The organism is Streptomyces sp. NPDC007929 (assembly GCF_042959065.1).
GTDB lineage: Bacteria > Actinomycetota > Actinomycetes > Streptomycetales > Streptomycetaceae > Streptomyces.
Window position 1 is genome coordinate 10,988 of record NZ_JBIBKD010000013.1, and the last position, 57,224, is coordinate 68,211.

47 protein-coding genes and 2 pseudogenes are annotated in these 57,224 nt (G+C 72.2%); 25 read left to right on the forward strand and 24 right to left on the reverse strand.

Going from position 1 to position 57,224, the window contains the following annotated elements:
* Positions 1–230: 230 nt before the first annotated feature.
* Together ACFZDE_RS33825 and ACFZDE_RS33830 are read right to left on the reverse strand one after the other, a co-directional pair.
* Positions 231–473 (reverse strand): annotated as a pseudogene (locus tag ACFZDE_RS33825) (hypothetical protein); the annotation flags it as partial.
* Positions 474–1,015: 542 nt separating this feature from the next.
* Positions 1,016–1,360, reverse strand: coding sequence for a DUF805 domain-containing protein (locus ACFZDE_RS33830; RefSeq protein WP_391005067.1), 345 nt, complete (start codon positions 1,358–1,360; stop codon positions 1,016–1,018).
* A 457-nt stretch (positions 1,361–1,817) separates the two neighbouring features.
* Here ACFZDE_RS33830 and ACFZDE_RS33835 point away from each other — a divergent pair, with 457 nt between their 5' ends.
* Both ACFZDE_RS33835 and ACFZDE_RS33840 read left to right on the forward strand, forming a co-directional pair.
* A complete protein-coding gene (locus ACFZDE_RS33835; RefSeq protein WP_391206680.1) occupies positions 1,818–2,795 on the forward strand; it encodes an STM4015 family protein in 978 nt (325 codons plus the stop codon).
* A gap of 159 nt (positions 2,796–2,954) precedes the next feature.
* Positions 2,955–3,386 carry an ATP-binding protein gene (locus ACFZDE_RS33840; RefSeq protein ID WP_391206683.1) on the forward strand — a complete coding sequence of 144 codons (432 nt, stop codon included), beginning with the start codon at positions 2,955–2,957 and terminating at the stop codon, positions 3,384–3,386.
* 187 nt (positions 3,387–3,573) lie between these two features.
* Here ACFZDE_RS33840 and ACFZDE_RS33845 read toward each other — a convergent pair whose 3' ends face one another.
* The gene (locus ACFZDE_RS33845; RefSeq protein WP_391206686.1) at positions 3,574–4,536 is read right to left on the reverse strand and encodes an MHYT domain-containing protein; all 963 of its coding nucleotides are present in this window, start codon (positions 4,534–4,536) and stop codon (positions 3,574–3,576) included.
* 562 nt (positions 4,537–5,098) lie between these two features.
* Here ACFZDE_RS33845 and ACFZDE_RS33850 point away from each other — a divergent pair.
* The 6 genes from ACFZDE_RS33850 to ACFZDE_RS33875 all read left to right on the forward strand — a co-directional run bounded on the left by ACFZDE_RS33850 (position 5,099) and on the right by ACFZDE_RS33875 (position 13,540).
* Positions 5,099–6,016, forward strand: coding sequence for an ABC transporter permease subunit (locus ACFZDE_RS33850; protein ID WP_391206689.1), 918 nt, complete (start codon positions 5,099–5,101; stop codon positions 6,014–6,016).
* On the forward strand, positions 6,016–6,963 hold the full coding sequence (locus ACFZDE_RS33855) for an ABC transporter permease subunit (protein ID WP_391206692.1): 948 nt from the start codon (positions 6,016–6,018) through the stop codon (positions 6,961–6,963). Before ACFZDE_RS33850 ends, ACFZDE_RS33855 begins: the two co-directional genes overlap by 1 nt.
* A 59-nt stretch (positions 6,964–7,022) precedes the next feature.
* The gene (locus tag ACFZDE_RS33860; RefSeq protein ID WP_391005079.1) at positions 7,023–8,366 is read left to right on the forward strand and encodes an extracellular solute-binding protein; all 1,344 of its coding nucleotides are present in this window, start codon (positions 7,023–7,025) and stop codon (positions 8,364–8,366) included.
* Between the two features lie 79 nt (positions 8,367–8,445).
* Positions 8,446–9,402, forward strand: coding sequence for an SIS domain-containing protein (locus ACFZDE_RS33865; RefSeq protein ID WP_391206695.1), 957 nt, complete (start codon positions 8,446–8,448; stop codon positions 9,400–9,402).
* 45 nt (positions 9,403–9,447) lie between these two features.
* Positions 9,448–11,196 carry a beta-galactosidase gene (locus tag ACFZDE_RS33870; RefSeq protein WP_391206698.1) on the forward strand — a complete coding sequence of 583 codons (1,749 nt, stop codon included), beginning with the start codon at positions 9,448–9,450 and terminating at the stop codon, positions 11,194–11,196.
* Positions 11,197–11,287: 91 nt separating this feature from the next.
* A complete protein-coding gene (locus tag ACFZDE_RS33875; RefSeq protein ID WP_391206703.1) occupies positions 11,288–13,540 on the forward strand; it encodes an FAD-dependent oxidoreductase in 2,253 nt (750 codons plus the stop codon).
* 10 nt (positions 13,541–13,550) lie between these two features.
* On the opposite strand, the gene ACFZDE_RS33880 is transcribed toward ACFZDE_RS33875, so the two are convergent.
* From ACFZDE_RS33880 to ACFZDE_RS33890, 3 genes are read right to left on the reverse strand one after another with little or no spacing between them, the layout of a single operon-like run.
* Complete coding sequence (locus ACFZDE_RS33880; protein WP_391206708.1) at positions 13,551–14,498, reverse strand: SUMF1/EgtB/PvdO family nonheme iron enzyme; 948 nt, start codon at positions 14,496–14,498, stop codon at positions 13,551–13,553.
* A gap of 12 nt (positions 14,499–14,510) precedes the next feature.
* Complete coding sequence (locus tag ACFZDE_RS33885) at positions 14,511–16,016, reverse strand: glycoside hydrolase (RefSeq protein ID WP_391206712.1); 1,506 nt, start codon at positions 16,014–16,016, stop codon at positions 14,511–14,513.
* 50 nt (positions 16,017–16,066) lie between these two features.
* On the reverse strand, positions 16,067–17,566 hold the full coding sequence (locus ACFZDE_RS33890; protein ID WP_391206715.1) for a family 43 glycosylhydrolase: 1,500 nt from the start codon (positions 17,564–17,566) through the stop codon (positions 16,067–16,069).
* 495 nt (positions 17,567–18,061) lie between these two features.
* Between ACFZDE_RS33890 and ACFZDE_RS33895 the strand changes: the two genes are divergently transcribed.
* Positions 18,062–18,379: a hypothetical protein gene (locus ACFZDE_RS33895; RefSeq protein ID WP_391206718.1), complete on the forward strand. Its 318-nt coding sequence runs from the start codon at positions 18,062–18,064 to the stop codon at positions 18,377–18,379.
* Between the two features lie 51 nt (positions 18,380–18,430).
* Here ACFZDE_RS33895 and ACFZDE_RS33900 read toward each other — a convergent pair whose 3' ends face one another.
* Complete coding sequence (locus tag ACFZDE_RS33900; protein WP_391206721.1) at positions 18,431–19,096, reverse strand: hypothetical protein; 666 nt, start codon at positions 19,094–19,096, stop codon at positions 18,431–18,433.
* Between the two features lie 192 nt (positions 19,097–19,288).
* Here ACFZDE_RS33900 and ACFZDE_RS33905 point away from each other — a divergent pair, with 192 nt between their 5' ends.
* Positions 19,289–19,948: a hypothetical protein gene (locus ACFZDE_RS33905; protein WP_391206724.1), complete on the forward strand. Its 660-nt coding sequence runs from the start codon at positions 19,289–19,291 to the stop codon at positions 19,946–19,948.
* A 46-nt stretch (positions 19,949–19,994) separates the two neighbouring features.
* Here the strand turns inward: ACFZDE_RS33905 and ACFZDE_RS33910 are convergent, their stop codons facing one another.
* Both ACFZDE_RS33910 and ACFZDE_RS33915 read right to left on the reverse strand, forming a co-directional pair.
* On the reverse strand, positions 19,995–21,083 hold the full coding sequence (locus ACFZDE_RS33910) for a DUF6745 domain-containing protein (RefSeq protein ID WP_391206727.1): 1,089 nt from the start codon (positions 21,081–21,083) through the stop codon (positions 19,995–19,997).
* Between the two features lie 110 nt (positions 21,084–21,193).
* A complete protein-coding gene (locus ACFZDE_RS33915) occupies positions 21,194–21,523 on the reverse strand; it encodes a hypothetical protein (protein WP_391206730.1) in 330 nt (109 codons plus the stop codon).
* 174 nt (positions 21,524–21,697) lie between these two features.
* Between ACFZDE_RS33915 and ACFZDE_RS33920 the strand changes: the two genes are divergently transcribed.
* The 5 genes from ACFZDE_RS33920 (at position 21,698) to ACFZDE_RS33940 (ending at position 26,973) form a co-directional block, all read left to right on the forward strand.
* Positions 21,698–22,657, forward strand: coding sequence for an STM4015 family protein (locus ACFZDE_RS33920; RefSeq protein ID WP_391206733.1), 960 nt, complete (start codon positions 21,698–21,700; stop codon positions 22,655–22,657).
* Positions 22,654–23,823: an STM4014 family protein gene (locus tag ACFZDE_RS33925; protein WP_391005107.1), complete on the forward strand. Its 1,170-nt coding sequence runs from the start codon at positions 22,654–22,656 to the stop codon at positions 23,821–23,823. The genes ACFZDE_RS33920 and ACFZDE_RS33925 overlap by 4 nt, the downstream gene beginning before the upstream one ends.
* A 68-nt stretch (positions 23,824–23,891) precedes the next feature.
* Positions 23,892–24,716: an STM4013/SEN3800 family hydrolase gene (locus ACFZDE_RS33930; RefSeq protein WP_391207026.1), complete on the forward strand. Its 825-nt coding sequence runs from the start codon at positions 23,892–23,894 to the stop codon at positions 24,714–24,716.
* A complete protein-coding gene (locus tag ACFZDE_RS33935) occupies positions 24,713–26,074 on the forward strand; it encodes an STM4012 family radical SAM protein (RefSeq protein ID WP_391206736.1) in 1,362 nt (453 codons plus the stop codon). Before ACFZDE_RS33930 ends, ACFZDE_RS33935 begins: the two co-directional genes overlap by 4 nt.
* A gap of 11 nt (positions 26,075–26,085) precedes the next feature.
* Positions 26,086–26,973 (forward strand): STM4011 family radical SAM protein, encoded by an 888-nt coding sequence (locus ACFZDE_RS33940; protein ID WP_391207029.1) that lies wholly within the window; start codon positions 26,086–26,088, stop codon positions 26,971–26,973.
* Here ACFZDE_RS33940 and ACFZDE_RS33945 read toward each other — a convergent pair.
* The 5 genes from ACFZDE_RS33945 to ACFZDE_RS33965 form a co-directional block, all read right to left on the reverse strand.
* Entirely contained in the window at positions 26,943–28,622 is a 1,680-nt protein-coding gene (locus ACFZDE_RS33945; protein WP_391206738.1) for an ABC transporter substrate-binding protein, read from the reverse strand. The genes ACFZDE_RS33940 and ACFZDE_RS33945 overlap by 31 nt on opposite strands.
* Before the next feature lie 414 nt (positions 28,623–29,036).
* A complete protein-coding gene (gene tpg / locus ACFZDE_RS33950; protein WP_391206741.1) occupies positions 29,037–29,594 on the reverse strand; it encodes a telomere-protecting terminal protein Tpg in 558 nt (185 codons plus the stop codon).
* A gap of 4 nt (positions 29,595–29,598) precedes the next feature.
* Positions 29,599–31,890, reverse strand: coding sequence for a telomere-associated protein Tap (gene tap / locus ACFZDE_RS33955; protein ID WP_391206744.1), 2,292 nt, complete (start codon positions 31,888–31,890; stop codon positions 29,599–29,601).
* A gap of 89 nt (positions 31,891–31,979) precedes the next feature.
* Positions 31,980–32,351 (reverse strand): fic family toxin-antitoxin system, toxin component, encoded by a 372-nt coding sequence (locus ACFZDE_RS33960; RefSeq protein WP_391005117.1) that lies wholly within the window; start codon positions 32,349–32,351, stop codon positions 31,980–31,982.
* On the reverse strand, positions 32,348–32,605 hold the full coding sequence (locus tag ACFZDE_RS33965) for a hypothetical protein (RefSeq protein ID WP_391206747.1): 258 nt from the start codon (positions 32,603–32,605) through the stop codon (positions 32,348–32,350). Before ACFZDE_RS33965 ends, ACFZDE_RS33960 begins: the two co-directional genes overlap by 4 nt.
* Before the next feature lie 211 nt (positions 32,606–32,816).
* Between ACFZDE_RS33965 and ACFZDE_RS33970 the strand changes: the two genes are divergently transcribed.
* Positions 32,817–33,743, forward strand: a complete 927-nt coding sequence (locus ACFZDE_RS33970; RefSeq protein ID WP_391005121.1) for a LysR family transcriptional regulator — start codon at positions 32,817–32,819, stop codon at positions 33,741–33,743.
* A gap of 47 nt (positions 33,744–33,790) precedes the next feature.
* Here ACFZDE_RS33970 and ACFZDE_RS33975 read toward each other — a convergent pair whose 3' ends face one another.
* The 4 genes and pseudogenes from ACFZDE_RS33975 to ACFZDE_RS33990 all read right to left on the reverse strand — a co-directional run.
* Positions 33,791–34,429: a hypothetical protein gene (locus tag ACFZDE_RS33975; RefSeq protein ID WP_391206750.1), complete on the reverse strand. Its 639-nt coding sequence runs from the start codon at positions 34,427–34,429 to the stop codon at positions 33,791–33,793.
* Positions 34,430–34,461: 32 nt separating this feature from the next.
* The gene (locus ACFZDE_RS33980; RefSeq protein ID WP_391206753.1) at positions 34,462–35,073 is read right to left on the reverse strand and encodes a hypothetical protein; all 612 of its coding nucleotides are present in this window, start codon (positions 35,071–35,073) and stop codon (positions 34,462–34,464) included.
* Positions 35,074–35,078: 5 nt separating this feature from the next.
* Positions 35,079–35,615, reverse strand: a complete 537-nt coding sequence (locus ACFZDE_RS33985; RefSeq protein ID WP_391206756.1) for a hypothetical protein — start codon at positions 35,613–35,615, stop codon at positions 35,079–35,081.
* Positions 35,616–35,820: 205 nt separating this feature from the next.
* Positions 35,821–36,481, reverse strand: a pseudogene (locus tag ACFZDE_RS33990) (SWIM zinc finger family protein); the annotation flags it as partial.
* On the opposite strand from ACFZDE_RS33990, the gene ACFZDE_RS33995 reads away from it, so the two are divergent.
* Positions 36,466–36,870 carry a hypothetical protein gene (locus ACFZDE_RS33995; protein ID WP_391206759.1) on the forward strand — a complete coding sequence of 135 codons (405 nt, stop codon included), beginning with the start codon at positions 36,466–36,468 and terminating at the stop codon, positions 36,868–36,870. The pseudogene ACFZDE_RS33990 and the gene ACFZDE_RS33995 overlap by 16 nt on opposite strands.
* Here ACFZDE_RS33995 and ACFZDE_RS34000 read toward each other — a convergent pair.
* Together ACFZDE_RS34000 and ACFZDE_RS34005 are read right to left on the reverse strand one after the other, a co-directional pair.
* Positions 36,867–38,363, reverse strand: a complete 1,497-nt coding sequence (locus ACFZDE_RS34000; protein WP_391206762.1) for a glycoside hydrolase — start codon at positions 38,361–38,363, stop codon at positions 36,867–36,869. The genes ACFZDE_RS33995 and ACFZDE_RS34000 overlap by 4 nt on opposite strands.
* A gap of 448 nt (positions 38,364–38,811) precedes the next feature.
* The gene (locus ACFZDE_RS34005; RefSeq protein ID WP_391005133.1) at positions 38,812–38,967 is read right to left on the reverse strand and encodes a hypothetical protein; all 156 of its coding nucleotides are present in this window, start codon (positions 38,965–38,967) and stop codon (positions 38,812–38,814) included.
* 434 nt (positions 38,968–39,401) lie between these two features.
* Between ACFZDE_RS34005 and ACFZDE_RS34010 the strand changes: the two genes are divergently transcribed.
* The 8 genes from ACFZDE_RS34010 (at position 39,402) to ACFZDE_RS34045 (ending at position 47,097) form a co-directional block, all read left to right on the forward strand.
* Complete coding sequence (locus tag ACFZDE_RS34010) at positions 39,402–41,855, forward strand: nitrate- and nitrite sensing domain-containing protein (protein WP_391206765.1); 2,454 nt, start codon at positions 39,402–39,404, stop codon at positions 41,853–41,855.
* A gap of 45 nt (positions 41,856–41,900) precedes the next feature.
* Entirely contained in the window at positions 41,901–42,317 is a 417-nt protein-coding gene (locus ACFZDE_RS34015; protein WP_391206769.1) for a roadblock/LC7 domain-containing protein, read from the forward strand.
* Between the two features lies 1 nt (position 42,318).
* A complete protein-coding gene (locus tag ACFZDE_RS34020) occupies positions 42,319–42,678 on the forward strand; it encodes a DUF742 domain-containing protein (RefSeq protein ID WP_391005139.1) in 360 nt (119 codons plus the stop codon).
* Positions 42,665–43,318 (forward strand): ATP/GTP-binding protein, encoded by a 654-nt coding sequence (locus ACFZDE_RS34025; protein ID WP_391206772.1) that lies wholly within the window; start codon positions 42,665–42,667, stop codon positions 43,316–43,318. The genes ACFZDE_RS34020 and ACFZDE_RS34025 overlap by 14 nt, the downstream gene beginning before the upstream one ends.
* Positions 43,319–43,785: 467 nt before the next feature.
* The gene (locus ACFZDE_RS34030; protein ID WP_391005143.1) at positions 43,786–44,424 is read left to right on the forward strand and encodes an HAD family acid phosphatase; all 639 of its coding nucleotides are present in this window, start codon (positions 43,786–43,788) and stop codon (positions 44,422–44,424) included.
* A 23-nt stretch (positions 44,425–44,447) separates the two neighbouring features.
* Complete coding sequence (locus ACFZDE_RS34035) at positions 44,448–44,597, forward strand: hypothetical protein (RefSeq protein WP_391206775.1); 150 nt, start codon at positions 44,448–44,450, stop codon at positions 44,595–44,597.
* 225 nt (positions 44,598–44,822) lie between these two features.
* Positions 44,823–45,998, forward strand: a complete 1,176-nt coding sequence (locus tag ACFZDE_RS34040; RefSeq protein WP_391207032.1) for an alpha-lytic protease prodomain-containing protein — start codon at positions 44,823–44,825, stop codon at positions 45,996–45,998.
* A gap of 127 nt (positions 45,999–46,125) precedes the next feature.
* A complete protein-coding gene (locus ACFZDE_RS34045; RefSeq protein ID WP_391206778.1) occupies positions 46,126–47,097 on the forward strand; it encodes an XRE family transcriptional regulator in 972 nt (323 codons plus the stop codon).
* A gap of 157 nt (positions 47,098–47,254) precedes the next feature.
* Here ACFZDE_RS34045 and ACFZDE_RS34050 read toward each other — a convergent pair whose 3' ends face one another.
* The 4 genes from ACFZDE_RS34050 to ACFZDE_RS34065 form a co-directional block, all read right to left on the reverse strand.
* Positions 47,255–47,629, reverse strand: coding sequence for a hypothetical protein (locus ACFZDE_RS34050; RefSeq protein WP_391206781.1), 375 nt, complete (start codon positions 47,627–47,629; stop codon positions 47,255–47,257).
* 172 nt (positions 47,630–47,801) lie between these two features.
* The gene (locus tag ACFZDE_RS34055; protein ID WP_391206784.1) at positions 47,802–51,281 is read right to left on the reverse strand and encodes a DUF4132 domain-containing protein; all 3,480 of its coding nucleotides are present in this window, start codon (positions 51,279–51,281) and stop codon (positions 47,802–47,804) included.
* Positions 51,282–51,515: 234 nt separating this feature from the next.
* On the reverse strand, positions 51,516–54,071 hold the full coding sequence (locus tag ACFZDE_RS34060; protein WP_391206787.1) for a discoidin domain-containing protein: 2,556 nt from the start codon (positions 54,069–54,071) through the stop codon (positions 51,516–51,518).
* 313 nt (positions 54,072–54,384) lie between these two features.
* Positions 54,385–57,126: an AAA family ATPase gene (locus tag ACFZDE_RS34065; RefSeq protein ID WP_391206790.1), complete on the reverse strand. Its 2,742-nt coding sequence runs from the start codon at positions 57,124–57,126 to the stop codon at positions 54,385–54,387.
* Positions 57,127–57,224 lie beyond the last annotated feature (98 nt).

The following is a 57,224-nucleotide window of genomic DNA, read 5'->3' on the forward strand; positions in this document are numbered from 1 at the left end:
AGCAGCGCGCAGCTCCCCGACGGGCCCGCAACACGCACCGTCGCCGACCGGCCGTTGTCCAGGTTCGTCACCTTCAACCGCGTCCCCACCGGGAAACGGTCACTCGTCGCCGCGGGCGCACCCGCGGGGTCGTTGGAGAACGTCACCGTCGAACCCGCGCACACCTGCTCGCCGGACGGCGCCACCGTCGCGGGAGCACCAGCCCCGGTGCCGGCACCGCCCTGCCCACCACCGACGCGTTCGATCCGCGCCTTGCGGATCAGGTTCTTGCCCGGCTCACGGACCTGCTCGAAAGCCGACTCGTTCAGCAGCGCGCAGCTCCCCGACGGGCCCGCAACACGCACCGTCGCCGACCGGCCGTTGTCCAGGTTCGTCACCTTCAACCGCGTCCCCACCGGGAAGCGGTCACTGGTCGCCGCGGGCGCACCCGCGGGGTCGTTGGAGAACGTCACCGTCGAACCCGCGCACACCTGGCTCGTCGATGTGGTCGTCGCTCTGGTCGTCTTGTTCGTCGTCTTGTTCGTCGCCTGGCTCGTGCCCACTGTCACGGCCACCGCGCCGGCGGCGAGGCAGGCTGCCCCCGCCGTGAGAATCAGCTTGTGATGGCGGGTCATTCGTCGTCTACGAGACATGCCGTACTGCTCCCTGTGACTCGGCCGCTCCCCGTTTCGGTCGGGGTTACGCGGTGGGTGACATGACCGTTCATCACTTGGTCCGGCCGCGTCCGGTCCCCCCAGGGCACGCGCGGTGCGCCCGGCGGCGGTGGTGCGCGGCCCTGCGCCCACGGCACAGCGGCTCTACGACGCCGGGTTTCTGCTCCTCTCCTTCCCACGGAAGAGCAGGTCAGCGGCGTAGAGCCCCGAGGGTGCCGAGCCCGGCTGCGGGTCGGCCGCCCGTCGCACGGACTCGGCATCGGCGGGGCCCGGCCTCCTCGACGGCGTCATCCGACGGGCGGTGGATCGCTTACCGCCGGTGAGCAGTGCCGGTGTCGCGGTGGGGCAGAAGCGGTACGTCGCTACGCGCCCTTGGGGTCGGGGCCGTACTGGTTGCCACCGGACGTTCCCTCGATGACGTCGAAGACGAACAGCACTATGCCGGCGAGCGGGACGAAGCCGATGAGCAGCCACCAGCCCGTGCGGTCGGTGTCGTGCAGGCGCCGGACCGAGACGGCCAGGGTCGGGACGAAGGAGAAGAGGGCGTAGACGATGGTCAGCCACAGTCCCCAGCCGAGGACGGCGTCGAGGATGCCCGCCACCAGGACGGCCAGGGAGTGGAACAGGGCGAACATCCAGAATTCCTTGCGCCGGGCGCGGCCGGAGAATGTGGCGTACTTCTTGAGGGCGGCGAGATACCAGTTCATGAGTTCTCCACGAAGGGAATGCGGACTGGGGGAAAGAGAAACCCCCGAGCAAATCGATCGGCCGCACGCTAACACTGGGCACTGACATCCCGGTTGTTCATCGCCTGCCGCCGAGTGGCTCGCCGCGCGATATCGGGCGATTCATCTCGGCGGGGCGGAGAAATGAGAACCGGGAATCGTATAGCGCGCGAGGGCGGGGAGCACGTGTGGGCGGGTCAATTGCGCGGCGGAGGTGAACATTTCTGATCCGGCGATACGGCGTGACTCCGGAATCAGCCGAGGCGACTCCGCTCGCCGGGCCTGCCACTCTCGGGCCGCCTCGACGATCCTCAGGGCGCAGGGGGTTGGACACCATGGGCCGGCATCGCCGTCGCACGGACCCGCCGGGGCTCGTTGTCAGTGGGGCTTGCTAGAACGGACGGGCCATGTCCTCCCCCGACCTCTCGGAGCCGCGCGTATGTACTACACCGAACGCCACCCCCATTGGGGCGGGCTTCCCACCTACGAATTCCCTTTGCTGGAAGAGGAGTTGCCGGCCTCCTTGCCCGCGGCGGACGCCGTCGCGTGGCGGATTTCCACCGAGGGTTACTTCGACGTCGAGATGGGGGAATGGGCGCGTTCCTTCGCCCGGTTCGCGCAGGCCGTCGACCTGTCCCGGGTCCGTGCCCTCCTGGTCGGCATCTGGCCGGAGGCCTGCGTCATAGAGACGGACGGGCCCAACACGGAGGCCATGGACGCCCTGGTCGCAGCGGCCGGCCGTCTGCCGGCTCTGCGCTCCCTGTTCGTGGGCGACATGAACAGGGAGGACTGCGAGATCTCCTGGATCAGCCACGGCGACGTCACAGGGCTGCTGACCGCGTTCCCGCAGCTGGAGGAGTTCGGTGTGCGCGGCGCGCAGACCCTGACCTTCCCTCCCGTGTCGCACGCGGCGCTGCGCCGTCTGGTGATCCAGACCGGTGGACTGCCCGGCGAGGTCGTGCGCGGAGTGGCGGCGAGCGACTTCCCCGCCCTGGAGGAGCTGGACGTATGGCTCGGCAGTGCGGAGTACGGGGCCGACGCGACGGTGTCCGACCTGGAGCCGGTCCTGACCGGCGCACGCCTGCCCGCGCTGCGACGGCTGGCACTGCGCAACAGCGAGATCCAGGACGAGATCGCCGCCGCCCTCGCGAGTGCTCCGGTGGTGTCCAGACTGACCGGACTCGCCCTGTCCATGGGCACGTTGAGCGACGCGGGCGCGCTGGCGCTGCTGGCGGGCCAGCCGCTGACCCACCTGTCCGAGCTGGACCTGCACCACCACTATCTGAGTGAGCCGGTGGCCGAGCGGGTCCGGCAGGAGCTGACGTCCCACGGCGTCCGGGTCGACCTGAGCGCGAGTGCCGCGGACCGGTCCGAGGACGAGGACGAGGAATATCGCTACGTAGCGGTGGCGGAATGACGTCCTTGGCCGACGGGGCCGCCCCGTTTCCTGCATCGGGGCAGGTCAGGCATGGTGTGCCCACCTTGAGGGAGATGCCCTAGGGGTGTTCTTCATGCCTTCTGCCAGGCTGATGGTGAGAAGCAGGGAAATGGATGTATAGAGAGTTCGGAGACGTTCATGTCTGTCTCGCTCGGTACGCCACGACCCGTCGGCGCACGCATCGTGAACCTGTCCAACAGCGGGCAAGCGGTGCGCTGCGCGCGGCGTGCCGTGTCCGTTCACCTCGCTCGCCTGGGCTGTCTGAAGGACCCCGGCGGAGAACGCAGCGAGCAGGCGGAGACGGCCCTGCTGGTGGTGTCCGAACTGGTGACGAATGCCTGCCGGCACACGCCCGGTCCGGAGCATCTGGCGATGACCCTGTGCGACGGGTACCTGGTGCTGGAGGTGGGGGACCGCAGCCGGACGGCGCCGTTCCTGGTACCGCCCGAGGAGCGGGGTTCCTGCGGAGGCTTCGGGCTCGGGCTCGTCACATCACTCGTCGACGACTGGACGGTCGTCACCACCGGCGGGGGCAAGACCATCCGGGTGACGCTCTCGATGGGCGTGTGAGCCGCCACCGGGCGAGGACGAGGCGGGCGTGCGTCCCAGGGAGGATGCCGGAACGCACGCCCGCGGCCTGTACGGCATCTGCTATTCGCCTACGAGGGCTGGGGGGTGAGGCTGTCCGTGGTCCGGCGCGACGTCGACGTGAGCGCGCCAGGTGACAGCTCCAGCCGCTACCGCGTCCGCTGATCGCCTACCGCTGCCGGGGGACGGCCTGTCCGGGCCGTCCCCCGGCCTCGTCGTCCGGGACGCCGTGGACCACGTCGTCCCAGACCCAGGCGGCCCCCTGCGGTGCGGCGCCGGGGGCGGGGGCGGGGGCGGGGGCGGTGTGCGAGCGCTGTCTCGCGTGCGCGGAGGGACCGGACGCCTCCGCGCCGCGCTGCCGGGGCAGGTCAGCACCGGTACGGCGGGGGCCGCCCTCTCCCGCGACGAGCTGCGGGTCGAACATGACCACCCACGCCGCGAGGATCAGGACGAAGACGGGCCCCACGAGGATGGGCATCATGAGGGTCACCGGGGACTGACCGTGTATCACTTCGACCTCCCCGGGGGGCGGGTGGTAGCTGACCGCGGCCATCGCGGTGTAGTGCATGCCGGTGACGGCGAAGGCCATGACGAGACCCGCGCCGAGGGCCGGCAGGAAGCCCCTTATCGTGACGGCGGCCCACAGCGCCGCGGTGGCGGCCCCCACCGCGATGAGCACCGACAGCACGACCGTGGACGTGTCGAACCGGAAGTCGCCGTGGAAGCGCATGGCGGCCATGCCGAGGTAGTGCATCACCGCGACGCCAATTCCGGTGATGGGTCCGGCGATGCCCAGCGTCCACTTGCCGGCCCCGAGATATCCGACGACGAACACCCCGATACTCACCACGACGATCGCTATGACCAGGCTGAGTACGGTGAGCTGGACGTCATAGGTGACATTCACGTTCCTGATGGTGAATCCGACCATGGCGATGAAATGCATCGTCCAGATGCCGCATCCCATGGCGGTGGCGCCGAGCATCAGCCAGGCGGGTTTCCGGCCGTGCCCGTGATGCACGGTCCGCACGATGCACCGGAGCCCCAATGCCGAACCGAGCCAGGCCATGATGTAGGCCGCGACAGGTGTCACCAGTCCGTATCTGAATCCTTCGACTTCGTCGGTCACCATTTCTCCTCGGCGCGGACGGGCAACGGAACCCGCGCATACGGACCTTGGCTGCCAGGCGGTCGTTCCTTCGCGAATCAATCGTTTCAGCATGACCGCGAAGGATGGTGCGATACGGGCTGAATGCTCGCCCGTATTGACTGATTGTCGACGCCCCGGAGTGGCCGGGCGGCACACCGGAGGCGCCCGCGAGCGCCCATGCCGACAGGGTGCGCACGGATTCCTCGGCGTCCTGGCTTTCTGACCGCACCCCGGCTCTCCGGCTCCCCGGTCGGCCGGGCAACCGGCGGCCCCGCGGCCGCGCCTCGCGGGTGAGGTGAGCCGCACCGCACGAACTCGGGCGTCCCGGCGGCGGGGGCGCCCTTCGTCCTGCCTAGGGGAAGTCCCGGTACCGGAGCTCGCGGGGGCGTGGTCTCGTGGAGGCGCGCAGAGGCCGCGTGAAAATAATTATCCGTAGGGCTACACAGATGGTCTCGTCATGAAATAAATTTGAGCTCGCTCGGCGGCCGGTCGCGGCCCGCCAGGCTCCTGCCGTCGTGCGGTTCAGCAGCTCTCTGGAGTACCTATGAAGAAGTCGGGCCTCTCCGCCCTCAGGGCGCCCGCGGCCCCGCGCCGCCCCCTGCGGCGACGGCTCACCGGATGGGCGTTCGTCCTGCCGTTCACGGTGCCGTTCCTGCTCGCCGTGGTCGCCCCGATCCTCTACACCCTCGGTCTGAGCCTCTTCCGGGAGCGCCTCATCGGCGGTGTGTCCTTCGTGGGGCTCGACAACTACCAGGACCAGTTGAACGACCCCCGGTTCTGGTCGGCGGTCACCCGGGTCGGGCTCTACCTGCTCGTGCAGGTGCCGCTCATGATGCTTCTCGCGCTGGCCGCCGCCCTGGCGCTCGACAGCGCCAGGCTCTACGCGCCGACCGTCTTCCGGCTCGGTCTCTTCCTCCCCTACGCGGTGCCGGGCGTGGTGGCCACCCTGCTGTGGGGCTACATCTACGGGGCGCAGTTCGGCCTGGTCGGCGATGTCAGGCAGTACCTGGGCATCGACCTGCCCGACCCGCTGTCCAGCGCACTGATCCTGCCGTCGATCGGCAACATCGTGCTGTGGCTGTACGTCGGCTACAACATGCTGGTGTTCTACGCGGCGCTCAAGGCCGTACCCGCCGAGATCTTCGAGGCGGCCAAGCTCGACGGAGCCAGGACCTGGCACGTCATCGCCCACATCAAACTGCCGGCCATCCGCTCCACGCTCGCGGTGACCACGATGTTCTCCGTCATCGGCGGCTTCCAGCTCTTCAACGAGCCGAACATCCTGCGCGGCCTGGTGCCCAACGTCATCAGTACCGACTTCACGCCCAACATGTACGCCTACAGCCTGTCGTTCAACGGGCAGCAGTACAACGCCGCCGCCACCGTCGCGGTGATCATGGGCGTGGTGACCGGCCTGTTCGCCTTCGTCGTGCAGCGCCGGGGCATGAGAGGGGCAGCGTGATGCTGACCGCGAAGGAGAATCCCGTCCGCGCCACGGCGCCGGCCGTACCCGCGGCGAGGCGGGGCCGGGGCCCGGCCCGCCGCCGCCGGACCGGCAGTGGGACCAGGACCCGCCGTTCGGCCCTGCTGACCGCGCTGATGACGCTGCCGCTGCTGTACAGCCTGATGCCGCTGGTGTGGCTCGCGGTCAACTCCACCAAGTCGCGCGACCAGCTGTTCTCCACCTTCGGGCTCTGGTTCGGCGACGACTTCGCCCTCTGGGACAACATCACCGGCGTCCTCACCTACAACGACGGCATCTACCTGCGCTGGCTCGCGAACACCGTGCTGTACGTCGCCATCGGCGCCGTCGGCGCGACCCTCCTGGCCGCGCTCGCCGGGTACGGGCTCGCCAAGTACGACTTCCCCGGCCGGCGTGCCTTCCTGGCCGTCGTGGTGGGAGCCGTCGCCGTACCCGGCACGGCGCTGGCGGTGCCGGCGTTCCTGCTCTTCGGCGAGCTGGGACTGACCAACACGCCCTGGTCGGTGCTGGTCCCCCTGCTCGTCACCCCCTTCGGCCTGTTCCTGCTGTACAGCTACGCCGACGAGGCCATCCCGGACGAGATCATCGACGCCGCCCGCGTCGACGGGGCGGGCGACTTCCGCATCTTCTTCACCATCGCGCTGCGGCTGCTCTCCCCCGCCCTGCTGTCCATCTTCCTGCTCGAGGTGGTCAGCGCCTGGAACAACTACTTCCTGCCGCTGATCATGCTCAACGACCCCCGGTGGTTCCCGCTGACCGTGGGGCTCAACCAGTGGAACGCCCAGGCGCACACCGCCGACGGCGAGGTCATCACCCATCTCGTGATCACCGGCTCGCTTCTGACGATCATTCCGCTGGTGATCGTCTTCATCACCCTCCAGCGCTTCTGGCAGTCCGGCCTGGCCGCCGGCAGCACCAAGGGCTGACACCACCACGGCGGGCAGTCGACGCCGTCCCCTTGCCTCCCCGATTCGAGGACATCACCATGACTCACAGATCCGGCCTGCTCAGAACCACCGCCGTGCTGCTCGGCACGGCCCTCACCGCGGTGAGCCTGACCGCCTGCGGCGGCGACGGCGGCGACAGCGCGTCCAAGCCGTCGGCCCACAGCGAGGCGGACATCCAGAAGGCGCTCGACAAGCCGACGACGATCACCGTCTGGAGCTGGTCGGCGAGCCTCCCGGACGTCGCCAAGGCGTTCCAGAAGGAACACCCGAAGATCAAGGTGAAGGTCGAGAACGTCGGCACCGGTGCGGAGCAGTACACCAAGCTCCAGAACGCCATCAAGGCGGGCGACGGCGGGCCCGACCTGGCCACCGTCGAGTACAGCGCCCTCCCCCAGTTCGCGATGCCCGGCTCGCTGGTCGATCTGCGCACCTTCGGCTTCGACGCCCTGGAGAAGAAGTTCACCAAGGCCACCTGGGACGCCGTCAACATCGACGGCGGCCTGTACGAACTTCCGCTCAACGCGGGCCCGATGGCGCTGTTCTACAACAAGAAGGTCTTCGACAAGCACGACATCGAGGTGCCGGCCACCTGGGACGAGTACATCGAGGCGGCCCGCAAGCTGCAGGCCGCCGACCCGGACACCTACATCGCCGCCGACGAGGGCAACGCCGGGCTCACCCAGAGCCTGATCTGGGCCTCGGGCGGCAAGCCGTTCGGGGTGCAGGGCGACAAGGTGAGCATCGACCTCCAGGACGAGGGCACCAAGCGGTACGCGTCCATGTACCAAAAGCTCCTCGACGACAAGCTCCTGTCGCCGGTCGCCGGCTGGAGCCCCGAGTGGTACAAGGGCCTGGCCAAGGGCAACATCGCGACCCTGCTGTGCGGGGCCTGGATGAGCGGCACGCTCAAGTCCGGGGTGGCCGACGCCGCCGGTGACTGGCGGGTGGCCCCCCTGCCCACCTTCGACGGCACGCCCGTGAGCTCCGTCAACGGCGGCGGCAGCCTCGCCCTGATGAAGCAGAGCAAGAACCAGCTCGCCGCCGCGGCGTTCCTGCGCTACGCGAGCGCCGAGAAGGGCGCCGACATCGCCCAGAAGTCCGGCTCGTTCCCGGCCCGGGCCGCCGTCCTCGCATCCGAGGAGTTCCTCGGGCAGAAGGACGAGTACTTCGGCGGCCAGGAGGTGAACCGCGTCTTCACCGACTCCCTCGCCGATGTGCGTCCGGGCTGGCAGTACCTGCCCTACGACGTGTACGCCACGAGCATCTTCAACGACAAGGTGGGCAAGGCGTTCACCGGCTCCATGAAGCTCCAGGACGGTCTGAACGCCTGGCAGCGGGAGCTGGTCCGCTACGGCGAGGAACAGGGCTTCACCATCGGCTGAGCAGGCATAACCTGTCAGTCCTGTCGAAAGCAGCGTGGAGGAGGGCGACCGTGTTCGCGTCAGTGTGGGGGAGCAGCTCGTGAGCCATGACCCGAACTCGGCCCCGGACGCGGCCGCCTCCGCCCGGGGGTGGCGCTCCGAGGGGGTGAGCGAGGCCAGCCCGCTGGAGTTGCTGCGCACCGCGCTGCCGGGGCTCACCGGAGCCAAGCTGCGGGTCGCCGAGGTGATTCTGCGCGATCCCGCCGGGGCCGGCCGCAGCTCCATCACCTGGCTCGCGGAGGAGGCGCGTACCTCGGCGGCGACCATCACCCGGCTGTCCACCGCCCTCGGTTTCGACGGGTTCCCGGAGCTGCGCGCCGCCCTCGCCCGGGAGCACGGGCGGGACGTACAGGCCGGGTGGGAGAAGGACATCGGGTCCGCCATCACCCCCCAGGACCCGCCGGCGAAGGTCCTCAGCACCCTGGCGGCCAACCAGTTCAGTGCGGCGCGCAACGCCATGGCGTCGGTGGATCTCGACGCCATGGCCCGGCTGGCGGACCGTATCGCCTCGGCCGGACGGGTGCAGCTCTTCGGCGAGTGGGGCGACGCCCCGCCGGCCCAGGAGCTGTATCTGCGGCTGTTCCGCATCGGCATCCCCGCTTGGTTCGGCGAGGGCTCCTACTTCGCGCAGGTCGGCGCGAGCCTGCTCACCCAGGGCGATGTGGCGCTGGTGATCTCCCGCTCCGGTGAGGGAGAGGACCCGGTGCGCTTCGTCGAGGTGGCCCGGGATCACGGCGCCCTGACCGCCGTGATCACCGGCGACCCGGCCTCGTCCCTCGCCGGCGCGGTCGACGTGGCGCTGAACACCGGTACCGGCACCGGGAACTCCTGGACGGACTACTTCGCCGGGAGGTCGAGCGATTCCCTGGTGGGCGCCCTGCTGTGGGCGCTGGTCGCCCAGCGCGTCCCCGACCGGATCTATGACCGGATGAGCCCGGGCGACGGCCCCTCAGCCACTGCCCGTGGCCAGGACTTCTTCAACGACACGATGCACTGACCCGCCCCCTACGCCTTGCGCCAGACCCGGACGGACACCCCACTCATGCCCGAACTGACCATATCCGGCGACGAGTTCCGCCTCGGCGGCGAACCGCTCCAGATCATCTCCGGCAGCCTGCACTACTTCCGCGTCCACCCCGAGCAGTGGGCCGACCGGCTGCACAAGGCGCGTCTGATGGGACTCAACACGGTCGACGTCTATGTGCCGTGGAATCTCCACCAGCCGCGCCGCGACGGCCCGCTCGTGCTGGACGGGGGCCTGGACCTGCCCCGCTTTCTCGATCTCGCCGCCGCGGAGGGCCTCCATGTGCTGCTCCGGCCCGGCCCCTACATCTGCGCGGAGTGGGAGGCCGGCGGCCTGCCGTCCTGGCTGCTCGCCGATCCGGACATCCGGCTGCGCACCGCCGATCCGGCGTATCTGGGGCCGGTGGCGGCCTACTTCGGGCAGTTGCTGCCGCTGCTGCGTGACCACCTCGCGACGCGGGGCGGCCCGGTGATCGCCGTCCAGGTCGAGAACGAGTACGGCGCCTCGGGCCTGCGGGACACCGCCTACCTCGAACGGCTCGTCGCCCTGCTCCGCGAGGGCGGGGTGGACGTGCCGCTGTTCACCTCCGACCAGGCGGACGACCTCGCCGACGGCGGTCTGCCGGACGTGCTGCGGACCGTCAACTTCAGCGGCGACGCCACCGCCAAGCTGCGGGCGCTGCGCAAGCAGCAGCCCTCCGGCCCCCTGATGTGTGCCGAGTTCTGGTCGGGCTGGTTCGACCGCTGGGGCGGCGGGCACGGCACCCGCCCGGCCGCCGACAAGGCCGCCACGCTCGACGAGATCCTGGCGTGCGGGGCGTCGGTCAACATCTACATGCTGCACGGCGGCACCAACTTCGGCTTCACCAACGGCGCCAACGACAAGGGCCGCTACCGGCCCACCGTCACCTCCTACGACTACGACTCGCCGCTGGACGAAGCCGGAGACCCCACCGAGAAGTTCTGGCGCTTCCGCGACACCATCGCCGCGTACGCGCCCCTGCCCGCGGAGCCGGTGCCCCCGGCCGGCCGCAAGCTCGGCCTCCCGGGCATCGCGCTGACCGAACGCGCCTCCCTACTGGCCCAGGCGGCCCGGCTCGGCGCCCCGCGGCGTGCCGACCGGCCGCTCACCATGGAGGAGCTGGGGCAGGACTTCGGGTTCGTCCTGTACGAGACGGTGCTGCCCGCCGAGGGACCCGGCACGCTGCGGCTGTCCGGAGTGCGTGACCGGGCGCAGGTGTTCGTCGACGGGCAGCCCGTCGGCACGCTGGAGCGTGAGAACCACGAGCGGGCCCTCGGCCTGAGGTCACCGGCCCCCGGCAGCCGGCTCGCCCTCCTCGTCGAGAACCAGGGCCGCGTCAACTACGGTGCCGGGCTGCGGGACTGGAAGGGACTGGAGGGACCGGTCTCCTTCGACGGCGCGGAGCTGACCGACTGGAGCAGCACTCCCCTGCCGCTGACGACCCTGGCGGACGTGCGGTTCGGCGAGGGGGCCGTGGAGACCGGACCGGCCTTCCACCGGGGCACGTTCGAGGTGGCGGACCCCGCCGACACGTATCTCCATCTGCCCGGCTGGAGCAAGGGCAACGCCTGGATCAACGGCTTCGCCCTCGGCCGGTACTGGTCCCGGGGCCCGCAGCACTCGCTGTACGTGCCCGGGCCGGTGCTGCGCCGGGGCGTGAACGAGATCGTACTGCTCGAACTGCACGGCGTGCACACTCCGGTGGCGCATCTGCGGGACAGACCCGACCTGGGTCCCGCGGAGTAGCCGGTTCATCCGCCCCCCGAGGCAAATCTTTTACGGCATCCGGGTGTGAGCACCCTTCGAGCGGTAGTGAATTTCAGGAAAGCGAGCAGACATGCAGCGGCAATCGGTCGAGACCGACGTCACCGTCGTGGGGGGAGGCCTCGCGGGTGTGGCGGCCGCCATCGGAGCGGCCCGGACCGGTGCCACAGTGGCTCTGATCAACAACCGTCCCGTCCTCGGCGGCAACGCCAGCAGCGAGATCCGTGTGTGGGTGTGCGGCGCCAGCGCGCACGGCGCCCAGAAGTACGCCCGCGAGACCGGTGTCATGGGCGAGCTGTTCCGGGAGAACCAGTACCGCAACCCCGAGGGCAACCCCTTCCTGTGGGACCAGGTCGTGCACGACGCGGTGCGCGCCGAGCCGAACATCCGGCTCTTCCTCAACACCGATGTGCGCGAGGTGGAGGCCGGCGGTCCCGACGACGCGCGGAGCGTGCGCGCCGTCACCGGCTGGCAGATGGGCTCGGAGCGGATCATCCGCTTCACCTCGCCGGTCTTCGTCGACGCCACCGGTGACGGGCTGGTCGGCGCGCAGGCCGGCGCCTGGTTCCGCACCGGCCGCGAGGCGGCGCACGAGTACGGCGAGGAGTGGGCCCCCGACCTGCCCGACTCGGAGATGCTCGGCAGCACGATGTTCTTCTACACCAAGGACACCGGCGCACCGGTGCGCTTCGTCCCGCCGTCCATCACCAAGGACATCTCGGCCACCTCGATCGTGCGCAACCGCCCGATCCGCACGACGGCCAACGGCTGCGACTACTGGTGGATCGAGTACGGCGGGGACCGCGACGCCGTCGCCGACCACGAGGAGATCCGTGACGAACTGTGGGCCGTGATCTACGGGATCTGGGACCACATCAAGAACTCCGGGAAGTACGACGCCGACACCCTGACCCTGGAGTGGGTGGGCTCGGTGCCCGGCAAGCGCGAGTACCGCAGGTTCGTCGGGGACCATGTGCTCACCCAGCAGGACATCATCGAGCAGCGGCGCTTCCCCGACGCCGTCGGTTTCGGCGGCTGGTCCATCGACCTGCATCCGGCCGGTGGCATGTACGCCGAGGAGGACGGCTCCAAGCACCTGTTCGCGGCGGGGCTGTACCACATCCCGTTCCGCAGCCTGTACTCGCGCAACGTCGGCAATCTGCTCCTGGCGGGCCGTGACATCTCCGCCACCCATGTGGCGTTCGGCACCACCCGCGTCATGGCCACCTGCGCGGTCACCGGCGAGGCCGCGGGCACGGCGGCCGCCCTGTGCGTCCGGGAGGGCCTGTCGCCCCGGCAGCTGGCCGGCGACCGCATCGACCTGCTCCAGCAGACCCTGCTGCGGCACGACGCCTCGCTGCTCGGCGTCGGATGGCACGACCCGGCCGACCTCGCCCGGACCGCTGAGGTCACCGCCTCCAGCCGGCTGGGGGCGCCGTGCGTGCGGCCCCGCCCCGGCGAGGAGACCAGCCGGTTCTCCCTCGACGGCCGGGACGTGGGCATCCTCCTGCCGGTCGAACCGGCCGTGGAGTGCGTCCAGGTCCTGGTGGAGGCGGCCCGGGCCACGGGGGTACGGCTGGAGCTGTGGTCGACCGGCGGCGGTGAGAACCACATTCCCGTGGAGAAGCTGGACGAGGCGACGGTCGGGATCGGCCCGGGCACGCACTGGGTGCGGGCGCCGTTCGTCCACAAGGCCCCGGACGGGGAGAACGTGGTCGTCCTGCTCCGGCGCGACCCGGCCCTGTCCCTCGTCGTGGTGGACCGGCCCGGGCCGTACGGGGTGCTCGGCCTGGTGAGCCGCACGCCGCGCACCGTCACCGAGCGGCCGCAGTCCAACGCCTGGTCCGCCGAGGAACTGCGGCGGCGCTGCCCCGCCGTCGTGGTGGAGGGCGAGAGCACCGCCTACTCCCCCGGCCAGGTGACCGGGCCGCTGCAACGCCCGTACCACGGCCCGCGCATGTGGTCCTCCGCGTCGCTCGCCACCGACCCGCGGCCGTGGATCCGGCTCGACTGGGACGAGGCGCGGGAGATCGGCTCCCTCGACCTCGTCCTCAACGACGACGTCGACATCGACCTGGTGAACCTGCACCACCACCGCACGCCGTTCCCGGTCATGCCGGAACTGCTGCGGGACTACCGGGTGGAGGCACTCGTCGACGGTTCCTGGCACCCTCTCGTCGCCGTCCGGGACAACCGTGAACGCCTGCGCCGTCATGTGCTCGGGGAGCCGGTTCTCGCCACGGCCCTGCGGCTGACCGTGGACGCCACCAACGGCTCGGAGTGGGCCACCGTCGTCGGGGTGCGCGTCTTCGCCCCCCGGCGGTGAACGTCCGCCGTCAGAGGTCCGCGGCGCAGCGGAAGCCGCAGTTGCCGGTGCTGGAGTCGGGGGTGTTGGCCGTGCGGGCGGCCACCCGGTAGCGGTTGCAGTAGGAGTCGTGGCACAGGTAGGAGCCGCCGCGCATGACCCGCAGGCCGCCCTGGGCGGGGCCGCGCGGGTCGGTGCGCGCGGCGGGGTCGTGCGTGGCGGTGAACCGGTCGGCGACCCACTCCCAGACGTTGCCCACCATGTTGAACAGGCCGTAGGCGTTGGGCCGGTAGGCGTCGGCCGGGGCCGTGCCGAGGTGTCCGTCGTCACCGGTGTCGACCACGGGGAACTCCCCCTGCCAGATGTTGCAGCGCCAGCGGCCGCGCGGGGTGAGTTCGTCGCCCCAGGGGTAGCGGGCCTGGTCGAGACCGCCGCGCGCCGCGTACTCCCACTCGGCCTCCGTCGGCAGCCGCTTGCCCGCCCACGCGGCGTAGGCCTGTGCGTCGTCCCAGGTCACATGGACGACGGGGTGACGGGCCCGGTCCTCGACCGTCGAGCCGGGCCCTTCGGGCGCGCGCCAGCAGGCACCCGGCACGCCCCGCCACCACGGGGTGCCCGCCGCGCTCCGGGTGGCCCGTACCCGCTCGGGGGTGAGGAACCCGGCGAAGACGTAGGACCAGCCCGACCGCTCGGCGGCCGTGACATGGCCCGTGTCCTTGACGAAGGCGGCGAAGCGGGCGTTGGTCACGGCGGTCTCGTCCATGCGGAACGGCGAGAGGGTGACCTCACGCACCGGCCCCTCGCCGTCACCGGGGTTGGCGTGCGTGTCCTCGTTGCCCATGCGGAAGGTGCCGCCCGGCAGCCGCACCGTTCCCGCACGGGACGCCCTGCGCCCCCGCGGCACGGCGACCGGCGCCGCGGGGGCCGTTCCCCCGCCCCCGGCGGGGGAACAGCACGTGCCGGACTCGCGTGCGGTCATGGACCATCTCCCCTAGCCACGGACGCCGTCGATCTCCAGTGTCTGCACGCACTTGGTGTTGATGGGGATCGTCACGCTCTTGCCGGTGACGCCTGCCTCGCGGCGTACGTATCTCTCGCCGACCCCCGTGTTCCAGCGGGGCACCACACCGCCGGGGCCGCCGGTCACCGTCGAGAAGCCGGACAGGTCGAAGGTGAGGTTGGTCCGGACGGTCGAGTCGTTGGCGACGACGATGACCAGTTTCCCCGTCGTCTCGTCCCAGGCGGCCGCGGCATGGGGCACACCGGTGTGGAGCATCTTCATGCCGGGGCGGATGTGCCGGCTGAAGTGGGCCATCACGTAGTACTTGGTGTTCACCGCCGCGAGGGTGGCCCCGAGGGCGGGGTCGCCGGGGTCGCGCTGCGCGGCCGGGGTGTAGTGGAACATGGCCCAGTCGGGGTGGGGGTCGAGGGGCTGCCAGTAGGCCCAGGCGGTCGGGTGCAGGGCATGGAGGTCGCTCAGCAGGTACATGGCCATGGAGAAGCCGTTCGCCGTGTTGGTGCCGGTCTCCGAGTTCCACAGGCCCTTGCCCGCCTGGGTCACCACCGCCTGGTGGAGCAGGGCCCGGCTGCCCCCCGCGCCCTGGTAGCCATGGACGTTGACACGGTCCACGAGGGCCTTCGCCGAGGCGTCCAGGGCGGCCCAGGTCGCGCGCGCCGTGTCGACGGTCGCCTCGTCGGACGCGGCGATCTTCGTGGCGGTGAGTCCGCACCGGTCCAGTTCCCGGCGCAGTTCGGGCAGTACGGCGGCCTGCACCGGCCGGCTCATGTAGCAGCCCTCCTGGTTGAAGTCGGCCCGCCAGTTGCCGGAGCTGGGTTCGTTGAAGGGTTCCACGGACACGAAGTCGACGCCCCAGGCGTCGCGTGCGTGCTGCGCGACGGCCGCCAGGTGCAGGGCGTGCCGCCGGTAGTGCTCGGGGGCGAGGTTGTCGGTGCCGGAGGCGGCCGCCCCCGAGGGGTTGCGGTTCTTGCACATCCACCACATGGGGGAGTTGGCGAACAGTTCGCTGTGCGCACCGCGCTGGACCGCCTTGAGCAGCATGGTGCGCTGCGCGCGGTCGGCGTCCCAGTTCCAGGCGGTGGACGCCGGATTCTCGTCCCGCGGGTCCTGCCAGTACCCCTCGATCTGCTTGAACCAGGGGATGTTGGGCGAGACGGCCATGGTGCTGCCGTTCACGGCGTTCCAGCCGCACGCGCCCAGGTTGTAGCGGGCGATGTCCAGGTTGAGTCCGGGCCGCGAGGCCCCCTGGTAGGTCACCCACTTGTCGGTGAAGAACAGGTCGGCGAAGACGTCGGCGTAGGTGGCGCTCGCCCCGAACACGTTCGCCCACCAGGCCAGCGAGGTGCCCCAGCCTTCCCAGGTGCCGTAGGTCGTGGAAGGGTCGACGGTGATCGTCGAGTCGGCCCGTGCGGTGCCGGTCGACAGCGCGCTGCCGAGGGCACCCGCCCCCGCCGCGGCCAAGAGGGTTCTGCGGCGCATGTTCGGTTCTCCGTTCTGTCGGCGAGTCGGTGGAAGTGCCACGACGGGGGTCAGCCGGCCGGCCAGACGGCCACGTTGTCGATGTTGAGCCACTTGCCCGCCGGGCTGTCGGCCCAGACGCCGAGGTTGGCCTTGCCGGTCGACACGGTGAAGGTCACCTTCTTCGTGGTCCAGGCGTCCTGCCTGGCGTTGAGGTGCACCTTCGCCGCGGTGCCGCCGTGTCCCTTGACCTCGACGTAGGCGCTGGTCTGGCCGCCCGAGGAGCGGTAGTCGAAGGACAGTTCATAGGTGCCGTCCGGGAGGGAGACCTCCTGGCTGACCCATGAGGTGTACGGCGCGTCGTCCCACAGGGTGAGCTGCCTGCGGCTGTCGCCCAGCGATGACTCCTGCACCTGGGCGGCGCCGTTGGCCTTGGTGGTGTTCCACTGCGGGATCCTGGTGCCGACGACGTCCTGGTCGAAGCGGCCGTTGGCGACCCGGTTGCCGCTCAGGGTCCCGGTCTCCGTGTCGACGTCGACGTCGGTCCAGCCGTGCAGGACGGGCCCGCCGCCTTCGAAGGTGAGCGGGTACCAGGCGTTCTGCCCGACGCCGCCCGGGGCCGGGTCGCCCTTGCCGTAGAACTGCGAGTACCGGTCGCCGTTGTAGAGGTACGACGTCGTGCCGTCGCGGCCCACCACGGGGATGATCTGCTCGAACTGCGTGCCGAAGGAGTTGCCGGACGCGGGGCTCGTGGTGACCTGCTTCCAGGCGACGGACTTGTCCCAGCCGCCGAGGGTGCCGCTCGCGCGGTAGGAGGTGGGCGTGGCGTTCCAGTAGTCCAGGCCGGATCCGAACAGGTAGTACGTCCCGTTGGCCTTGAGGACGGCCGGTGCCTCCTTGTGGGCGTACCACTCGGTGTAGACGGCGGGCTTCACCCCGGTCCAGTCGTCCGTGAGCGGCGCCACGTTGAGCGTCTGGTTGAACTGCTTCTGGTCGCCCTTGAGGTGGTCGCCCACGTAGACGAGGTACGCCTTGTCCCCGTCGACGAAGACCGAGTGGTCGCCGGTGGTGTTGCCGTTGACCTCCTGGGGGGCGCCGGTCGGCGTGTAGGTGCCGTCGACCGTGTCGCTCGTCGCGAAGAGGATCTGGTTGCGGTTGCGGTCGCCGTTGTTGACCTCGGCGACCAGGACGAACGTCCCGTCCGGGCGCTGGACGAGCTGGGGGCGGCCGAGCCACAGGGGGTAGGTCAGATAGGGCTCGGAGCCGTCCTGCTTCAGGATGGCCTTCTCGAACGTCCAGTTCTCCAGGTCGGTCGAGCTGTACAGGTTGACGGCCTTGGGCTGGCCGCTGACCAGGGCCTGGCCCACCCAGTAGTAAGTGCCGCCCACCTTCAGGACGTTGCCGCCCTGGGCGAGGATCGGACGGTCGTCGGTGTCCTTCCAGACGGTGTCGTTGGCCAGGTGGGACAGGGGTTCCGCGGCCCGGGCCGACGGCGCGAGACCACCGGTGAGGGCAAGGGCGGCAGCGGCGGCCAGCGTGGTCAGATGCTTGGTGCGATTGGGGAGGCTCACGGTGCTCCTCGGTCGGCATCGGCACGGATGACGCAAAGGATTATCACGAAAGTCAACCGATTGACCCCGCCGTGAAATAGATTTCCAGAGGCGGCGTGAGCGGCCACCTCCCCCCGGACGGCGCACATCACGCAGGCGACCTGAGCGATGTGACGGTGCCACGTCCGCCCCCGCGGTCCGCGCAGCGCGCGACCGGATGCGCGTCACCGCAGGTCAGAGGCTCATGTGGCGGATGGGGCGGGGGTGTTGCACGGCATGGCGCCTCGCGTGCGTGGCGCCGTGGGGGTCCGGCCGGGGACCGGGGCGATGGGATGCTGACGCCGGTCGGCACGCGCTTCGACCCACGTCCGTCGTGGGCACATCCCCCGCTTCCACGACGGGCTCGGCACACCGGGTCGTCTCCCCCGGCGACCCGGTGTGCCACGCTCCGCGCCGCCGACGCCGGGGTTGCCCGATGCTTGGGTGGTTACCGGCCCAGACACGAGGAGATGCCCGGTGTACAGCGCTTCCTACTACGTCCTCACGGACTCGCGCAGTTCGTTCGTCCGCTTCCGGTCCGACGGCACCTTCACGGTCGGCCACGACCTGTCGTACGCCCTGTGGGAGCGCACCCAGGTCGCCTTCGAGGCCGGCCGTGACTTCTTCGCGGGTGACGTCTACCGCGCGCTCACCTACACCGCCGACACCGAGTTCGACCTGTCGGTCGTGTACGTGCAGGGCGAGGACTCGGCCGTGGTCACCATCCCGCTCTCCCGGGACTGCACCGCCGAGGCCCACTTCGAGATGAGCGGGCTGCGGGCGCTGGTGCAGTAGGGACGACGTGGCGCTCGCCGTCCCTCAGCCGTGTCACGGCGGGGTGAAGGACTACAGCACCGGGTCGCTCATGCGCCGCCAGGGTCCGTCGCTCACGTCCTGCACATAGGTGTTCTGGGCTCCCACGGCGTCGACCGCCCTGTCCCGCGAGTCGTTCGCACCGAACGCGGCGAAGACCACCGGGCGGATGCCATGGCTCGCGCACACGATCTGAAGTTCCTGGCAGACCCGGCCGAAGTCCATGATCTTGTTGTCCTTGGCGCCGCCGCCGACGATGCCGAGCAGGTCCTCGGACCAGATGTCGACCTTGACGGGCGCCGCCCGCGGGTCACGGGTGCCGTCCGCCTGCCGGGCCCACACCGTCGGGTCCTGGCCCCCGGGCGGCAGGTCGTGGTAGCCGTCGGCCCAGGCCGGCGCCGGCCGGCCGCCCCGGCCCACCCACGCGTTCACGACCTGGCAGGCGTCGGCCTCCCGTCTGTCACCCACGGCGTTGCGCTGCGCTCCCACCGCCTCGGCGCCCGACAGCGCCGCGGCGAGACTGACGTGGTCCGGGAACGGATGGTCCTTGGCGTCCTTGATCCAGCGGGCCAGGATGTTGCCGTAGGAACCCAGGACGACGCCCGCGGCGGTGAGGGCGTCCACGAGGAGCTTCACCTGCTGTCCGGGCGTCGTGGGGTTCGTGCCGCCAAACACCGTGGCCCCGACGGTGATCGTCATGTGTGCTCCGCATTTCTGAAGACCGGTTTTCGCCCCACGCTAGGTCGCACCCGCGCGGTCGGCCCGGCACGTCCAGGCTGCCCGGAGGGCCGGCAAACTACCCGGTCAGGCGCCCGAAAGGACAACTCCGCCCGGCGGCACGTCGGTTACCAATGGAGCACACCCAAGCGCCCGAGTGAAGAGGGAACCCCTGTGGACGAGACGATCAGCGGAGCACTGGACACGCTGGAACTCAACGGCGACAGCGCCGTGTACTGGCTGGCCACGCTCCGCGGTTTCGAGGAGGCCGAGCGCTCCGAACCGGCCCAGGACTGGGACACGTTCGTCCAGCGGTTCACCGCCTGGACCGGGCAGGCCGGGCTGCCGTCCGACGTCACCCTGCGGTTCGTCGACCACGCCGCCCGGACCTACGGCGCGGAACTCGTCGGGTACCTCGCCGCCCTGACCGACGACCAGGTCCTCGCCCACTGCGCGCAGTCCGGATGGGCCCGGCTGATCACGGGCCATGGCGCGGACTGGGCCGCCTACGACGGGTCGCAGGAGCACTGGGAGTACTTCCGCGACCAGTTCTACATCCAGGCCAACGACATCGACCCACAGGTGTACGCCACCGCGCACGAGCAGTTGTCCCCCTACGACGCCGCGAGCCCGCTGGAGCGCTACCACGCCCTCGTCGGGCTCGGACTGCCGGTGCACACCTCTGCCGCCGAACCCGCCGTCCCCGGCTTCCCGGACCAGGAGGCCGCCTCGTCGGACGGGATGCCGATGCGGGAGCCCTCCTCGTTCGACGAGATGTCGGTCGAGGAGGTCGAGGAGATGATCCTGGCGTACGCGGCGGCGGCCGCCTCCTGACGCTCGGCCCGGAACCTGACCTGGCTCACCGGCTCCGGCCGGATGGTCAGGTCTGCCGGACGGGCGCGTACTCCCGCTCCGTGACCCCGAAGGTCCAGGCGACGCCCTCGCGCGCGGTCCGGGTGCTGGGCGGGACGCGGAGCCAGTACGTGTGGAACGTGCCGTCCGGCTCGGGGGTGGAGTTCACCACCTCCACCATGGCCACGTCCTCGTCGTCGTCCAGCGCGATCCGCCACAGCACACCGGTCTCGTCACGGTGCACGGGCTCGGCGCCCGAGTCGGCGAGGAAGCGGTCGTAGCCGTAGAACTCCAGCATCACCCGGCGCAGTTCGGCGTTCTCCTCGGCGCGTATGCGGTCCGGGGTGAGGTCCGCCAGGCCGGTGAGGAAGTCCCGCGGCACGGGCATGCCCCGCCAGGCGTACAGCGCGAATCCGTCGGGGAAGGCCAGGGCGGGGCCGTCGCCCCGGTCGAGCCGGCCTGCCTCGTCCCGGTGCAGCTCCACCGGGCGCTCGCAGATCACGACCGCCTCCTCGTACGGCCACCACCAGCCGGCGTGCCGGGCCACCTCGGCGAGTCCGTCGAGCGCCGTGCCCCGGTCGGCGAGGGCGGCCAGCCAGGGGGCGTCGTGCTGGCCCAGCACGGCGTCGAGCAGCAGCAGCCGGACGGCCGCCTCCTCGCCCAGTTCCTCGACGACGCCGGTACGGATCCGGTCCGCGAGCGCTCGGGTCGGCTCCCACAGACGGCCCCCGGTCGCCGCCCACAGCGCCGCATAGCCCGCAGCGCCCAACTCGCCTGCCGCGCGGGCTCGTTCAGCGGCCCAGGGGCGGGTGCGGACCTCCTCGAACACACTGCGGCCCCATCCCCCGGACCGGCGCAGCAGCGCCACCGCGGCCAGGGGCGACGGCGCACACAGCACCTGGCGGGGCGCGGCGAGTCCGGCGGCCCGGTAGGCAAGGCGGACACCTGCCTCGGCGGCTGCCCGGTCGGCCGCTCCGGTGGCGGCGGCGACCGCGCGCCAGGCGTCCGTGGTGTGCGGGGCGGGTGCGCCGCCGGGGGCGGCGGGGTGGGCGGAGCCCGCGGGCGGGGGTGCGGCGGGAAGGCCGGGGCGGGGCGCCCCGGTGGCCGGTGTCGTCATGGGTCGTCCTCATGTGCGCGTACGGAGCGGGTCGGTGGTGCGGTGTTGCTGGAGGTGCGCTGCTGGAACTGCCGTGCCCGGGTTGGCGGCCCCGGTCGCCGTGCGCGGCGTCAGTCGGCCACGTACCGGGCCACCGATCCCGGCACGTACTCCCGCTGCCGGATCACCCGGTACCAGCCCGCCGGGAGCGGTATCGCGGCGTGCTCCTCGTGCACGACCCGGCCCCCCTTGGGCAGGTGCAGCAGCATCGGAGCCGACCGCCCACGCTCGCACACCAGCCGGCCCGGGCCCTGCACCGCGTGGGCGTGCCCCGTGACCTCGCCCAGCGCCAGGACCAGCCGCCCCCGCGCGTCCCGGGGCTCGCCGGCGTCCTGAAGCACCCGGGCCGGAACAGCGCCCTGCGGGACGGGCACGATCAGCACATCACCTTGCCGGTACACAACTCTCCCCTTCCCGTCGGCCGTTCGGACGGGCCGATCACACTGCGCACGCTAGAGGGAGGGTCTGACAACGGAGCCCGCCGACGGCCCGCGGCGGCGGGTGTCAGTGGGGCTTGGTACAACTTGCGAGTCGCACCACCCCTCCCACCTCGCACGCCACCAGGAGTCACCGACATGCCCATCAGCAAGAGCATGGACGAATGGGGTGGGCTGCCCCTCTACAAGTTCCCGCTCCTCGAAGAGGACCTGCCCGAGTCGCTCCCCGCCGCCGACGCGGTCGCCTGGCGTCTCACGGTCGAGGACTACTGCGACGCGGAGCGAGGCCAGTGGGCCGCCACGTTCGAGCGCCTGGCGAAGGCCGTGGACCTCTCGCGGGTCCGGGCCCTCGTGGTCGGCATATGGCCCGACGCCGTGGAGGAGGGCGAGCCGAACACGGAGGTGGTGGACACCCTCGTCGCAGCCGCGAGCCGGCTGCCCGGGCTGCGGGCCCTGTTCGTCGGGGAGATGACGTACGAGGAGTGCGAGATCTCCTGGATCGTCAACGGCGATGTCACGCCGTTGCTGGCTGCCTTTCCGCGGCTGGAGGAGTTCGGAGTGCGCGGGGGCCAGGGCCTGGTCTTCCCGCCGCAGTCGCACGCGGCGCTGCGCCGTCTGGCCATCGAGACCGGCGGCCTGTCCCGCGAGGTGGTGCGCGGCGTGGGCGAGAGCGACTTCCCCGCCCTGGAGGATCTGGACATCTGGCTCGGTGTCTCCTGGTACGGAGCGGACACGCAGGTGCCCGACCTGGAGCCCCTGCTGTCGGGGACCCGGCTGCCGGCCCTGCGGCGGCTGGCGCTGCACAACAGCGAGATCCAGGACGACATCGCCGCGGCCTGCGCGTCCGCGCCGGTCGTCGCCCGGCTCACCGCGCTGGACCTGTCGATGGGCACGCTCAGCGACGAGGGCGCGCAGGCGCTCCTGCACGGGCAGCCGCTCATCCACCTGACCGAGCTGAACCTCTCGCACCACTACCTCACCGAGCCGATGGCGGAGCAGGTCCGCACGGCCCTGACCCCCCACGGCGTGGCCGTCGACCTGTCCGACGCGCACCACCGCACCGGCCGCGAGCGCCGCTACGTCGCGGTGGCGGAGTGACCTCCGCCCCACCGGCCACCGCCCTCGCGATCGTCGGCATCCCCGGGCACCGCCGCGTCACCCTCTTCCAGGACGCGCTGCGCTCCGCCGGGCTGCCCGCGGCGCGGGTCGTGCCCTGGGCCGACGTGCTCACCGGGACTGCCCGGTTCCGGGCGGGCGAGGCCGTGCGCATCGACTCGCCGGGGGAGGACCCGGACGTCGACCGGCTGTTGCGGGGGGTCTGCGACCCCACCCGGGTGGAGGGCGGCGCCCGCTGGTACCGCTCGTTCCTGGCCGCGGCCGGGCGCGTCGCCGACGGCGTACGGGCCGCCGGGGGCACCCTCCTCGGTGAACCGGCCGATCTCGCGGTGCTGTTCGACAAGCGGCTGTGCCATGCCGCGCTGGCCGCGGCGGGCGTCCCGGTGCCGCCGTCCCCGACCTCCGGGGCCGGGGCACCGCCGGTGCGCGGCTGGCCCGATGTGCGCGGGCTGCTCGGCGAACGGGGCCTGCGCCGGGTCTTCGTGAAGCCGGCGCACGGTTCGTCGGCCTCCGGTGTCCTGGCCGTCGAGTCGGCGCCGGGAGGCCGGCTCAGGGCCACGACCTCCGTGGAGCGCACCCCCTCGGGCGCCCTGCACAACTCGCTGCGGCTGCGGGTCCACGAGGACGAGACGACGATCGGCGCCCTCGTGGACGCGCTCGCCCCGGACGGGCTGCACATCGAACGCTGGCTGCCCAAGGCGTCGTTGGCCGGCCGGTCCGCCGATCTGCGGGTCGTCGTGGTCGCGGGCCGCGCCACGCACGCCGTGGTCCGCACGGCGGCCGGACCGATCACCAATCTCCACCTCGGCGGCCGGCGCGGCGACCTCGACGCCGTGCGGGCGGCGGTCTCCTTCGCCGGAGGCGACTGGCGGGCCGTGCCGGCTGTCTGCGAGCGGGCCGCCGCCGCCTTCCCGGGCACGCCGTGCGTCGGTGTGGACCTGCTGCCGGCCTCCGGCTGGCGGCGGTTCACCGTCGCCGAGGTGAACGCCTTCGGCGACCTGCTGCCGGGCCTTGTGGGGCTGCCGGACGGCCCCGCCGAAGGGCTGGACACCTACGCCGCCCAGGTCGCCGCCCTCACCGGCTCCCGGCCCGGCTTTCCCACGCCTGCGCGGATACGCCCGAGCGGCCCGGACCTCGTCCGGCCGTGACCGCACGAACAGGAAGCACCATGCACACATCTTCCGGAGCACCCCACCCGCCGGCCGAACAGCCGGACATGAACGAGGTCGTCGGCCGCGACGACCTCCTGCTGATCACGCTGGACACACTGCGTCACGACGTGGCCGAGGAGCTCGCCGCGCAAGGCCGCATCCCGCATCTCGCCGCGCATCTGCCCGGCGGGCGGTGGGAGCGCAGGCACGCGCCCGGCAGTTTCACCTACGCCTCGCACCAGGCGATGTTCGCGGGTTTCCTGCCGACACCCGCCGCGCCCGGGCCGCATCCCCGGCTCTTCGCCGCGCGTTTCGCGGGCAGTGAGACAACGGCCGGGCGCACCTGGGTGTTCGACGCACCGCACCTCGTCTCGGGCCTGGCGGACGCCGGTTACCGCACGGTGTGCATCGGCGGCGTGGGCTTCTTCAACCGGCAGGCCGCCCTCGGGTCGGTGCTGCCGGGGATGTTCCAGGAGGCCCACTGGGAGCCGTCGTTCGGCGTGACCTCACCGACGTCGTTCGAGGAGCAGATCGCCTGCGCCGAACAGGTCGTCGCCGCCCTGCCGGCGCGGCAGCGGCTGTTCCTCTTCGTCAACGTCTCCGCCCTGCACCAGCCCAACTGGTTCCACGCCCCGGGGGCGACGGCACGGGACGGCGACACCCGGCGGACGCACGCCGCGGCCCTGGAGTACGTGGACCGCCACATCGGGCGGCTCTTCGACGCGATGCGCCGCCGGCGCCGCTGCTTCGCCATCGTCTGCTCCGACCACGGCACCACGTACGGCGAGGACGGCTACACCGGCCACCGCCTCGCCCACGAGGCGGTGTGGACCGTCCCGTACGCGCACTTCTTCCTCGAACCGGACGCCGCCGAAGGGACCTCACGATGACCACGCACACCACGGCGGCGCCTCGCCCGTACGAGAGCTACGTCTACGCCTACCCGCACAAGACCGCCTACCGGAAGCTGCCCGGCCGCCCCGCCCTGCGCGACCTGTGGGCGGGCGAGGCCAAGGACGCCCTCTCGCTCTATCTGCACATCCCGTTCTGCGAGGTGCGCTGCGGCTTCTGCAACCTCTTCACCCGCATCGGCGCCCCGGACGGACTGACCACCGCCTACCTCGACGCGCTGGAGCGGCAGGCCCGCGCGGTCCGTGGCGCGCTCGGCGACGGCCCGGTCCGCTTCGCCGCCGCGGCGTTCGGCGGCGGCACCCCCACCTTCCTCACGGCCGCCGAGCTGACCCGGCTGTGCGACATCGCGGAGCACACCGCGGGCGCGGACCTGCGGGCCGTCCCGCTGTCGGTGGAGGCGTCCCCGGCGACGGCGACCGCCGACCGGCTCGCGGTGCTCGCCGAGCGGGGCACCACCCGGCTGAGCCTGGGGGTGCAGAGCTTCGTGGACACCGAGGCCCGCTCGGCGGTGCGCCCGCAGCGCCGCGCCGACGTCGAGGCCGCGCTCGGCAGGATCCGCGACGCCGCGATCCCCGTGATGAACATCGACCTGATCTACGGCATCGACGGCCAGACCGAGAGCAGTTGGCGCCGCTCCCTGGAGGCGGCCCTCGCCTGGCGGCCGGAGGAGCTGTACCTGTACCCGCTGTACGTGCGCCCGCTGACCGGCCTCGGACGCCGCACCGCCGACCTGCCCGAACCCCTCTCCGACCGGGCCTGGGACGAGCAGCGGCTGCGGCTGTACCGCTACGGGCGGGATGTGCTGCTGGACGCCGGGTACCAGCAGGTGTCCATGCGGATGTTCCGCCGTCCGTCAGCCGCCGCGCCGACGGCCGGCGACCACGCCTGTCAGACCGACGGCATGGTCGGACTGGGCTGCGGCGCCCGCTCCTACACGTCCGCGGTGCACTACTCCTTCGACTACGCCGTCGACATGCGGGAGATCCGCACCATCGTCGACGACTACGTGGCCCGCCCCGAGGCGGACTTCGGCCACGCCGAGTACGGCCGGCCGATGGACCCCGACGAGGCGCGCCGCCGCCATCTGATCCAGTCGCTGCTCCAGGCGGAAGGCATGGACACGGCCGGCTACGAGGCCCGGTTCGGCAGCAGCCCCCGGGACGACTTCGCCGCCGAACTGGCCGCGTTCGACGCCGCCGGCTGGCTCGCGGCGGAAGCGGCCACCGCCGGGCGGCTGCGTCTGAGCCCGGAGGGCCTGGCCCACTCCGACGCCGTCGGACCGGCCCTGTTCTCCCCCGCGGTGCGTGCCGCGATGACCGACTACGAGCGCAAGTGACGGACGACGACATGGACCTGACCCTCCTCTACCGCGGCCCCCTCGCCTCCTGCGACTACGACTGTCCCTACTGCCCGTTCGCCAAACGGCGCGACAGCCGGGCCGCGCTCACCGCCGACCGCGCCGCCCTGGAACGCTTCACCGCGTGGGCGGCCGGGCAGACCGGGGACCGGCTGTCGGTGCTGTTCACGCCGTGGGGCGAGGGGCTGGTGCGTTCCTGGTACCGCCGGGCGCTGGTGGAGCTGTCGCACCTTCCGCAGGTGCGCCGGGTGGCGATCCAGACCAACCTCTCCTGCCGTACGGAGTGGACCGCCGAGGCCGACCTCGACAGGCTGGCCCTGTGGTGCACCTACCATCCGGGGCAGACGCCGTACGACCGGTTCCTCGGCAAGTGCCGTGAGCTGGCCCGCGGCGGTGTGCGCCACAGTGTCGGCATCGTGGCCCTGCCCGGTCATCTGGAGCACGCCCGCAGGCTGCGCGCCGACCTGCCCGAGCGGGTCTATCTGTGGGTCAACGCCGCCGAGGGGCACACCTACACCGACACCGAGGCGGCCCGCTGGACGGACCTCGACCCGCTGTTCCCGTACAGCCGCCACCCGCACACCTCCGCCGGACTGCCCTGCCGTACGGGCGAGTCGGTGGTGTCGGTGGACGGGGACGGCACGGTTCGCCGCTGCCACTTCGTGGACACGCCACTGGGCAACCTCTACGACGGCAGCTACCGCGCCGCCCTGCGGCCCCGGCCGTGTCCGCTGGCGGTGTGCGACTGCCACATCGGCTATGTCCACCTGGAGTCGCTGCCGCTGTACGACGTGTTCGCCGGGGGCGTCCTGGAGCGCGTCCCCGCGGCCCTGCCCCTCGCGGCTCGTCAGGCCGCTCCGAGCCACATCCGGTCGTAGTAGGAGCCCGATTCGCCGCGCATCTGGTAGTTGTGGACCTCGGGCCGGCGGGCGGCGAGGAACCGCATGCTGCCGAGGTACACCCCGGCCGCGTCCCGGACGAGTTCCTCCTCCACCTGGGCGAGGAGCGCGTTGGAGGCCTCCAGGGTGCGGGCCTTGCGGGCCTTGGCGGTGAGCTCGTCGACGACCTTGTTCTCGTAGCCGGCGTAGTTGTACGAGGCGCCGGTGGTGTAGTTGGAGGAGACGTTCTCCAGGGCGCTGTTCAGTGTGATGTACATCTGCCGTCCGTAGATGTCCCCCGCTCCCTCGGCCGTGATCTGGTCGAAGGCCGTCTGGCCCATGCCGCGCAGCTCGATGTCCACGCCCACGTCGGCGAACTGCTGCTGGAGCACCTGGGCGAGCAGCGGCCAGGGGTCCTGGCTGCCGTGCGGGAAGTCCAGTCGCAGCCGCCGGACACCGGCCTCGCGCAGCAGGGCGCGGGCCCGGTCCGGGTCGTAGGTGTAGGGCTTCGCGGTACGCCGGTAGCGGTCCAGTTTCTCGGGGAAGGGGCAGCCCCAGGGGTCGGACAGTCCGAAGGTGACGCGCATCAGCTGGTCGCGGTCCACCGCCCAGTTGAGGGCCTGCCGTACGCGCCGGTCGCGCAGTTCCGGGCGTTTGAGATTGATGTTGAGCCACTGGCTGCCCCGGACGGGCACGGGGTGGACGAACCGCTCGCGGGTGTCCTGGTCGGCGGTGAACTTGGGTGCCTGGCTGGCCACCAGCCCTTCGCCGAGGATGTCGATGCTGCCGGCGTTGAGCTGGAGCGACTGCATCGAATAGTCGATGCCCCAGCGGAACTCGACGGTGTCGACGAGCGGGGTGCCGTCCCAGAAGTACTGGTCGAAGCGGCGGAACGTGGCCCGCTGGCGTTTGCTGTCGTAGCGGAGGATCCGGTAGGGGCCGGTGCCGACCGGGGTGCGGCCGAAGGAGCTGCCGAGGCGGCGGATCTCCTCGGCGGGCAGGGCGGCGGTGTAGGGCTGGCACAGCAGGGGGAGCAGCAGGACGTCCGGTTCGGTCAGCCGGATCCGCAGGGTGTGGGAGTCGAGTGCCTTCAGACCGCGGACCTTCTCGGCCTTCTTCTCGTAGACCGCCTCCGCTCCCTCGATCGTGAACAGGAAGCTCGCGGCCCAGGAGCCGAGTTCGGGGTCGAGGATGCGGGTCCAGCTGTCCACGTAGTCCTGCGCGGTGACCGCCCGGCCGTTGTGGAAGCGCACGTCGCGGCGGAGCGGGACGGTGTACACGCGGCCGTCCCGGGACACCGTCGGCATGGCGGCCGCGGCGTGCGGGGCGGGACCGTCGTACTGGCCCGCGTAGTGGTAGAGCGGGGAGTGCAGGACCGTCGAGATGGCTTCCCAGCTGTGCAGGTCCCAGCCGATCGCGGGGTCGTAGGACTGGGCCTCCGTCGCCCAGGCCGTGATCACCTTTCCCCTGCGGCGGGCGCCGGGGGGATCGGCGCCCGGCCCGGGGGCCCACTCCGGGACGTCGGCGGGCGGGCCGGACCGGACCGGACGCGCCTCCCCCGTGCAGCCGCTGAGGAACGCGCCTGCCGCACCGGCCGCGCCGGTGGCCAGGACGAGTCGTCTGGTCGGGATGTGCAACGGTCCGGCCATGGCCGTCCTCTCGTGCAACTGCCGAAGGGGAAGGAAGCGAGGCACCTCGCCGGAACCGGCCGAAACGGCCCTCGATTGGCCGAAAGCCTGCACGCGCCGGAGCGCCCTGTCAACGCCGCACACGGCTTTTATTGACCGATGCGTCAGTCGGTATCGGCGGTCGGCCGGCGGGGTGGCGAAGTGCGCGGGCCCGGTGAGCGCTGTGCCGGCCACCCCTGTCCGGCAGGCGGGGAACGTGCGGTGACCGGCGGATTCGGCGAGGTGATCCGGCGTGTCGGGGCCGGACGGGAAGGGGGCGACGGCCGGTCCGTGATCCGTACGGGCGGGCCCGGTGACCTGCCGGCCCGCGATCGCGGGGTCGAGCGGGGTGCCGTAGCCGTCGGGCGGTGCGCAGACGAACGCGTCCGCGTCGGATCAGAAGTCGAGGTCCAGGTAGTCGATGTCGTTGATGGCGACGTCGGACAGGTCCAGGGCGCGGGCTCCGCCGTCCTGGAAGTAGATCTCCCGGAAGCCGTCGGCGATGATCTGGCGCATCCGCTGGTCGCCGGCGCCCGCCTCGCGCGCGTCGAACAGGCGGCGGGCGTAGTCCGGGGGGAGGTGCACGGTGAGGCGGCGGAAGCGGCCGTCGTCGGTCGTGCCGATGGGGGCGGTGTAGCCGAACCGGGCGCGGGTCTCCACCGTGATGCCGGTGGCGGTGGCGGCCTGCCTGCGGCGGCGTTCGCGCACCCGGGGCTGCCAGCGGGAGCGTACGGCGTCGTCGATGCGCTGCTGGATGTCCTGCGGGGGGCGCTTGCGCTCGCCGGTGCGGTAGCGCTCCACCGAGCGCCGGGAGACCCCCAGCTCGGCCGCGACGGCCTTCGTGGTCTTCAACTGCCGCATCAGGAAGTTGATCTGGCCCTTCAGCGTCTTGGGCGGCTCCCGGGTGAACGCCTCGCGGTCGGCGCGCTCGATGGCGTCCTCGATCTCTGCCACAGCCCTACTCGCCTTCGTCCAGGACGGCGTCGCCGCCCTTGATGTGCCGTGCCGGGTTGAAGCCCTTCTCCATCAGGTCCACGGCCCACAGCATCTCCTGCACGCCCTCCGGTTTGGCCATGCCGGGGCTGGGTCCGAGGCGGAAGCCGCCGGGCTGGGGCTTGCCGGAGGCCGCGTAGGGCAGGAAGTCCAGCGGGGAGCGGCCGGGGCTGGGGTAGACGACGCAGTCGGACAGCACGGCGAGCGGGTACAGGCCGGTCATGGTGGCCATGTTCAGCAGCTTGCGGTGCATGTTGACGCGGGCCTTGGAGATGACGGCGGCGCGGATGTCGGGGCGCCAGGTCGGGCGTTCGAGGGCGGGCCAGCGCTCGCCGTCCCGGTAGCGGCGGCCCTGCGGTCGCTCGCGCAGCTTGCCGACGCCGCCCTTGACGGTGGCCTTGACGGCCGCGAGGACGGCGGCCAGGGCGGGGTCCTCGTCCTTGTGCCGCTCCATCGCCGCGAGGAACCCCCGGTCGTCCAGGTCCTTGGTGACCCCGAGGTCGGCGAGGGTGTCGAGGTAGGCGGTCTTGAGCCGGTCGTGCCACGGGTCCAGGTAGGCGCCGGTCTCCCGGCGCAGATACGCCTCCAGGGGCTGGACGTTGTAGCCGAGTTCCTGGGCGTAGGCGACCGTGTGCGTCTGGTACCAGGCCGGGCCGGTCGGGCGTTCACCGCTCGGGGTGAACGGCGAGGGGAGCCGGGGGTCGACCTCGACATGGGAGAGGTCGACCAGCCAGGAGCCGGGGATCTTCGGGTTGAACGTCGGGGCGCGGAAGTGGTCGGGGGCGGACAGGCCCACGACCAGGCGGGAGGCGGCGGCGAGGAACGCCGTGTTGAGGTCCAGGCCGACCGCCCAGGGCAGATGGCACTCCTCGTCGCTCAGCAGGTCGACGTCGCGGACCCACTGGTAGGCCTCCTCGTTCAGGAAGCCGCCGCTCCAGCCCGAGCCGGCCACGACCGGGTGCTCCTGGGTGGCCTCCGGGGGCGCCGGGTCCATCGGCTGTGTCCCGAGCGAGCCGGGGTTGTGGCCCGGCACCCAGTTCCCGCTCGCCTCGTCCCGCACCGCGCGGGTGGGCGGGCGCAGCGCCGTCATCAGCTCCAGCCCGGAGACGGCGGTGCTGCCGCGCGGGGTGATGACGCGCTGGGCGTAGACGCCGAGGACGCGGGCGACCTCGGCCGGTTCCATGTCCGTGACCCCGGGCCAGGACCGCTCGTCGAGGGCGTCCCACGACAGGATCGCCAGCTGTACGCACTGCCGCCGGGTGCCCTGCGCCGTACGGAAGACGCGCGCCCACGGGCCGAACCCGCGCTGCGTCAGCTGCCACTTGGCCCTCTTGACCTCCTTGACGACGGGGTGGTCGTCGGGCAGGCGCAGCGAGCGGCGCTGCTCGTGGCCCTCCAGGCGTTCCGGCAGCCCCAGTTTCACGGCGGCGTCGGCGGTGAGCACGATCAGCGGGTCGGAGTCCTTGCCGTGCCGGTGCAGGCGCGGCGCCCCGAGGCCGGACTCGCGCAGGGTCCACTCCACCAGCTCGGGAATCGTGGTGGCGGGGCAGTCGAGCACGAGGCCGTCGACGCCGTACGCCGATCCGTCGCCGTCGAGTACGGCGAGCGGGCCGTGCGGGAAGCGCGGATCGGCGGCGGGCGCGGCGGGCCCCCGGGGGGCCGGGCGGCGGGAGGCGGGCAGTGCCGCGCGGGGGGCGGCGGGACGCCGTGGACGGGGGGAGGGGGCGGGCGCGGCCGGGGTGCCCACCGGCGCGTCGGGGTGGGGTTCGGGTGCTGCGGGGTGGGACTCGGGTGCTGCGGGGTGGGGTTCTGGTGCTGCGGGGTGGGGTTCGGGGTCCGTGCCCGGTTCGGTCCGGGGGGCGGTGCCGGTCGCGGTTGTCCCGTGAACGGTGGCGGAGCCGTCGGCCGTGGCGGGGGCGGGCGCGGTGGCCCGGATCGCGGGTGTCGGGGACGGGGCGGTGTGGGGCGCGGCGATGGGGGACGGGGCGATGTGGGGCGGGGCGATGTGGGGCGGGTACTTCGCCGCCCAGCCCTTCAGCAGCCGCTGATAGGCCGACAGGCGTGGCTCCTTGGGCTCGGACCTGCCGTTCTCCCAGTTCTTGACCGTCTGGGTCGATGTCTTCAGGGCGTTCGCGAGGCGGGCCTGGGTGATGCCGGCGGCCTCGCGCAGCCGGGCGCGCTCCGCGGGGCGCGGGAGCTGCGGCTCTTCCTCCAGCAGCTCGTCCACGTTGGCGAACAGCTCTTCCTCGGATGCCATGTCCGTACCTCCGCACCGGACACTAGCAGCCCCTTACCCTCACCTTTAACCTGCCCATTTAACCCGTTCGGGGTCGGGTTCCCGGGGCTTCAGGGCTTCCAGGTGCGCAAGAAGGCGGCGATACGGGCGGCGGTGCAGCGCGGGTTGTTCAACTCGTGCGCGAGGGCGGTGAGTTGTTCGCGGGTGGGGTTGACGGGGATGTTGCTGGCCTCGAGGTACATGACGGCGACGGCGCAGGCCACGGTGAGGTTGGAGCGCTCCAGCCAGCGGCAGCGGCCGAGGTTGTGCACGAGGGCGGCGGCCCGGGCGTAGGCGCCGTCGTAGACGGGGGTGTCGAGGAGTTCGCCGCGGTGGCGGGCCACGGCGGCGATGGGCACGCCGTAGTCGTCGGCGGCCGGGTCGCGCCGCCCGGCCCGTTCGGCGACTTCGAGGATCCAGGATTCGTCGACGTGCAGGATCACGCGGCGGCGCCGCGCTGCGCGTCACCGTACGGCGCGTCGAGCTGCCGCTCCAGATCGTCGAGGAAGGTGCCGTGCTCGTCGATGAGCCGCTGGGCCGCCGCCATGCCGGCCGCGCGGGCGCCGGTGGTGTCCTCGATGATGAGCCGCTCCACGTACCGGTTGAAGTCCAGGCTGCGGGCGGCCGCGGCGGCCTTGCCGGCCGCGAGCACATCCTCTTCGAGCCGCACCTGCGTCTGCTTCTTCGCGGAGGTCATCGCCACATGGTAGCAGGGTGGTAGCAGACGCGGTACCCATGGCTCAATGTGCACCGGCCCTGCGCGTTCTCCGGCATCGCCGCAGGTCACGGGGCCGGTGACCGGGGAGCGCGCGCGGGTCGTGAGCCCGCCGGAGCGCACGCTCGTACGGCTCCGTACAGAAGGGCGCGCCGGTGGCGCGGCGCGCACGGGGCCGGCCGAAGGAGCGCACATGGGGAACTCGGGACCCGACGCCGACCTGGACATCCGTCTGCTCAGGACCTTCATGACGGTCGCGCAGGAACTGAGCTTCACCCGGGCCGGCGCCCGGCTCTACCTCACCCAGCAGGCGGTGTCGTCGCAGGTGCGCGGGCTGGAGGCCAGCCTCAGCGTGCAGCTGTTCCGGCGGACCACGCGCAGCGTCCGTCTCACCCGCTCCGGCAGGCTGCTCCAGGAGCGGGTGCAGCCGCTTCTGGAGGCCCTGGACGAGGCGATCGTCGACGCCCGCGAGGTGGCGGAGCGGGGCGGGACGGTCCTGGTCGTGGGGCACACCGCGGCCGCTGCGCCCCGGCTGCTCCCCCGGGCCGCCGGGCTGCTGGCCCGCAGCGCGCCGGACGTCCAGTTGCGCAGCGAGCAGTACTCCGAGCTCGATCTGCGCGCGGCCGTGGCCGAGGGGCGGGTGCACCTGGGCGTCGGGCTGGAGCTCACCTTCGGCGGCAGCCGGACGGCCAGTCAGGAGCTGGGGCGCGAACCGTGGTGCGCCGTGGTCGGGGCGCGGCATCCGCTGGCGGAGCGGGGCCGGGTGGACCTCGCGGAGCTGGCGGCATACGAGTGGCTGAGCTGGCCGCGTTCCAGTCACCCGGGGTACTGGCGGGCGGTCCACCGGATCGCCGCGGCCGCGGGTGCGGCCCCGGATGTCACTCAGACCTGGCTGAGCCTCGCCCACGCCCGTCTCACCACCACCAGGGCGGTGATGCTCCAGCCCGAGTCCGTCACGGCGCATCTCCCGCAGGGTCTGGTGCCGCTGGAGCTGGAGCGGGCACCGCTCGGGCGCTTCTCGGCGGTGTGGAGCATGCTGGCCACACCGCCCGGCCTGCCCCAGCTGCTCGCGGCCCTCACGACCGCGGCCGGGCACCCCCGGGCCGATCTCGGCGCGTGAGCGCCACGAGCAGTCATGTGCCGCGCCACGAGCAGTCATATGCCGCCCTACGAGCAGTACGTGGAGCGTTCCTTCGCCGCCATCGGCCGGGTGCGCTGGGTCTTGACGCTGGGTTCGCCCTCGGCGGGGCCGGTGGCCTCGAAGGGGACGTACCAGTAGCGCTTGCCCTCGAAGCGGTCCTTGAAGATCAGCTCGACGGTGCCCTTGACCTTCTGCATCTTGGGCGCCCGGGTCACCCATCCGACGTGCTGCGCGGGGACGTTGATGAACGTCGTCTGGGTCTCGGTGTGAGAGGAGGACCAGGTGCGGGTGTAGGACTGCTCGAAGGACGCCTTGAACACCTTGATGAATCCGAGGAAGTTGGCCTCCACGTCCTCCTTCAGCGCCACCCTCAGGCTGTTGGTCTCCCCGGTGGTGTCCTCCCACGCCCGTGAGGAGGTCTGGTCGTCCTGGGTGCAGTTGTAGGCGAAGTCGCCGACCCGGTGGTCCTTGCCCGGGCTGATCGTGAGAGCGCCCTCGGGGTGGAAGACGCACTTCTTGGTGCCGTTGTCGCACTTCGCGAGCAGTTCCTTGGCGGTGGGCCGCCGTTCCTCGGCCTGCGCGGCGGGGACGGACACCAGGCTGCCACCGGCGAACAGCAGGGTCAGCACGCCGGCCCCCAGGGCGCGGTTGCGTGAGCGCGTCACGGTGCGGGTCTCCTTCCTGCGCGTGTGTGTCCTCAACAGTGGTTCGCCTTCTCGTCCTTGGTCATGGGCCGGGTCCGCTGCACCATGCTGCTGGTCTCCAGCGGGGCGGTGGCCTCGAAGGGGACGTACCAGTAGCGCTTGCCCTCGAAGCGGTCCTTGAAGATCAGCTCGTAGGTGCCTTTGACCTTCTGCAGATCGGGGGTCCGCTCCAGCCAGCCCACCTGGTACGGCCGCACGTCGACGAACGTGGTGGCGCTCTCGGTCCTGGACTTGTTCCATGTCCTCTCGAAGGACGTGGAGACGCTGAGGGAGAGCGGGCCTCCGAAGCCGGTGCCGATGGTCGCGGAGGTGCCGACGCTGTTGGTCTCCTCCACGGTGTCCGACCAGGTGATGCCCGAACGCTGCAGGCGTGGCGTGCAGTTGTAGGCCTCGTCCCCCACCTTGCGGCGCTTTCCGGCCGTCTCGACGAGCGGGCCGCTGGGGTGGAACACGCACTTCTTGGTGCCGTTCTCGCACTTGGCCAGCAGTTCGGCGTCGGTGGGGCGGGGCTCCTCGGCCTGGGCGGCGGGGGCGGTCAGCAGACTGCTGCCCGCCAACAGCACGGCGAGGGCGCCCGCCCAGCGGGCGCGGCGGTGCGGCTTCATCGGCGTCACCGGAACTCGATGGATTCGGCGTAGTCGTTCCACTGCTCCTCCAGTGCCGGTGTCAGGTCCGGGAACCGGGGTGAGGCGACGCCGCCGAGATAGGGCTGTGAGTACAGGGTGACCTCGCACTCCGCCCAGCCCTGCACGGAGGAGACCTTGCCCTTCCAGTCGTCGGGAAGGTTGAAGTAGAAGCCGGTCTCGCGCTCCTTGCCGCACGGGCGGCTCCCCCACAGGGTGATGGACTCCCCTCCGTACCGCCGGTTCTTGAAAAGGGTGCCTATTACAACGTCAGTGGGCTGCTCCACGCCCGTCTGGGCGCCGAGCGCGTCGTCCTTGATCCTGACCTCGGCGTACTCCTTGGCCTCCTGCGCGGTACCGAAGCACTGCTCCTCCTCGTTGCCGACGTTGACGGCGCAGTGCTTGCGGGACTCGTCGGGCGCGGCCCCGGCCGAGCCGATGGTGAAAGCCGCCGCGCAGACGACTCCCAGGATTCCCGCACCCGTGATCACCGCCTTCGTGTTGCGGCGTTTCCTCTTCCCCATGCGCGTCCTCCCCTTCGCGTGCGGTGGCCGGGGCCCGGCCACCGCACGGTTTCCTCCGGCGGGTCGTCATCGTGGCATGTGCCGTCATGACAACAACCGGTCGAACAAGGGTTGTTGTGAATGCCGTGGGCATCCTCACGCGATGCCCGACAGGTCCTGATTTATTACGTGCCCCGGCCTTGTGAACCCGAGGGGCGGGACCTGGTCAGCGGGTGCCGCCGGCCGCCGCCCGCCGGACGATGCCTACCGCGAGGGCGTGCTTGCACGGCCCGCGCCGGCCACGGTGGTCGGCCCACCACCGGCAGGTGCAGCTCAGCGCGCCGCCGTGCTCGCGCACCTGGTGGGTGACGTCCCCGGAGGCGACGGCCGCGAGCGCCCCGTCCAGCCGTACCGCGCCCGAGGACACCAGCTCCCGCGCCGCGACCAGCCGCGGGTTGTGCCGTTCGGCGCGGGCGGTGTCGCAGGGCATCTCACGGTGGAAGTAGCAGGCGTCGGCGATGTCGTAGCCGATCCTGCCCGAGGTGGCGAGCCGGGTCAGGGCGGCCTCACCCGGGCCACCGTGAGCGGGAAAGGGCCTGTCGCAGTGGGGCGTTGACGTCGACGTCGGTCGTGCCATGACCTGTCTCGGCGCCGTCGAGTCCGTCCCGCAGGACATCGAGGCGGGCGTAGACCCCGCAGCAGCCGGAGAAGGACTCGAACCGCAGCCGGTCCCCGTTGCCGGTCACCACCGGGTCGAGGAGTCCGGGCCGGGTGGCCTGGTAGTAGCGGGCGGCGGCCACGTCCGCCACGGCGAGCAGACCGCGCGCCGCCGCCTGGGGGGAGGTGAGGAAGCCCGCGAAGAACCGGGCGTGTGCCTCGGCCCGCCGAACGGGTCGCCGCCGCCGACGCCTTCCTCATGCTCGCCGCGCGTCAGGACCTCGACGAGGAGCAGTTCGGCCGGGACCTCGCCGCACTCCTGACCGGCCTCGGCTGTCTGAAGGTTTCCCGGGTCGTGGAGTCCCTCGCCACGGCCGCGCAGGGCGGGGCGCACCCCGACGTGGCGATCGTGCCGGCCGGTCTGCTCAGCGGCCGGCTCACCGACGGCACGGTGCCGGCGGCCGGCCTGGGCAAGCTGCTCACCCTGGCCGCCGAGTGCGCCGAGCGCAGCCGCCGTCGACCGCCACCCGTCGAGGGCCTCGCCGAGCTGGCGGCCCGGCGGGGCTCCTCCCTCGTCCTGAAGAGCGCGCGCCGCCTGCTGGATGCCATGACTCCCTAGGCGATGACGCCTTCCACCTCCACCGTCTGCAGGCACTTCGCGTTCACCGGGACGGTGACGGACTTGCCGTCCAGGGTCGCGGTCCGCTCCCGGTAGGTGTCGCCGGCGCCGGTGTTCCAGCGGCGCACCACGCCGTCGGGGCGGCCGGCGACCGCGGAGAAGCGGGACAGGTCGAAGGTGATGTTCCGCAGGGTGCTGCCGTTGTTGGCGACCACGATGACCAGCTTGCCGCTCTGCTCGTCCAGCGCCGCGACCGCCATCGGGTCGCCGGTGGAGAGCATCTTCATGCCGGGCCGGATGTGCCGGCTGAACTGCGCCATCAGGTGGTACTTGGCGCGCACCGAGCCGGGCTGCGCGGGGGTGTCGGGCAGGACGCCGTAACCGGTGCCCGGCGTGTAGTCGAGGAGCCCCCAGTTCACGTTGTTGTCCATCGCCTGCCAGTAGACCCAGGCGGTGGGCCGCAGTTGACGCAGGTCGGCGAGGATGCCGAGGGCCATCGAGAAGCCGCCGCCGTCCCCGTTGCCGACCTCGGACACCCACAGGCCCTTGCCGGACCGGGTGACGACCTCGTCGTACAGCTGCGCGCGGGGCGGGGTGCCCGTCTCGTAGCCGTGGACGTTCACGCGGTCCACCAGGGCGCGGGTGGACGCGTCGAAGGCGTTCCAGGTGGTGAGGGCGGCCGTGATGCTGGTCTCGTCGGAGGCCGCGATCATGGTGTCGGTCAGGCCGCGCTTGTCCAGTTCGGCGCGCAGATGGGGAAGGACCGCCTTCTGCACACCGCGGCTCATGTAGCAGCCCTCCTGCTTGTTCTGGGCGTACCAGTACTCGGCGGACGGCTCGTTGAAGGGCTCCACCGAGACGAAGTCCACGCCCCACTGCGTCTTCGCTCGCCAGGCGACGGTGGCCAGGTAGGAGGCGTGGCTGCGGTAGTTCCAGGACTGGAGGTTGTCCTGGTGGACCTGGGCCGCGCCCGAGGGGTTGTGGTTCTTGCACATCCACCACATGGGGGACTTCGCGAACAGTTCGCTCTTCGCCCCGCGCTGGGTCGCCTTCAGCAGCATGGCGCGCTGGTTGGCGTCGGCGTCCCAGTTCCAGGCGGAGGAGGCGGGGTCCTCGCTGGTCCAGTCCTGCCAGAACCCCTCGATGCGCTTCCAGGGCTGGATGTTGTCGGAGACGACCATCCGGTCGCCGCCGGCCGTCTGGTTCCAGCTGCACGCGCCGGCGTTGTAGCGGGCGATGCTGAAGCCGAGGCCGGGCAGGGACTGGCCCTTGTACGTGACCTGGTTCGTCGTGAAGAACAGGTCGGCGAAGACGTCCTGGTCGCCGAGGGCCCGTGCCCACCAGGACAGCGAGGTGCCCCAGCCTTCCCAGACGCCGTGGTCCGTCGCCGGATCGACGGCGACCGTGGCGTCGGCGCGTGCCGTGCCGGTCGCCAGCGTCGCGCTGACGAGTCCCGCCCCGGTGGCGGCCAGGAGGGTTCTTCGTCCGATCATGTGCTTCTCCGTTCGTGCGGCAGCCCGGTCCCGTTCGGCTGCCGGGAAGCATCGGCTGCCGCCCGGGGGCTCGTCCAGAGTTTCGACGAGCCTTCCGCAAACCGTTTGAGGAAGGGGTGGGCGCGGTGGCCGGGTCTGCGGGTGAACGGGCAGCTGTACGGCTCGCGTTGAGGTGGGAAGCGGTGTCCGCGCACGCCGGATCGCTCACTCCCGGTGCGCGCTGCGCGGGGCCTTCGGGGCTGCCGGAATCCGCCGGGCACCTTGCCAGGAGGCCTGGCGGGCCCGCGCCGCAAGCCGGGCGGTCCGGGAATCCTCACGCCGGCGCAAGGTGCGCGGGGCACCTCACGGGTCGGCGCGGCGGGTCCCCCTGTGCCCGCCGCGCCTGGCTCATCGGTCCGTGCGGGCCCCGGGACACCCGGTGCCATCAGCCCCCACACGCTCGTGTGCATCAGCCCCACACGCTCGTGTAGTTGTACTGACGGTCGTAGCGGGGCGTCCACAGGCTCGGGTACGGCTCGGCGATGTTGCCGCAGGCCCCCAGCCGGATCGCCTCCCGACGGCCCCCGTCCATCAGGCACATCATGCGCGGCCGGGCGTGAGACATCGATCGAAGTGTTCAGGATGGGCGCGCGGTTAGCGCCCCTCCCGCCGGCCGCCGACACGGTGTCAGTCGCGTGCCGGGTGGTGCTCGTTCTGGCTTGTACGGGTCTTGGCCGCGCCCGCGACCGGCCCTTCGGGGGAGCCGGGCGCACCGGTCACAGGCCCCGTGTCCTGCGCCGATCGGCCGTCTTGGCGGACGGCCCGGGCCCGGCGGATCCCGAGGTCATGGCCGCGCCGCGGCTCCGCCGCCGTGCGGCCGGCCCCCGTCGGCGGGTGCTCGCGGGGCCCTCCCGGTTCCCGTCGGCCGGCCTCTCACGACCCGGATGTGTGGTTACCATCTGGCCACCCCCTGTGACGGCACCGGTCGACGCCCATCCCCGCGTCCGCTCCCTGCCCCTCCACCACCGTCCCTTCCGACCTATCCGTCTTAGGACCACGATGTCTCGATGGGCAGGCGCCCGGCGCCGACTCGGTTCCATACGCCTCTCGCTGATCCTCCTGGCACTGGTGCCCGGCATCACCCTCGCGTCCGTCTGGGGCATGACGACGGTGCAGATCCTCTCCGAGGGGCTGCGGCTGCGCTCCCAGACGGAACTGAGCCGGTCCACCGGCGCACTCGGCACCGAGGCGATGCTCGCCCTGCAACGCGAACGCAAGCTGTCCGCCCTCAAGCTGGCCTCGCCGCGCACGTCCACCGCTGCGCTCGACGAGCAGCGCGAGGCCACCGACGTGGCGGTGGCGAAGCTGACCGCCCGGTCGGACCTGGTCGCGGACGCCCCGGAGCGCACCGCCGTCTCCCTTCTGACGTTCCTCAATGCGCTGGGGGACCTGCAGGCCACCCGCGACCGGGTCGACGATCCGGGCAGCGGCGCCCGCGAGGACATCCTCACGGGCTACGACAGGATGGTCGACGCGCAGATCCAGGCGTTCCAGAATCTCTCCCAGGTCGACGACGGGGAGCTGACAGCTCAGGCCTCCCCCCTCTTCCCTCTGGAGCAGGCGGCGGAGCTGCTCGCCCGGGAGGACGCGCGGCTCACCCTGGCCTGGCCGTCCGGACACTTCCAGGAGTCGGCCTGGCAGGACTTCGCGAAGTTCACCCACACCCGCCGGTGGCTGCTGGAGGACCAGCTCGTGCCGCTGATGGCCGGCGGCCGTGTGCGCGGCCTCGAAACCGAGCAGGGTCTGAAGAGCACGCCGTGGCGCACCCTGCGCACGATCGAGGACCAGGTGCTCGCGGCCCATACCCCGGACGACGGCGGGCGCGTCGCGCTGCCGCGCGGGCAGAAGCGCTGGAACGCGGCTGTGGCCGAGATCTCCGGGCAGTACCAGGTGGCGATCCAGAAGCACACCACCGCACTGCTGGACAGCAGCGCCGAACGGGCCCGCGAGCTGCTGCTGACCGCCGCGGCGCTGAGCATCGGCGGCCTGATCGCCGTACTGCTGTGCGTCGGCCTGTCCTGGCGGATCACCCGCTCGCTGTCCCGGCGGCTGCACGGTCTGCGGATGGCCACCCTGAACCTGGCCGAGCACCGGCTGCCCGAGGTGGTGGCCCGGCTGGAGCGGGGCGAGAAGGTCGACACGGAGGCGGCCGTCACCCCGCTGGACCACGGCGACGACGAACTGGGCCAGGTCGCGCAGGCGTTCAACACCGCCCAGCGCACCGCGGTGCGGACGGCGGTCGAACTCGCCCAGACCCGCAGCGGCTTCCAGAAGGTCATCCTCGGTATCGCGCGGCAGAGCCAGAACCTGGTCAACCGCCAGCTCGGCCGGCTCGACGCCCTGGAGCGCCGGCACAGCGACCCGGAGCTGCTCGCCGAGCTGTACGAACTCGACTCCATCGCCAGCCAGTTGCGCCGCTACGAGGAGAACCTCGTGGTGGTCAGCGGCGAGCGGCCCGGCCGGTCCTGGAGCCGGCCCGTCGCGGTGACGGACATCGTGCACAGCGCCATCGGTGAGGTCTCCGAGTACCAGCGGGTCCGGACGCACACCGAGGAGGACGTCGCGCTGGCGCCGCCCGCCGTGGCCGACGTGATCCATCTGCTGGCCGAGCTGATCGACAACGCCACCGCGTACTCACCCGCCCCGAGCCCCGTCACGGTGCGGGCGGCCCTGGTGGCCAGAGGTCTGGCCCTGGAGATCGAGGACCAGGGCCTCGGGCTGTCCGAGGACGACTACGCCGCCCTCAACACGCAGTTGGCCCACCCCGTGAAGTTCGACGTCGTGGGGCTCGCCGAGGACCTCAGACTCGGCATGTTCGTGATCTCCCACCTCGCCCACCGCCACGGCATCACCGTCACCCTGCGCCGCTCGCCCTACGGCGGGACCACGTCCGTCGTGCTGATCCCGCACGGCATCGTGGTGCGGGACACCCCGGCGCCGGGGACCACGACGGCCGGGCCCGCCACGGCCGGCGCCGGGCGCCCCGGACGCACCGAGTCCGACGCGGCCCCCTCCGCCGACTCCCCCGCCGACTCCCCCGCCGCCTCCGCTCCACCGCCCGCAGCTGACGGCTCCGCGCCCGCTGCCGACGGCCGCGCGGCAGCAACCGGCCCCGCGCCCGCAACCGACACCCCCGCAACCGACGCCCCCGCGGCCGCCGTCGCCCGGCCGGACTCCGTACCGGCCGACGCGGCAGCCCCCGCCTCCGTGCCGGGCGCCGTGGCGCGGCCTCGGCTCTGGGAGGGCGGCCCCGCCCCGCTGCCCCGCCGGGTGCCGCAGACCAGCCTGGCCGCCGAACTGCGCGTCGGAGCGGCCGCCGCCGACACGGCAGGGGAGCCCGGCGCGGAAGCCGGCGACGGCACGGCGGAGTTCAGCGCGGAGGACGCGAGCGCCTCTCTGGCCGGTTTCCAGCGCGGCACGCTCCGGGCCCGGGACAGCGCCGCGCAGCAGTAGGGCCACCCCGATCCCTTACGACGATCGCCGACAAGGAACACCATCATGACCCAGCCCAGCCCCGCCACCCACACCCAGCTGGACCAGCTGCTGACCGGACTCGTGGAGCGGGTCGCCGATGTGCAGCACGCCGTGGTGCTCTCCGAGGACGGACTGGTCATCAGCAGATCCCTCGCCTTCCCGCGCGACGAGGCGGAGCGGGTCGCGGCGACCGCGGCCGGGCTGATGAGCCTCAGCAAGGGCATCAGCACCGGCGTCCGCGGCGGCCCGGTGCGCCAGGCGCTCGTGGAGATGGCGCACGGATATCTGATCCTCACCTCGGCCGGACCCGGCGCGCACCTCGTGGTCCTCAGCGGCGCCGGTGCCGACGTCGGCGTGGTCGCCTACCAGATGAACATGCTGGTGAAGAAGATCGGGGAGCACCTCAGCGCGGCGCCGCGCCCGAACGAGCCAGCGGTCTGAAGTGGGCACAGACGACAAGGAGGGCCGGCTCGTACGCCCGTTCACCCTGACCGGTGGCCGGACCCGGCCCGGCCGCGGCGAGTTCACGCTGATCACGACGGTGACGGCGGTCGCTCCGCAGCCGGCCGGGGCGGTACGGCCGCAGCCCGAGTACGGGCGGATCCTCCGCCTGTGCGTCTCCCCGGTCGCGGTCGTGGAGCTCGCGGCCCGGCTGGACCTGCCGGTGAGCGTGACCGTCATCCTGCTCAGCGACCTGCTGGAAGCGGGCCGCATCAGCGTGCACCCGCCGCACCCCGTCACCCGCGCGAACCCCAGTCTTCAACTGCTGCAGAAAGTGAGGGAAGGCCTTGACCGGCTCTGAGACAACTGCTCCGGTGACCGGGCGGCCGTGCCCCGACGCGGTCAAGATCCTCATCGCCGGGGGCTTCGGCGTGGGCAAGACCACCCTGGTCGGCTCGGTGAGCGAGATCGCTCCCCTGCGCACCGAGGAAGCGCTGAGCGCGGCGAGCCTGGAGGTCGACGACCTGACCGGCATCGAGGAGAAACGTGCCACCACCGTGGCACTGGACTTCGGGCGCATCACCGTGTCCGACGACCTCGTGCTGTATCTCTTCGGCACACCGGGACAGCAGCGCTTCTGGTTCATGTGGAACGACCTGGCACTCGGCGCGCTGGGTGCCGTCGTGCTGGTCGACGTGCGCCGGCCGCGTTCCAGTTTCGCGGCGATCGACTTCTTCGAGCACCGCGGCATTCCCTTCGTCGTCGCCGTCAACGGGTTCCACGGGGATCATCCCTACCCGGTCGCGGCCGTACGGGAGTCCCTCGCCGTGCCGGAGGAGGTGCCCGTCCTGCTGTGCGACGCCCGGGATCGCGGATCGTGCCGGGACGTGCTCATCGCGCTCATCGACCTGCTGATCGGCACGGCACGGGCGGAAGCACGAGAACAGGCACCGGCACAACCCGCCGCGGACGCAGCGGTCAGGACTGGCCGTACTCCGTGACAGTCAGGTGTCCGATCACGTCCGACGCCACTCCACATCTCGGATGGACGCGGACACCAGCGGCAGGCTCTCCCTTTGCCGGTCGTGCGCGAGATGCGGGGTCCACTCGGGCCAGTCAATGTAGCCCGGGGCGGTCCACCGCGCCCCGCGCTGCTGCCGTCTGCCTCCCCAACGGGGCGGTTTGGAAAGGGAGTTGGGAAACGCTCACCCCGGGTGAGCAGTTCGAGGGGTGCTGCGGCCCGCGGGGGCGGTGCCCGGCGGGTGACGGGTTCCCGCCGCGCGGGCGCGGTGACCACGGGGTGACGTGTCCGGGCCGTCGTCCGGTGCCACGGCGGAGGGGCCCGTGGGCGGCGGCCGGTGCGGCGTACGGACGCTACCGGCCGGTAGCACACGTGCCGCCGGGCGCTCCATCATCAGGGCGGCATCACCGCCCCGTCGGCAGCTTCCACCTCTCCGGGAGACCCCCCATGGATGTCCGTGCCACCACCGCCCGCCGAGCCGCGGTCCTCACCGCCACCCTCGCCCTCACCGCCGTCCCGGCCACGGCGGCCACCGCCGCGCAGACGGCCCCGGCCCCCGCGCCCACCCTCACCAAGGACTCCTCCGCCTTCGGCGTCGACTACGGCACCTGGAAGCGGGACGTCGCGGCCGTCGTCGCCGAGGCGCGCCCCTGGATCGAGGCCCGCAGCGCCGAGGCCGGGACCGAGAAGCAGGCGATCGTCCTCGACATCGACAACACCGCGCTGGAGACGCAGTTCCACCCCCTGTGGAAGCAGCCCACGCCCGCTGTCGCCGCCGTGCGGGACCTGGTCCGGCACGCGGACTCCCGGGGCGTGGACGTCTTCTTCGTCACCGCCCGGCCCGGCTTCGTGGAGGACCTCACGGAATGGAACCTGAAGAAGGCGGGCTACCCCGTCGACGGGCTCTACCTCACCGGGCTCCTCGACCTCTTCGCGGTGACCGAGTACAAGACCGGGAAGCGGGCGGAGATCGAGGCGAAGGGGTACACGATCATCGCCAACATTGGGAACACCCCGGGCGACCTCGCCGGCGGTCACGCCGAACGCGCCTTCAAGCTCCCGGACTACAACGGGCGGCTCCTGTGAGGCCGGGCCGGTAAGCGTTCACCGTGGGCCGCGGGCTGTGGCAGGGCGAGCCGGCGGACCACTTCCACGGCGGCATCGACGACGTACGTGTCCACCACCGTGCCCTCGGCGCGACCGGCGTCGCGGCGCCGGCGAAGGCCCGGCCCAACTCCCGAGCCCCGGAGCCGACTTGACGTGCCGCCGGTTCAACACGGCGGCGCAACTCTGTGGAATTCCGGGCCCGTCGGCTCCCTTGATCGCATGGGCATGAATGCGTCAAAGTTTCGAACCGCGGCCGATCACCCCCACCACGCCGCCGGGCGCACGGCTCCCCACAGCCCGTCCTCGCCGGACGGACGCGCAACCCCCCACCTTGCCCGCCGTGCGTTCCGCCATCGGAAGGAACGACCTTGGCATTCATCCGGAACGCTCTCGTGGCGGCGGCCGCGGGGACCCTGCTGTCCCTCACCGCCCTCCCCACCGCCCAGGCGGCCCAGGACTCCGCGACCGGTTACGACCGGGCCATGCTCAAGGCCCTGGCCGCCTCGCTCGGTGTGAGCGAGGACGCGGCGGCCGGCCGGCTGGACCGGCAGGCGGAGCAGCAGGACGCACTGGCCGGACTCCAGCGGCAGGGCGCGAAGACCGACGGGGCCTTCTTCGACGCGTCGGGCCGGCTCGTGGTGAACGCGGCCGACGCGAAGGCCCAACAGCGCATCGAGAAGGCCGGTCTGACGGCGCGTTCGGCCGAGCACGGCAGAGCCGCGCTGGAACGCGTCAAGACCGAACTGGACGGCCTGGCGCTGAAGAAGACACCCGAGGGTGTCACCTCCTGGTCGGTGGACCTCGCCTTGGACCAGGTCGTCGTCACGGTGCACGACGCCGCCGGGGCCCCGGCCGAGGCCTTCATCGAGGCCGCGCGGTCCCACGGTGACGCCGTCCGCGTGGTGCGGGACGCCCCGGAGCTGAGCACCCAGGCCGTCGTCACCCCGGGCGACGAGATGACCTTCGACGGCTTCCTGTGCTCCGTGGGCTACGGCGCCCGGGACTCCTCCGGCAAGCAGGTCATGGTCACCGCCGGCCACTGCATCGAGAACCTGCCCGTGCTGGAGTACGAGGGGCAGCGCTTCGCCCAGGGCACGGACACCCGGTTCGCCCTCGGGTCCGACAGCGTGGACATGGGCGTCGCCACCCTCGACGAGGGGAGCTCCATAGCCACCGAGGTCGGCACCTGGGGCCACGCCGGGAAGATCGCCGTCGAGGGCAGCGAGCGGGCACCCGTGGGCGCCGACATCTGCAAGTCGGGCCGCACCACGCAGTGGACCTGCGGCAAGGTCGAGTCCTACGACGTGTCCGTCACCTACACCGACCCCAACGGCGGCCCCGAGACGGTCGTCACCGGTCTGGGCAGCTCCTCGGTGTGCACCGAGGGCGGCGACAGCGGCGGCGCCTACATCTCCGGCACCCAGGCCCAGGGCATGACCTCGGGCGGGCCGTCCAGCCAGTCGTGCGACGGCGGTGTGAACGCGCCGGGTTCGTCGTACTTCCAGCCGCTGGACGACGCGCTGGCCCACTACGGCCTCACCCTCAACACATGAATCACGCCAGTGAGCAGTTGATCTGAGACACCTGGCGCGGGGCCGTCCACCGGTTACGGTGGGCGGCCCTTGCCGTACCGGCCCTGGTGCCGGTCGTCCGATGCCCGCCGACACCGGGAGAACGCCCTTGCAGCAGGCCGATCCCGCGGCACGGTCCGCGTGGCCCGATCCCGGCGGTGCCCCGCCGCCGGCCGCGCCGTCCTTCGCCGAGGCGCTCCAGCAGGCCGTCCGGCGCAGCGGACTGTCCCTGGAGCGGGTGCGGCACCGGCTCGCCGCCCAGGGGATCCGTATCAGTCTGACGACCCTCAGTTACTGGCAGCGGGGCAGGAGCGAGCCGGAGCGCGCCGACTCGCTGCGCGCGGTGGACGCGCTGGAGCTCATCCTCGCGTTGCCGCCCGGCGCGCTGCGTTCCCTGCTGCGGCCCTACCGGCCGCGCGGGCGGATGACCGCCCCGGGACACGACCTCTCGGCCACGCACCGGGTGCTCGGCGAGGACTCCCTGGAGGAACGGGCTCTGGGCGCCGGTTTCGACCGGCTCAACGAGGCCCTGCGCACGCTCGGCATCCGGGAGGTGATCACCCTCGACGCGCGGCGGCGGATCTCCTCCCTGTCCATCCAGCAGCTGGTGCGGGCCACCGGCGACGGCGCCGACCGCCTGACCGCCGTGCACACCTTCGACAGCGGGCTGCGCGGGGCGCGGGCGCACGTGCGCTGCGGGCTGCCGGGGCCCTTGCGGATCCTGCCGGAGCTCAGCACGGCCGTCGCGGAGCTGCGGTTCGGACGGGTCCTCGCCCGCAACGAGACCGCCGTCGTCGACTACACGGTGCGGGTCGAGCCGGGCGACGGGACGGACGACCACTACGAGCGGCGCACCCGGACCCGGCTGCGGGACTATCTGCTCCAGGTGTACTTCCACCCGGCGGCCCTGCCAGTGGCCTGCCATCGCTACTACCGCGAGCACAGCTCGGCGCGGCCCGCGTACCACCACCGGCTGTCGCCGGACGTCTCGCACAGCGTGCACTGCGCGCCGGGCCGCTGCCCGGCCGGGATATACGGCGTCTCGTGGCGGTGGCCGGGCCCCGGCGAGGCGGGCGGCTGAGGCTCCGGAACCCTTCCTTACCGGGCACCTATATCGGAGGTCCGGTCCCTTCAGTCCCTGCTCCTCTGACGCGCGAGCCTCTCATCTGCGCAAAGGCGAAGGACGCGGGCCAGGGACCGAGGGGCCCGGCGGGCCGGATCCCCGGCGCCCGGCGCCCTCAGAGCGGAAGCGTCACGCGGATCGTCGTGCCCTGGCTGCTGGTCGCCATGTACCAGTCACCGGCCAGGCCCCCGATGGGCCCGAACCCGACTTTCGCGCGGGGTCCCGAAGAGCCGGCACCGTCTTGGTGCCCGGCCACTTCGAGATGGAGCCGCCCCGGTTCGAGGAGCATGCCCAGCCGGTACGAGGCGTGCGGGGAGCGGCATACATGTGTCACCAGCTCGGAGACCGCGAGCAGGGCGTTCTCGGAGGGTTCGCTCCTCTCCCCGTCGGGGCCGCACAGCGCACCATGGCTGCTGAGGTACTCGGACAGGGCGTGACGAGCGGAGCGCGCCGCCTGGGGGCTGCTTTCGAACCGAAGATGTGTGATCACGGGCCGGCCTCGCTTCCTTCCACGGTCGGCAGGGCTTGTGACATGGGCGTTCGTCCTCCACCCTGCCGTGCCGAGGCCCTGAACCCGTTAGGGAAAGTCCCTATAACCGCATAAAGGGCGATAACTCCTCCTGGGACGGTCCGGGCGACGGTCCGGGGGACGGTCCGGTCGGTCAGTCCGCGTCCTGGGTGAGGAACGTGAGGTCGAGAAGCAGTTCCGAGGCGATGAGCGGGTCGACGTCGCCGAAGCGGACGTCGCCCTCCCGGACGAAGCCGTCCTCGTGGCTGTTGATCCAGACCCCGGCCAGTTCGACCGTGGCCGCGTAGGCGACGTCATTGATGTTGAGGCCGTCCACGGGGCACGCCATCACGAACCGGCCGGGGGCGAGCTCCTTGCAGACACCTTCGAAGCCACCGGCGTCCATGATGCCCATGCGCCGCCAGCCGCGCCCGGACAGGCCCAGCAGGGCGCCGACGACGACCTTCCGCCCGGCGAACCGCGTGAGCTGCCACGCCTCGGCCTCCTCGGGGGTGAACGCGAGGACCGGGCGGCCGAGTTGGGGGAAGGGCTGGACGATCCCGTGCCCGGCGAGGACCTCCTGCCACGCCGTCAGCGCCTCGCCGGTCAGATGCATCGGGTGCGGGACGCGCACGCTCGCCTCCTCCGGCAGGTCGAACGCGTCGCCGTGCCGGTCGGCGAACGTCCCGTCCCCGGCGACCCGGAAGGTCACCTCGCCCGAGGCGTGCGCACTCAGCCACACCAGGCGGCGGGCCAGGTGCCGCATCAGCGGATGGCGCGCGAACAGGTCATGGAGCTCGGCCGCTGTCCAGGTGCCGCCGCGCACCATGGCCGTCTCCAGCCGCTTGATCCGGTCGGCGGCGACGGTCCGCACGTCCTTCTTCAGAGTGCTGAACCGTTTGTGCTCGGCGCTCGCCAGGCCGGTGTCGTCCGCGGCGGCGGGCCTGGGCAGGTCGTCGCGGCGGGTGCCGTCCCCGTCCAGGACGTACGGGCGCAGGGCCTCGTCGAAGCCGACGGTGAAGCGGCGCGGCCCGTAGTCGATGACGGTGGTGCCGTCGGGCCCGAGACCGAGGTCGGGCACGAGCCGGTCGGCGAGCTGGTCCCGGGTCAGCCCCAGTTCCCCGGCCACCTCCCCGATCTTCTCCTCGGCCCGCTGCTTGAGGCCGGTGAACCTCACCCGCTGGGCGATGGCGTGCAGGTGCGTCAGGGCCACGTCCGTGCCGATCTCGGCCAGGACGTCCAGGCCGTCCACGGCGCGGCGGTGCGCCGATTCGCCCGGCCAGGCACGGATGACGGGGGTGAGCCGCCGTACGGTCTCGTCGTCGCCGAGCCGGCCCAGCACCGACAGCGCCCAGCTGTCCTTGGCGGGCATGTGCGCCTGCCGCCAGCGCTGGAACAGGCTCCACGCGAACTCGGCGAGGGAGGCGGGGACACAGGCCTCCTCGACCGCGTCCAGACCCGGGTAGGGCAGGCCCGGCTTCGACAGGGCGCACATGGTCACGACGTGCCGGGTCGCCTCGACGGGCAGCGCGCCTGCGCCGCGGACCTCGATCTGCGGCAGCAGCCCGGGATCGGCCCAGTCCGGCAGCCTGGGCATGGTGCGGGGCAGCGCGTCCAGCAACGGATCGGCGGTGTCCAGCAGTTGGCCGACGGCTGCCGCGGCCTGCGCCCCGTACCCGGCGGCGGCCTCACGCACCACCGCGTCTCCGTGGCGGGCCGCGATGTGCTTGAGCGCGGCCTCGGTGGCACGCCGCGCGGGTCCCGCCTTGCCGACCGCGTCGGGGACGAGCAGCCGCGCGGCCTCGGGCCCGTTCCGGTCGAGCCAGGCGCGTGCCGCGGTGGCAGACGCCTTGAGCCGCACCAGCCAGTCGGCCGTCAGCCGGGCGATGTCCAGGCTGACGAACGGCATCAGCAGCGGCCCGGTGATCTGCGGTTCGCGGGTGGCCAGCCGGACGAGGAAGGGGTGGACGTCCAGGCCGAACCTGGCCAGGAACGGCCTGAGGACCTCGTGCCCGTGGAAGTACTCCGGCGCCCAGTCGTTGAGCAGCGGCAGGATCCGCTCCTCGGGGAGCTCCATGTACCAGCCCGCCCGGTGCACCTCGTTGGACAGCATGCCCGCGTGCAGCAGCCCCTCGTCATACTGCATGGAATCCGGCCACGGCCAGGGCACGTACGGGCTGGGGGTGGCCGCCCATTCCGCGCGCTCCCCGGGCAGCCATGCCTCCCGCGGTCGCGCGTCGGGGACGAGGCCGGGGACCGCGCGCGGCCGTACGGCCTTGCGCGGCCTGTTCCATGGCGGGTCGACGAGCAGCTGCGGCAGGTCGGTGGCGTCGGGCAGCCGGGCGCAGGCGCCGAGGATCTCCCGTACGGTCGCGGCGGCCCGGGCACCCAGCGCGGGAAGGTGTTCGCCGGCCAGGTCCGGGTGGCTGCCGATGTGGGAGACGAGCAGGGTGTGGGCGGCGCAGTCCGGGCCGTCGGCGGCCGCCGCGCGGGCCAGCAGGCGCAGGGCCCGTACCGGGTAGCGCTCGATGGCCTGGACGGTGTACGGCCGTATGTCCTTGTCGCCGACGCGCTCCAGGAACCAGGAGAACGCCCGGTCGGTGGGGATCTCGAGCAGCGCGCGGCGCAGCTGGGTGGGCTTGTCGTGCCGGAAGCCCTTCCAGAGCGAGAGGCCGTGCAGGATCAGCTCCTCGACGGCCGTGCCCGCGCCCTCGGCGACCGTCGCGCACTCCGCCGGGGTCGCCGGTTCACGGTCGTGCTCGGTCAACGCCGCGATCTGGTCGGCGGTGCGGGGCAGGCAGCGCAGCAGCGCGCGCAGGCCGCCCCGGGCCTCGGCCACACCGGCGGTGTCGGCGAAGCAGTCGGCGACCCAGTCGGTCTCGGTCGGGGCGAGGTAGGCGGCCGCGACCTTGCGGGTGAAGCCGTCGCGGCGCCCGGCCAGCCGGGCGAGGGTCTCCCGGTAGGTCTCCTCGTCGCAGTCCGCGAGGAGTTCACGGACCCGGTCGAGCGCCTCCCGGCGTCCGTGCTGGAGCGGCGGCGGGGAGTCGGTGACGGCCCCGACCGACGGATGGATCGGTCCGGTCATGCCGGAGACGACGTTCCCCCGCTCCCTGAGTTCCCCGCACTCGGGAGGGGAGTGGGCGCCCCGGAACAGCGCCATCGAACGGTTCCACAGGCTGCGGGCCAGGCGGTCCAGCCGCGGGTCCTTCTCGTGCACCCAGTCCACCCGCAGCCGCAGCAGGTCCAGGACCGCGCAGGCCGCGAACGGCAGGCCGTACAGGGCGACCCAGGCGTCGACGACGGCCCTGCGGTCGATGTCGACGGTGGTCGCCATGGTGCCGATGACGGCGGCGCCGTACGGGTCGGGCACCCGCTCCAGATGGGCCAGCGCGGCGCCGACCAGCGCGGGGTCGGTCCGTTCGCTGAAGGTCGCCGGGGTCCAGTGCTCACGGTCGTGCAGCAGCTCCACGGCCCGCGCGTGCACTGCCTGGCCGGGGGCCGCGGGCGGGCGGCGGACACCGCCCCTGCGCGGGTGCACCTGCCGGCGCCAGGCCGCCGGGAGGGCGAAGGCGTCCTCGTCCGCACGGCCCCCGTGCCGCGCACCGTCGTCCCCGTCGTGCTGCCAGTGCCGCACCGTTCCTCCATGCCGCCGCGGTCGATGTTGCCCAGGACCGTAACCGGAGGAACTGTCAGCGTCCGGGCGGTGGAGCGCCCCGGCGAGCGGAAGGCACGCCCAGGAGGGGCGCAACACCCCGTCATGACGGCGAAGCGGCTGGTCGGACGGGGTGCGCAAGTGCTCACCCCTGGTGCGCGTTCGGGTGGCCCGCACCCGCCATCCCCCGGTGCGGGCCACATGTCTGACGTTCCGTCAGGAGACGGTCATGAACTTCGCCGTGCTGGGCACGCCCGCCGCGTCGAGGGCGAACAGCATGTACGTGCCGGGCAGGGCCACGCCCGGGTCCTCGGGGAGGGACACCCGGTAGGTGCCGGTGGCCGTCCGGGTGGAGGTCAGCGGGACGCGCCGCTGGTCGTTGTCGGTGGAGTGGGTGGCCGCCGCCGCCCGCATGAGGACGAAGGACTTCACCTCCTTGTCCGTCCGCACGGTGAGCGCCGTGCCGAGCGCGGCCCGGGGAGGCACCCCGCCGGTGATCGACGGACGCGGCTTGAGCGATCCGTCCGCGTCGAGCAGGTAGGGCGGTGTGAAGACGGACCCGTCGGGGTGGTTGGTGGCGCAGCCCTGGTCGGCGCAGAGTCCGCCGCCACCGGAGAAGACCCGCCCGTCCGGCAGCAGGTTGGCGACGCTGTGGTAGTTGCGCGGGACGGACATGGTGGCCAGCGGGGTGAACTTCCCGGTGGCCGGGTCCCACAGCTCCGGTGTCATGGCCGAGGTCGCGTCGCTGAAGGGCACCGGCATGGACTGCCCGCCGAACACGGCGACCTTGCCGTCGGGCAGGACGACACTGTTGCTGAAGGCGCGCGCGTGGTCCATGTCCCCGGTGCGGGCGGCCCCGGCCCGGTCGCCGGAGGCGGTCACCGTGTAGGCGCGGCGGGTCGCGGACTTCCTCTCGTAGGCGGGCCCGCCGCCCAGGGTGAGCAGTTTGCCGATGTCGTAGGGCACCGCGTTGCCGTTCATCGCGTCGCCGCTGTCGGCGCGGGTGCCGGCGTCGGTGAGGCTGCCGTCGCCGGTGGTCGTGATCCAGTGCATCTTCCTGCTCGGGCCCAGGTGGAGCACCTTGCCGCCGGGCAGGGCGTGCAGCCACATGTGGTTGTCGGCGCGGTAGGGCGAGTCCGGGTCGTCGGTCATCGTGGGGCCTACGGGAACACCGGGCAGCTTGCGCCACTTGCCGGTGTCCGGCGACCACACCTCGCCGTCCTTGCCGCCCCGGCCGCCGCTCCAGGATCCGCCCAGCACGAACGCGTCTCCCGTGGAGAGCAGGGTCATCGCCTGGTAGCCGCGGGCGATGTTCATCTCCGACGTCTTCGACCACGTGTCGGTCGCCGGGTCGTAGATGCTGGCCTTGTCCGCGTTGCTGCCGCCGGTGACCAGCACCCGGCCGTCGGCGAGCATCGCGATGCCGGGACAGAACATGTCGTGGCCGGTGTTGTCGATACGGCGCTGGGTGACCTGGTTGGTCTTCAGGTCCAGAACGGCCGTCTGCGTGTAGCCGTTGCTGCCGCCGAAGCGGTCGGTGGCGTAGGCGGACCAGGCGAGCATCTTGCCGCCCGGCAGGACGGCGGTGGCCACCGGCACCAGCGGGAAGCCGATGAGCCGGCCCCAGGAGCCGTGCGCGGACGGGTCGGCCGGGCCGCTCAGGCGGATCTCCCCCGCCGCCGCCCACGGACCGCGCCCGCCGGCCTCCGAGGTGACGGTCAGACGTACGTAACGGGCCCGCGCGGCCCGGGTGAAGGTGGCGGTCTTGACGGTGTCGTCGTCGCGCCAGGTGCCCCGGGCGACCGGCTCCCCGAAGGTGGTCCCGTCGGTGCTGGTGGTGACCGTGTAGGCGCCGGCGCGGCCGTTGGCCTTGCCCGGCCGGGGTTCGTAGCTCAGCGCCGAGACAGCGGACGTGCGATGCATGTCGACGGTGATGCTGTGCGGCAGGGGCGCGGGGGTGCCGCCGCTCCATCTGCTGTGCCAGAAGGTGCCGGCGTCACCGTCGAGGACGTTGCCGGCACGGCCGTCCTCACCGGCGCTCTCCTCGCTGCTCGCCGTGGCCGTCCAGCCGGTGCGGGACAGGTCGACGGTGGCGGACGGGGCGCCGGGGTCGCCCAGCAGGTCGATCTCGGCGGCGGCGGCCCAGGGCCCGCGTTCGCCCGCCTCGCCGAGCACGGTGAGCCGGACGTAGCGGGCTCCCTGCGGGGCGAAGCTCAGGGTTTTGGCGCTGCTGTCGTCGGCGAGGGTGCCGGTGCCGACCGGGTCAGCCCAGTCCTGCCCGTCCTCGCTGACGCTGATGCTGTACTCGCCGACGCGCCCGTTGGGGTTGTCGGCGCGGGGCCGGTAGACGAGCCCGGACACCACCGCCGTGCGGTGCATGTCGACGGTGAGGGTGTGCGGCGGGGGCGTGGCGGTGCCGCTCCACCGGGTGTGCCAGATGGTGCGGGCGTCGCCGTCGAGGACGTTGGCGGCGCGGCCGTTCTCGCGGGCGGTCTCCTCGCTGCTCGCCGTGGCCGTCCAGCCGTCCCGGTCCAGCACGGGTGCCGCCGCCTCCTTGGCGTTCGCCGGGACGACGGGGTGGTGCGGGGAGGACATCGCCGTCCTCTGACCGAAGGGCACGTCCAGGTGCCCCGGTGCGTGCCCGGCGGCGGCCGGCTCCGCCACGCCGAGCATCGGTGTCAGGCCCACCAGCAGGGAACCGAGGGCGAAGACGACGAGCCAGTGGGAGCGGTGGAGTCTTCGCGTCGAGTCGCGTAATCGTCCGGACGGCAAGGCAACCTCCTGAAGCACGGGGTGCGGCCCGGTTCGGGCCGACGCGAGCATTCAGTCCCGGTGAGGTGCTGTCCAGAGCGGACGAGGGCCCGGGCGAACAGGGGATTGACCTGCCCGGCGACGGTGCCGGCGACCGCCGGGGCCTGCGGCACAGGCAGACGGCCACCCGCGGGCTTCCGCCGCCCCGCGCCTCCCCCTCGCCGGACGTGGCGCGGTCACGACAATTGCTCAGGCACGGTGACCGATTGCCACACCCCGGCGGCTACCCGGTCACGCGGTCACCCGGTCACCCCGGTCACCCCGGTCACCCCGGTCACGCGGTCAACGCCTGGACCAGGTCGCGCAGTTGCCGCCGATTGCGCAGCTCCCCCTTGGCGTACATCCGGCCCAGGTAGTACTCCACCGTCTTGGTGCTGAGGTACAGCTCCCCCGCGATCTCCCGGTTCGTCCAGCCGCGTGCCACCAGCCGGGCCGTGTCCTTCTCCCGGTCGGTCAGCTCGCTCCAGAACCTCTCCGCCTGCGCCGCCCGGCCCGGTCCGGCGCCTTCGTCCCGCAGGGCGAGGCACTGCTCGAGCCAGGGCCGGGCCTGGAGCCCGCGGAACGCCCGCTCCGCGTCCGCCAGATGCGACTGGGCCTCCTCCGTCGCGCCCAGCTCGATGAGCGCGCGCCCCAGGTCGCAGCGCAGCAGGTTGCGGTGCAGCACCGGCTCACCTCCGGCGGGCGGTTCGGTGAGGCCGTCGCGGTAGGCCCGGACCGCCTCCCGCGTCTCGCCCCGGGCGTGCAGGACGGCGCCCCGCAGCCACAGCCGCGCGACGACCAACATGGCACCCGTCGGTTCGATCTCCTCCAGCGCCGTCAACGCCTCCTCGGCCGACGGCAGTTGCCCGGCGCGGGCGGCGGCGACGCCCAGGAGGGGCAGGAACCACGTCCCGTAGAGGCGGACCCGGCCCGCGTTGGCGGAGTCCTCCCGCGCCCGCCGCAGCCGTGTCATCACCTCCGGCCAGTCCTGCCGCACGAACGCGGCGATGGCCCCGGCCTGCAGCACATGGAAACCAGGTGCGGAGAAGTCCGTGGTGCGGGCGATCTCCTGGGCCGCGTTCAGGTCCGCCGCCATCTCCTCCCAGCGTCCCGCGCACGCGTGCTGGGTGGCACTCGCGGCGTGCAGCACCGCGAAGTCCACGTCGCGTCCCGAGACCTGTGCCTCGTCGAACGCCAGCGACACGGTGCGCCGGGCCTCCTCCCACTCCCCCAGCTGGAGGTGACACGAGGCGGCGTGCACCCGGGCGGCGAAGTCGGTGCGCCGGGTGAGCCCCGGGGCGCTCGTGCGGGCCATCGCGCGCAGGTCCGACAGGGCTTGGACCAGTTGCCCGGACAGTCCGCGCAGCGTGCCCCGGCACACGAGCGCGTCCAGGTCCGCCGGTGCGACGTCCGCCGGGTTGGGCCGCAGATGGGTCAGCATCCGCAGCCCTTCCGCCGGGCCGTGCGACAGGGCGGCGCCGTAGGCGAGGTTGGCGCGGGCCTCGCCGATGACCACCGGGTCGGAGGTCCGGGCCAGTGCGTAGCGGGCGAAGCGGGCCGACTGCTCGCCCAGGCCGAGGGAGCGTTGCAGGGTCGCCAGGTCTCCGGCGGCGCGGGCGGCGGCCTCCTCGTCGGCGCCGTCGAAACCCTCCCAGGCCTGGCGCAGGTGCTCGGCCGCGCTGACGTCGCGTCCCCGGGCGTACTCCAGGAAACCGAGGGCTTCCTGCCTGCGCGGTGACGGCGGGTGGGCTTCGACGCGGGAGGCGTACGCCAGGGCGGCGGCGTACTGTCCGCTGACGACGAGCAGCCGCACGGCCTGGAGCAGGGTGGCGTCGCGGGTGTCCGGGTCGGGGGAGACGGCCGACACCGCCAGGAGGTACTGGGCGGCGAGTGACAGGTCTCCCCCGGCCGCCTCACGCTGCGCGGCCCGGTCCAGCTCGGCCGCGAGTTCCGCGTCGTAGGAGGAGAGGGCGGCGACCCGGTGGCGCCAGCGCCGCGGCGGGTCGACGTGCTCGGCGGCCGTCCGGTGCAGGCGCCTGCGCTCGGGCAGGGGCAGCGAGGAGTACAGCGCGTCGCGCTGGCCGGAGTGGATGAGGTGCAGGCTCGGCTCCCCGGCCTCTTCGCGCCAGGTGACGGCGCCCGCCGCCACCAGGTCGTCGATGTGCCCGAGGACGTCCTCGTCGCCCGTCATCCGCTGCAGCAGCGGGACGGTCGCGGGGATGTCGAGCACGGCCAGCACGTCGAGCAGCAGCCGTCCGGCCGGAGGGAAGGAACGGGACCATTCCCGCACCGCCTCCGCCAGCGACGGCGGCACCTCGGCCGGCGAGGGCCGGTCGGGCAGCGAGCCCCCCTCCGGCGCGGCGAGCAGCGCCGTGAGGTACAGCGGGTTGCCGTCGCTCCACCGGCTGATGCGCAGCAGCTGGGACTCGGGCACGGCCGGGAGTCCCCGCGCGGCCAGGTACTCCCGGACACCCTGCGCGGAAAGCCCCCCGAGATCGAGCTGGGAGACGCCCCTGACGCTTCCGGTGAACCCCATGTCGCTCTTGGTGCGGCGGACCTGCTCGGTGACGACCAGGCAGAGGAGGTCGTCGTGGGTCATGCGCAGCACCGCGAAGGCGATCGCCTGGAGCGAGCTCGCGTCGGCCCAGTGGGCGTCCTCGATCACCAGCGCCGCGGGAGCGTCCCCCCGGAAGTCGTCGAGTACGTCGATGAGCGCACCGCCCGCGGCCATGACACTGGCGGTCTCCGGGACCAGGTTCACGCGGCGCTGCGCCAGGGGCAGTCCACCGCGCGCGTTCTGGATCATCCGGTTGACGGCCGCGTACTTGATGAGGCGTTCGGTCGGCACGCCCGCCACGCTCAGGATCCGGAAGTCCGGCAGCTCGCGGCAGAAGGCCTCGGTGAGCGCGGTCTTGCCGATGCCGGCGGGCCCGGAGAGGAAGACGACCTGCGCCTCCCGGCGGCGGGCCCGTTCGGCGGTGCCGAGCAGGAACCTCAGTTCGTCGCCACGCCCCACGATCCCTGACTGCGCCGCCATGAGCGTGGATGGTACGCATGCCCTGCCGGGCCCGCATGCCGGTGCCCGCTGAACGGAGCAACCCCGTGTCGCCGCCGTGCCCCGCGCCGACTGCTCAC

What these genes read in the sequence shown, in the direction of transcription:
- ACFZDE_RS33830 (WP_391005067.1), bottom strand. Translation starts at nt 1,360, where the DNA reads ATGAACTGGTATCTCGCCGCCCTCAAGAAGTACGCCACATTCTCCGGC.
- ACFZDE_RS33835 (WP_391206680.1), top strand. Translation starts at nt 1,818, where the DNA reads ATGTACTACACCGAACGCCACCCCCATTGGGGCGGGCTTCCCACCTAC.
- ACFZDE_RS33840 (WP_391206683.1), top strand. Translation starts at nt 2,955, where the DNA reads ATGTCTGTCTCGCTCGGTACGCCACGACCCGTCGGCGCACGCATCGTG.
- ACFZDE_RS33845 (WP_391206686.1), bottom strand. Translation starts at nt 4,536, where the DNA reads ATGGTGACCGACGAAGTCGAAGGATTCAGATACGGACTGGTGACACCT.
- ACFZDE_RS33850 (WP_391206689.1), top strand. Translation starts at nt 5,099, where the DNA reads ATGAAGAAGTCGGGCCTCTCCGCCCTCAGGGCGCCCGCGGCCCCGCGC.
- ACFZDE_RS33855 (WP_391206692.1), top strand. Translation starts at nt 6,016, where the DNA reads ATGCTGACCGCGAAGGAGAATCCCGTCCGCGCCACGGCGCCGGCCGTA.
- ACFZDE_RS33860 (WP_391005079.1), top strand. Translation starts at nt 7,023, where the DNA reads ATGACTCACAGATCCGGCCTGCTCAGAACCACCGCCGTGCTGCTCGGC.
- ACFZDE_RS33870 (WP_391206698.1), top strand. Translation starts at nt 9,448, where the DNA reads ATGCCCGAACTGACCATATCCGGCGACGAGTTCCGCCTCGGCGGCGAA.
- ACFZDE_RS33875 (WP_391206703.1), top strand. Translation starts at nt 11,288, where the DNA reads ATGCAGCGGCAATCGGTCGAGACCGACGTCACCGTCGTGGGGGGAGGC.
- ACFZDE_RS33880 (WP_391206708.1), bottom strand. Translation starts at nt 14,498, where the DNA reads ATGACCGCACGCGAGTCCGGCACGTGCTGTTCCCCCGCCGGGGGCGGG.
- ACFZDE_RS33885 (WP_391206712.1), bottom strand. Translation starts at nt 16,016, where the DNA reads ATGCGCCGCAGAACCCTCTTGGCCGCGGCGGGGGCGGGTGCCCTCGGC.
- ACFZDE_RS33900 (WP_391206721.1), bottom strand. Translation starts at nt 19,096, where the DNA reads ATGACGATCACCGTCGGGGCCACGGTGTTTGGCGGCACGAACCCCACG.
- ACFZDE_RS33910 (WP_391206727.1), bottom strand. Translation starts at nt 21,083, where the DNA reads ATGACGACACCGGCCACCGGGGCGCCCCGCCCCGGCCTTCCCGCCGCA.
- ACFZDE_RS33920 (WP_391206733.1), top strand. Translation starts at nt 21,698, where the DNA reads ATGCCCATCAGCAAGAGCATGGACGAATGGGGTGGGCTGCCCCTCTAC.
- ACFZDE_RS33930 (WP_391207026.1), top strand. Translation starts at nt 23,892, where the DNA reads ATGAACGAGGTCGTCGGCCGCGACGACCTCCTGCTGATCACGCTGGAC.
- ACFZDE_RS33935 (WP_391206736.1), top strand. Translation starts at nt 24,713, where the DNA reads ATGACCACGCACACCACGGCGGCGCCTCGCCCGTACGAGAGCTACGTC.
- ACFZDE_RS33940 (WP_391207029.1), top strand. Translation starts at nt 26,086, where the DNA reads ATGGACCTGACCCTCCTCTACCGCGGCCCCCTCGCCTCCTGCGACTAC.
- ACFZDE_RS33945 (WP_391206738.1), bottom strand. Translation starts at nt 28,622, where the DNA reads ATGGCCGGACCGTTGCACATCCCGACCAGACGACTCGTCCTGGCCACC.
- tap (WP_391206744.1), bottom strand. Translation starts at nt 31,890, where the DNA reads ATGGCATCCGAGGAAGAGCTGTTCGCCAACGTGGACGAGCTGCTGGAG.
- ACFZDE_RS33965 (WP_391206747.1), bottom strand. Translation starts at nt 32,605, where the DNA reads ATGACCTCCGCGAAGAAGCAGACGCAGGTGCGGCTCGAAGAGGATGTG.
- ACFZDE_RS33970 (WP_391005121.1), top strand. Translation starts at nt 32,817, where the DNA reads ATGGGGAACTCGGGACCCGACGCCGACCTGGACATCCGTCTGCTCAGG.
- ACFZDE_RS33980 (WP_391206753.1), bottom strand. Translation starts at nt 35,073, where the DNA reads ATGAAGCCGCACCGCCGCGCCCGCTGGGCGGGCGCCCTCGCCGTGCTG.
- ACFZDE_RS33985 (WP_391206756.1), bottom strand. Translation starts at nt 35,615, where the DNA reads ATGGGGAAGAGGAAACGCCGCAACACGAAGGCGGTGATCACGGGTGCG.
- ACFZDE_RS34000 (WP_391206762.1), bottom strand. Translation starts at nt 38,363, where the DNA reads ATGATCGGACGAAGAACCCTCCTGGCCGCCACCGGGGCGGGACTCGTC.
- ACFZDE_RS34005 (WP_391005133.1), bottom strand. Translation starts at nt 38,967, where the DNA reads ATGTCTCACGCCCGGCCGCGCATGATGTGCCTGATGGACGGGGGCCGT.
- ACFZDE_RS34010 (WP_391206765.1), top strand. Translation starts at nt 39,402, where the DNA reads ATGTCTCGATGGGCAGGCGCCCGGCGCCGACTCGGTTCCATACGCCTC.
- ACFZDE_RS34015 (WP_391206769.1), top strand. Translation starts at nt 41,901, where the DNA reads ATGACCCAGCCCAGCCCCGCCACCCACACCCAGCTGGACCAGCTGCTG.
- ACFZDE_RS34030 (WP_391005143.1), top strand. Translation starts at nt 43,786, where the DNA reads ATGGATGTCCGTGCCACCACCGCCCGCCGAGCCGCGGTCCTCACCGCC.
- ACFZDE_RS34065 (WP_391206790.1), bottom strand. Translation starts at nt 57,126, where the DNA reads ATGGCGGCGCAGTCAGGGATCGTGGGGCGTGGCGACGAACTGAGGTTC.